At 61.9% G+C, this 57,671-nt stretch carries 52 protein-coding genes and 2 pseudogenes (2 of these 54 running past the window's edge); 26 read left to right on the top strand and 28 right to left on the bottom strand.

The window, feature by feature from the left end; all coding sequences use genetic code 11:
- From ACIGGE_RS05595 to cueR, 12 genes are all read left to right on the top strand, one after another.
- Positions 1 to 30, top strand: partial view of a hypothetical protein gene (locus ACIGGE_RS05595; RefSeq protein ID WP_397489934.1) — the 3' portion only. The gene continues 255 nt to the left of window position 1, outside the view; only the last 30 of its 285 coding nucleotides appear in the window; its start codon lies beyond the left edge, outside the window; the stop codon is at positions 28 to 30.
- Between the two features lie 7 nt (positions 31 to 37).
- On the top strand, positions 38 to 226 hold the full coding sequence (locus tag ACIGGE_RS05590; RefSeq protein ID WP_318254388.1) for a hypothetical protein: 189 nt from the start codon (positions 38 to 40) through the stop codon (positions 224 to 226).
- Positions 223 to 687 (top strand): DUF411 domain-containing protein, encoded by a 465-nt coding sequence (locus ACIGGE_RS05585; RefSeq protein WP_008603937.1) that lies wholly within the window; start codon positions 223 to 225, stop codon positions 685 to 687. Before ACIGGE_RS05590 ends, ACIGGE_RS05585 begins: the two co-directional genes overlap by 4 nt.
- A gap of 286 nt (positions 688 to 973) precedes the next feature.
- Positions 974 to 2,326: an APC family permease gene (locus ACIGGE_RS05580; RefSeq protein WP_009823996.1), complete on the top strand. Its 1,353-nt coding sequence runs from the start codon at positions 974 to 976 to the stop codon at positions 2,324 to 2,326.
- 130 nt (positions 2,327 to 2,456) lie between these two features.
- Positions 2,457 to 3,188 (top strand): glutaredoxin, encoded by a 732-nt coding sequence (locus ACIGGE_RS05575; protein ID WP_067674539.1) that lies wholly within the window; start codon positions 2,457 to 2,459, stop codon positions 3,186 to 3,188.
- Entirely contained in the window at positions 3,185 to 3,601 is a 417-nt protein-coding gene (locus tag ACIGGE_RS05570; RefSeq protein WP_008603934.1) for a potassium channel family protein, read from the top strand. The genes ACIGGE_RS05575 and ACIGGE_RS05570 overlap by 4 nt, the downstream gene beginning before the upstream one ends.
- A 70-nt stretch (positions 3,602 to 3,671) precedes the next feature.
- A complete protein-coding gene (locus ACIGGE_RS05565) occupies positions 3,672 to 4,136 on the top strand; it encodes a DUF305 domain-containing protein (protein WP_054527902.1) in 465 nt (154 codons plus the stop codon).
- Positions 4,133 to 4,621, top strand: coding sequence for a DUF6692 family protein (locus ACIGGE_RS05560; RefSeq protein ID WP_067674541.1), 489 nt, complete (start codon positions 4,133 to 4,135; stop codon positions 4,619 to 4,621). Before ACIGGE_RS05565 ends, ACIGGE_RS05560 begins: the two co-directional genes overlap by 4 nt.
- Positions 4,622 to 4,729: 108 nt before the next feature.
- Entirely contained in the window at positions 4,730 to 5,434 is a 705-nt protein-coding gene (locus tag ACIGGE_RS05555) for an NAD(P)-dependent oxidoreductase (protein WP_397489933.1), read from the top strand.
- Positions 5,435 to 5,462: 28 nt separating this feature from the next.
- Positions 5,463 to 5,891, top strand: a complete 429-nt coding sequence (locus ACIGGE_RS05550; RefSeq protein WP_397489660.1) for an MBL fold metallo-hydrolase — start codon at positions 5,463 to 5,465, stop codon at positions 5,889 to 5,891.
- Positions 5,892 to 5,943: 52 nt separating this feature from the next.
- The gene (locus ACIGGE_RS05545) at positions 5,944 to 8,415 is read left to right on the top strand and encodes a heavy metal translocating P-type ATPase (protein WP_067674551.1); all 2,472 of its coding nucleotides are present in this window, start codon (positions 5,944 to 5,946) and stop codon (positions 8,413 to 8,415) included.
- A 16-nt stretch (positions 8,416 to 8,431) separates the two neighbouring features.
- Complete coding sequence (gene cueR / locus ACIGGE_RS05540; protein WP_067674553.1) at positions 8,432 to 8,884, top strand: Cu(I)-responsive transcriptional regulator; 453 nt, start codon at positions 8,432 to 8,434, stop codon at positions 8,882 to 8,884.
- Between the two features lie 43 nt (positions 8,885 to 8,927).
- Here cueR and ACIGGE_RS05535 read toward each other — a convergent pair whose 3' ends face one another.
- Entirely contained in the window at positions 8,928 to 9,857 is a 930-nt protein-coding gene (locus ACIGGE_RS05535) for a YeiH family protein (RefSeq protein WP_264155092.1), read from the bottom strand.
- 270 nt (positions 9,858 to 10,127) lie between these two features.
- Here ACIGGE_RS05535 and ACIGGE_RS05530 point away from each other — a divergent pair.
- A pseudogene (locus tag ACIGGE_RS05530) lies at positions 10,128 to 10,996 on the top strand (LysR substrate-binding domain-containing protein).
- A gap of 62 nt (positions 10,997 to 11,058) precedes the next feature.
- On the opposite strand, the gene ACIGGE_RS05525 reads toward ACIGGE_RS05530, so the two are convergent.
- A complete protein-coding gene (locus tag ACIGGE_RS05525) occupies positions 11,059 to 11,982 on the bottom strand; it encodes a DMT family transporter (RefSeq protein WP_397489659.1) in 924 nt (307 codons plus the stop codon).
- Between the two features lie 38 nt (positions 11,983 to 12,020).
- Complete coding sequence (locus tag ACIGGE_RS05520) at positions 12,021 to 13,703, bottom strand: tetratricopeptide repeat protein (RefSeq protein WP_067674557.1); 1,683 nt, start codon at positions 13,701 to 13,703, stop codon at positions 12,021 to 12,023.
- Between the two features lie 94 nt (positions 13,704 to 13,797).
- On the opposite strand from ACIGGE_RS05520, the gene ACIGGE_RS05515 reads away from it, so the two are divergent.
- From ACIGGE_RS05515 to ACIGGE_RS05505, 3 genes are all read left to right on the top strand, one after another.
- A complete protein-coding gene (locus ACIGGE_RS05515; protein ID WP_067674561.1) occupies positions 13,798 to 14,619 on the top strand; it encodes a helix-turn-helix transcriptional regulator in 822 nt (273 codons plus the stop codon).
- A gap of 79 nt (positions 14,620 to 14,698) precedes the next feature.
- Positions 14,699 to 15,697 (top strand): cation diffusion facilitator family transporter, encoded by a 999-nt coding sequence (locus ACIGGE_RS05510; protein WP_067674564.1) that lies wholly within the window; start codon positions 14,699 to 14,701, stop codon positions 15,695 to 15,697.
- A gap of 149 nt (positions 15,698 to 15,846) precedes the next feature.
- Positions 15,847 to 16,044 carry a heavy-metal-associated domain-containing protein gene (locus ACIGGE_RS05505; RefSeq protein WP_067674567.1) on the top strand — a complete coding sequence of 66 codons (198 nt, stop codon included), beginning with the start codon at positions 15,847 to 15,849 and terminating at the stop codon, positions 16,042 to 16,044.
- A gap of 36 nt (positions 16,045 to 16,080) precedes the next feature.
- On the opposite strand, the pseudogene ACIGGE_RS05500 reads toward ACIGGE_RS05505, so the two are convergent.
- Positions 16,081 to 16,317 (bottom strand): annotated as a pseudogene (locus ACIGGE_RS05500) (IS6 family transposase); the annotation flags it as partial.
- Between the two features lie 52 nt (positions 16,318 to 16,369).
- Here ACIGGE_RS05500 and ACIGGE_RS05495 point away from each other — a divergent pair.
- Genes ACIGGE_RS05495 through ACIGGE_RS05485 form a run of 3 tightly spaced genes read left to right on the top strand, consistent with a single transcriptional unit; the run spans position 16,370 to position 19,840 of the window.
- Positions 16,370 to 16,966 (top strand): multicopper oxidase domain-containing protein, encoded by a 597-nt coding sequence (locus ACIGGE_RS05495; protein ID WP_397489658.1) that lies wholly within the window; start codon positions 16,370 to 16,372, stop codon positions 16,964 to 16,966.
- Positions 16,967 to 16,979: 13 nt separating this feature from the next.
- Positions 16,980 to 19,319 carry a heavy metal translocating P-type ATPase gene (locus tag ACIGGE_RS05490; protein WP_067674573.1) on the top strand — a complete coding sequence of 780 codons (2,340 nt, stop codon included), beginning with the start codon at positions 16,980 to 16,982 and terminating at the stop codon, positions 19,317 to 19,319.
- A gap of 29 nt (positions 19,320 to 19,348) precedes the next feature.
- Positions 19,349 to 19,840 (top strand): hypothetical protein, encoded by a 492-nt coding sequence (locus ACIGGE_RS05485; protein ID WP_230782967.1) that lies wholly within the window; start codon positions 19,349 to 19,351, stop codon positions 19,838 to 19,840.
- Positions 19,841 to 19,857: 17 nt separating this feature from the next.
- Here the strand turns inward: ACIGGE_RS05485 and ACIGGE_RS05480 are convergent, their stop codons facing one another.
- Positions 19,858 to 21,810, bottom strand: a complete 1,953-nt coding sequence (locus ACIGGE_RS05480) for a cytochrome c/FTR1 family iron permease (RefSeq protein ID WP_067674575.1) — start codon at positions 21,808 to 21,810, stop codon at positions 19,858 to 19,860.
- 96 nt (positions 21,811 to 21,906) lie between these two features.
- Entirely contained in the window at positions 21,907 to 22,524 is a 618-nt protein-coding gene (locus tag ACIGGE_RS05475) for a cation transporter (RefSeq protein WP_010240550.1), read from the bottom strand.
- 75 nt (positions 22,525 to 22,599) lie between these two features.
- Here ACIGGE_RS05475 and ACIGGE_RS05470 point away from each other — a divergent pair, with 75 nt between their 5' ends.
- Positions 22,600 to 22,998: a helix-turn-helix domain-containing protein gene (locus tag ACIGGE_RS05470; RefSeq protein WP_060703638.1), complete on the top strand. Its 399-nt coding sequence runs from the start codon at positions 22,600 to 22,602 to the stop codon at positions 22,996 to 22,998.
- Positions 22,999 to 23,135: 137 nt separating this feature from the next.
- On the opposite strand, the gene ACIGGE_RS05465 is transcribed toward ACIGGE_RS05470, so the two are convergent.
- The 13 genes from ACIGGE_RS05465 to ACIGGE_RS05405 all read right to left on the bottom strand — a co-directional run bounded on the left by ACIGGE_RS05465 (position 23,136) and on the right by ACIGGE_RS05405 (position 38,053).
- Positions 23,136 to 24,530, bottom strand: coding sequence for an aldehyde dehydrogenase family protein (locus ACIGGE_RS05465; RefSeq protein WP_067674581.1), 1,395 nt, complete (start codon positions 24,528 to 24,530; stop codon positions 23,136 to 23,138).
- Positions 24,527 to 26,167 carry an acetolactate synthase large subunit gene (locus ACIGGE_RS05460; RefSeq protein WP_067674584.1) on the bottom strand — a complete coding sequence of 547 codons (1,641 nt, stop codon included), beginning with the start codon at positions 26,165 to 26,167 and terminating at the stop codon, positions 24,527 to 24,529. Before ACIGGE_RS05460 ends, ACIGGE_RS05465 begins: the two co-directional genes overlap by 4 nt.
- A 92-nt stretch (positions 26,168 to 26,259) precedes the next feature.
- Positions 26,260 to 27,219: a cation diffusion facilitator family transporter gene (locus ACIGGE_RS05455; RefSeq protein ID WP_050775921.1), complete on the bottom strand. Its 960-nt coding sequence runs from the start codon at positions 27,217 to 27,219 to the stop codon at positions 26,260 to 26,262.
- Positions 27,219 to 28,088, bottom strand: coding sequence for a hypothetical protein (locus tag ACIGGE_RS05450; RefSeq protein WP_156492843.1), 870 nt, complete (start codon positions 28,086 to 28,088; stop codon positions 27,219 to 27,221). Before ACIGGE_RS05450 ends, ACIGGE_RS05455 begins: the two co-directional genes overlap by 1 nt.
- Positions 28,085 to 28,714 (bottom strand): cation transporter, encoded by a 630-nt coding sequence (locus ACIGGE_RS05445; protein WP_054522854.1) that lies wholly within the window; start codon positions 28,712 to 28,714, stop codon positions 28,085 to 28,087. Before ACIGGE_RS05445 ends, ACIGGE_RS05450 begins: the two co-directional genes overlap by 4 nt.
- Entirely contained in the window at positions 28,711 to 29,082 is a 372-nt protein-coding gene (locus tag ACIGGE_RS05440; RefSeq protein ID WP_054522855.1) for an STAS/SEC14 domain-containing protein, read from the bottom strand. The genes ACIGGE_RS05445 and ACIGGE_RS05440 overlap by 4 nt, the downstream gene beginning before the upstream one ends.
- A gap of 22 nt (positions 29,083 to 29,104) precedes the next feature.
- Positions 29,105 to 32,368: an efflux RND transporter permease subunit gene (locus tag ACIGGE_RS05435; protein WP_156320618.1), complete on the bottom strand. Its 3,264-nt coding sequence runs from the start codon at positions 32,366 to 32,368 to the stop codon at positions 29,105 to 29,107.
- A gap of 43 nt (positions 32,369 to 32,411) precedes the next feature.
- Positions 32,412 to 33,560, bottom strand: a complete 1,149-nt coding sequence (locus tag ACIGGE_RS05430) for an efflux RND transporter periplasmic adaptor subunit (RefSeq protein ID WP_054522857.1) — start codon at positions 33,558 to 33,560, stop codon at positions 32,412 to 32,414.
- Between the two features lie 11 nt (positions 33,561 to 33,571).
- The gene (locus ACIGGE_RS05425) at positions 33,572 to 34,825 is read right to left on the bottom strand and encodes a TolC family protein (RefSeq protein WP_067674589.1); all 1,254 of its coding nucleotides are present in this window, start codon (positions 34,823 to 34,825) and stop codon (positions 33,572 to 33,574) included.
- Between the two features lie 64 nt (positions 34,826 to 34,889).
- Positions 34,890 to 35,261, bottom strand: coding sequence for a hypothetical protein (locus tag ACIGGE_RS05420; protein WP_103022870.1), 372 nt, complete (start codon positions 35,259 to 35,261; stop codon positions 34,890 to 34,892).
- Positions 35,262 to 35,509: 248 nt separating this feature from the next.
- Complete coding sequence (locus ACIGGE_RS05415) at positions 35,510 to 36,451, bottom strand: DUF2493 domain-containing protein (protein WP_054522859.1); 942 nt, start codon at positions 36,449 to 36,451, stop codon at positions 35,510 to 35,512.
- Positions 36,452 to 36,671: 220 nt separating this feature from the next.
- Positions 36,672 to 37,112 carry a hypothetical protein gene (locus ACIGGE_RS05410; RefSeq protein WP_029140655.1) on the bottom strand — a complete coding sequence of 147 codons (441 nt, stop codon included), beginning with the start codon at positions 37,110 to 37,112 and terminating at the stop codon, positions 36,672 to 36,674.
- A gap of 11 nt (positions 37,113 to 37,123) precedes the next feature.
- Positions 37,124 to 38,053 (bottom strand): ArdC family protein, encoded by a 930-nt coding sequence (locus tag ACIGGE_RS05405; RefSeq protein ID WP_067674593.1) that lies wholly within the window; start codon positions 38,051 to 38,053, stop codon positions 37,124 to 37,126.
- Positions 38,054 to 38,430: 377 nt separating this feature from the next.
- Here ACIGGE_RS05405 and ACIGGE_RS05400 point away from each other — a divergent pair, with 377 nt between their 5' ends.
- Entirely contained in the window at positions 38,431 to 38,859 is a 429-nt protein-coding gene (locus ACIGGE_RS05400; RefSeq protein ID WP_010240440.1) for a GNAT family N-acetyltransferase, read from the top strand.
- Positions 38,860 to 39,059: 200 nt separating this feature from the next.
- Here ACIGGE_RS05400 and ACIGGE_RS05395 read toward each other — a convergent pair whose 3' ends face one another.
- The 6 genes from ACIGGE_RS05395 to ACIGGE_RS05370 all read right to left on the bottom strand — a co-directional run bounded on the left by ACIGGE_RS05395 (position 39,060) and on the right by ACIGGE_RS05370 (position 47,794).
- A complete protein-coding gene (locus tag ACIGGE_RS05395) occupies positions 39,060 to 41,033 on the bottom strand; it encodes a ParB/RepB/Spo0J family partition protein (RefSeq protein ID WP_054522860.1) in 1,974 nt (657 codons plus the stop codon).
- 373 nt (positions 41,034 to 41,406) lie between these two features.
- Positions 41,407 to 41,772 carry a type II toxin-antitoxin system RelE/ParE family toxin gene (locus ACIGGE_RS05390; RefSeq protein WP_010240557.1) on the bottom strand — a complete coding sequence of 122 codons (366 nt, stop codon included), beginning with the start codon at positions 41,770 to 41,772 and terminating at the stop codon, positions 41,407 to 41,409.
- A complete protein-coding gene (locus tag ACIGGE_RS05385) occupies positions 41,773 to 42,042 on the bottom strand; it encodes a type II toxin-antitoxin system Phd/YefM family antitoxin (RefSeq protein ID WP_010240558.1) in 270 nt (89 codons plus the stop codon).
- 59 nt (positions 42,043 to 42,101) lie between these two features.
- Entirely contained in the window at positions 42,102 to 46,355 is a 4,254-nt protein-coding gene (locus tag ACIGGE_RS05380; RefSeq protein WP_397489657.1) for a strawberry notch-like NTP hydrolase domain-containing protein, read from the bottom strand.
- 75 nt (positions 46,356 to 46,430) lie between these two features.
- Positions 46,431 to 47,336 (bottom strand): toprim domain-containing protein, encoded by a 906-nt coding sequence (locus ACIGGE_RS05375; protein ID WP_342519071.1) that lies wholly within the window; start codon positions 47,334 to 47,336, stop codon positions 46,431 to 46,433.
- A 215-nt stretch (positions 47,337 to 47,551) separates the two neighbouring features.
- Entirely contained in the window at positions 47,552 to 47,794 is a 243-nt protein-coding gene (locus ACIGGE_RS05370) for a hypothetical protein (protein ID WP_151884781.1), read from the bottom strand.
- Positions 47,795 to 48,298: 504 nt separating this feature from the next.
- Between ACIGGE_RS05370 and ACIGGE_RS05365 the strand changes: the two genes are divergently transcribed.
- Both ACIGGE_RS05365 and ACIGGE_RS05360 read left to right on the top strand, forming a co-directional pair.
- On the top strand, positions 48,299 to 48,523 hold the full coding sequence (locus ACIGGE_RS05365) for an XRE family transcriptional regulator (protein ID WP_008601437.1): 225 nt from the start codon (positions 48,299 to 48,301) through the stop codon (positions 48,521 to 48,523).
- Positions 48,524 to 48,529: 6 nt separating this feature from the next.
- Complete coding sequence (locus ACIGGE_RS05360) at positions 48,530 to 49,780, top strand: type II toxin-antitoxin system HipA family toxin (RefSeq protein WP_067674598.1); 1,251 nt, start codon at positions 48,530 to 48,532, stop codon at positions 49,778 to 49,780.
- Between the two features lie 236 nt (positions 49,781 to 50,016).
- Here ACIGGE_RS05360 and ACIGGE_RS05355 read toward each other — a convergent pair whose 3' ends face one another.
- Positions 50,017 to 50,625 carry an outer membrane protein gene (locus ACIGGE_RS05355; RefSeq protein WP_196847414.1) on the bottom strand — a complete coding sequence of 203 codons (609 nt, stop codon included), beginning with the start codon at positions 50,623 to 50,625 and terminating at the stop codon, positions 50,017 to 50,019.
- Positions 50,626 to 50,819: 194 nt separating this feature from the next.
- On the opposite strand from ACIGGE_RS05355, the gene ACIGGE_RS05350 reads away from it, so the two are divergent.
- Positions 50,820 to 51,491, top strand: coding sequence for an SDR family NAD(P)-dependent oxidoreductase (locus ACIGGE_RS05350; RefSeq protein WP_397489656.1), 672 nt, complete (start codon positions 50,820 to 50,822; stop codon positions 51,489 to 51,491).
- Here ACIGGE_RS05350 and ACIGGE_RS05345 read toward each other — a convergent pair.
- Positions 51,488 to 52,624, bottom strand: coding sequence for an aminotransferase class V-fold PLP-dependent enzyme (locus ACIGGE_RS05345; RefSeq protein WP_397489655.1), 1,137 nt, complete (start codon positions 52,622 to 52,624; stop codon positions 51,488 to 51,490). The genes ACIGGE_RS05350 and ACIGGE_RS05345 overlap by 4 nt on opposite strands.
- A 4-nt stretch (positions 52,625 to 52,628) precedes the next feature.
- Positions 52,629 to 54,890, bottom strand: coding sequence for an NADP-dependent malic enzyme (locus ACIGGE_RS05340; RefSeq protein ID WP_103023064.1), 2,262 nt, complete (start codon positions 54,888 to 54,890; stop codon positions 52,629 to 52,631).
- A 114-nt stretch (positions 54,891 to 55,004) separates the two neighbouring features.
- On the opposite strand from ACIGGE_RS05340, the gene mutS reads away from it, so the two are divergent.
- A complete protein-coding gene (gene mutS, locus ACIGGE_RS05335; RefSeq protein WP_397489654.1) occupies positions 55,005 to 57,629 on the top strand; it encodes a DNA mismatch repair protein MutS in 2,625 nt (874 codons plus the stop codon).
- A gap of 24 nt (positions 57,630 to 57,653) precedes the next feature.
- A protein-coding gene (locus tag ACIGGE_RS05330; RefSeq protein WP_397489653.1) for a hypothetical protein crosses the window boundary here: on the top strand, positions 57,654 to 57,671 show its 5' portion. 372 nt of this gene lie beyond the right edge of the window; 18 of the gene's 390 nt are visible here — the first part of the coding sequence; the start codon lies at positions 57,654 to 57,656; its stop codon lies off the right edge, out of view.

Genomic DNA, 57,671 nt, shown 5'->3' with positions numbered 1-57,671 from the left:
CTTGATCGCCGATTATATGAAGCAGGATAGCCCACTCATGCGGAGCCTCTTCCGGGCGACCGTCCAGTCGCTTGACGGCATTAGCGACACGCAGCCCAGCGCCGACGGCGAAGTCGAAAAACTGTTCGCCGAAATCTTCACCGAGCCATGCCTGCTCCAACGGTTCCCGACGGCAACCGGGACGATCTCGCTATGGCGCGGATACAAGAAAGGAATTGCACAATGAATTTGAAAAAGCCTTCGCTGCTCCGGCGATCGATTAGCGGCGCGGCCTTGCTCGTGCTGGCAGCCTGTTCGAACGTGGCTCAGGCAGCGACCTATACGATGTTCCGGGATCCAGGATGTGGGTGCTGTCTCAACTGGGCAGGCCATGTCGAAGACGGGATGAACACGAAGGTGGCATCGGTCGACAGCAACGACATGGCGGCGATCAAGACCGCGCGGGGCGTACCCCAAGAGTTATGGTCATGCCATACGATGGAGGTCGATGGATACATCATCGAAGGTCACGTGCCTGCAGAAGCCGTCGCCAAGCTTTTGCGCGAACGGCCCGCCGGCGTTGCCGGCCTCGCGGTTCCGGGAATGCCTCTGGGATCGCCCGGCATGGAGGCCGGAAACCGGATCCAGCCTTACGACGTCATCGCCTTTGGCCCAACCGGACAGAGCGTCTTCGCGTCCTTTCCGTAAGGGGGGTGAAGCCACTCCATGCGTCGGCATGAAAGGTTGCAGGCGATGAGGACTAATTGCGGGAAGCGACACAGAAGCCTGTCGAACTTCTCGCCGGGTCCGGGCTGGCTGCCCCCACAGTCCCGGACCCTTCCAGTTGTATGATTGCAGCACGCACGAAATAGGAGAAATGCGATAGTCAAAAGCTCGGTCAGAAATGCTGGATTTTTTTAAGGGGTGAACCTCTGCCCAACGTACTGCTTGTCGTGATGCTTCTCGGACGGGATGACATAGACAGGGGAAAGACTTGCAGACAGATGGCGACGATCAACATAGCGAGAATGCGGGCTCGATAACGTTGCTGGGCGGTGTCGCGATGGGGACCGGCGTCATGATTGGCGCAGGTATCTTCGCACTGACCGGCCAGATTGCCGAACTGGCTGGACCGCTATTTCCGCTTTCTTTCATAGTCGGCGCGCTGGTTACCTCGCTTGCCGCCTACAGCTACATCAAGATGTCGAACCGCTGGCCCTCCTCTGGCGGCATCGCGATGATCCTTCAGAAGGCTTACGGACCGGGCGTCGTTGCAGCATCGGCATCGCTCCTGATGGCGCTGTCGATGGTCATCAACGAAAGCCTGGTCGCTCGGACCTTCGCGACCTATGCCTTGCGGCCCTTTGGGCTCGAAAGCAGCGGCATTCTGGTCTCCGTCGCGGCACTGGCCCTCATCGTTTTCGCCTATTTCGTGAATGCTGCCGGCAACAAATCGGTCAGCGGGTTTTCGCTCATTATGTCGGCAATCAAGATCGGCGGCATCGCCCTGTTCGCAATTGCGGCGATCTGGGCCACCGGATTTTCAGGCGGTGCCTTCGCAGAGCCGGTCGCGCTTTCGGGCCTCGACGCGTTGCTCGCGTCGGTCGCTTTCTCGATCCTCGCTTTCAAGGGTTTCACCACCATCACCAACAGCGGCGGCGAAATCATCGATCCGCATCGGAATGTCGGCAGAACCATTATCATTTCGATCGCAGTATGCGTGGTCGTCTACCTTCTCGTCGCGGTGGCGGTCGGCGCCAGCCTCAGCACTTCAGAAATAGCCGAGGCGCGCGATTACTCTCTTGCGGCAGCTGCGCGCCCCGCGCTCGGAGAGCTTGGCTTCTATTTCACAGTCGCAATCGCGATCGCAGCCACGACCTCGGGTGTCATCGCCAGTGTTTTCGCCGTTTCGCGAATGCTGACGATGCTGACCGAGATGAAGATGATCCCGCATAGCCATTTTGGCATGAGCGGACCGATCCGCAGTCACATGCTGGTCTATACCGTAGTGATTGCCGGCACGCTCGCGGTCCTGTTCGATCTGTCGCGGATCGCTTCGCTCGGAGCATTTTTCTATCTCGTAATGGACATGCTTGTGCATTGGGGCGTGCTGCGCGGTTTGCGGGAAGAGATCGGTGCGCGTGCCTGGGTGCTATGGTCGGCACTCGTGGCGGACAGCGTAGTCCTGACAGCTTTTGCCTTCGCCAAGCTCAAAACCGACCCTGCGGTCGTCGCCTATGCGGTCGCAGGCATTGCCGCCGTTTTCATCGCCGAATGGTTCTATTTGTCCAGGCGTTCGCAAGCGATGGACTCCGCTTCAGAAAGACCGGCGGAAGAGAGGCGGTGACCCCGTTAGTAGAACACGAGCGCAAAGGCAGCGACCAAAAGCCGACGAGGATCGAGGCGCCAAGTTCGCGTATCAAAAGAAATTCAAGACGGAGCATATCGTGACGACCAAAACTGCCACCGTTTACCGAATGGTCATGCCGGACCACGTTTGTCCGTATGGATTGAAAACGGTCGATTTGCTCAAACGCGAAGGTTTCGAGGTGGACGACCACCATTTGAAAACGCGCGAGGAGACCGATGCGTTCAAAGAGCAGCATGGGGTAGAAACCACCCCCCAAACCTTCATCGGCGGGGAGCGCATCGGAGGTTACGACGATGTCCGTGAGCATGTCGGCAAGAAAAGAACGCAAGCCGGTGATGACGAGACCAGCTACCAGCCCGTCATTGCCATTTTCGGCGTCGCTTTCCTCCTGGGTCTGGCAATTAGCTGGTACGTTTTCGACACGATTTTCACGGTGGAAGCGGTCGAATGGTTTGTCAGCCTATCGATGGCCTTGCTCGCGATCCAGAAGTTGCAGGACGTGCGCAGCTTCTCGACCATGTTCCTCAACTACGATCTGCTGGCGCGACGCTGGGTACGATATGGATTTCTATATCCGTTCGGTGAGGGTTTGGCTGGAATATTAATGGTCGCGCACGCGCTTCCGATCGTCTCGGTTCCGGTATCACTGTTCATAGGGACGGTCGGCGCGGTCAGCGTGTTCAAGGCGGTCTACATCGACAAGCGCGAGTTGAAATGCGCTTGCGTCGGCGGAGGCAGCAACGTGCCGCTCGGCTTCGTATCGTTGACCGAGAACCTGTTCATGATCGGTATGGGTCTTTGGATGGGTGCCAAGGCCCTGGGTTGGGTCTCGCTATGATTTGGGCACTGCTTCTCGGTTTCGCGCTGTTCGCGATCTCTCTCTACTTCCACATGTTGATGCTGCGCGGGGCGAAAGCCGTTTCTCCGCCAGGCAAGGACCCACGCCATTTCCGGCTGCTTGCAGGCTCTAGCCTCGTTCTTCTCAGCCATCTGGTCATCGCCGGCATATTCGCGGGCGGAATGTATCTCGCTTCCGTCTGGGGCCTTGGCGGGCTCGAGAAGGACGTCATCAACAGCTGGATGGATTATTACTACTTCGCGCTGATCACGATCTCGACGGTCGGTCTCGGCGATATTCTGCCCGCCGGGCACATGCGCGCCATTTCCGGCATCGCCGCCCTTACCGGGTTCCTGATGATTAGTTGCACCGCCCAATATGTCTATCAAACCATGAGCGAAAAGGAGAATTGATATGGCTGAAGCTAGGCACGATGCACACGAAAAAGGTGGAGGGGGCGGCAACTACTGGCGGTTCATGGCAATGGTATCGACCTCGACCGTGATCATGTTCTTCCTGATGTATGCCAACAGCTTCGACATGGACGACGTTTTCTGGAGCGAGACGCGCTTCTGGATGATGTTCGTCATGGGCGCGATGATGATGGTGGTCATGCTTCTCTTCATGTGGGGCATGTACAAGGACCGGACCAAGAACTTCATCATCCTGGGTGTCGGAGCCCTCGTATTCGCACTCGCGCTATGGCTCGTACGCAGCCAGACCACGGTCGACGACACCGAATACATGGCCGCGATGATCCCGCACCACTCGATCGCGATCATGACCAGCGAGAGGGCGAGCCTGAAGGATCCGCGGGTTCGCGAACTTGCGCAGGCCATCATCGTCGCGCAGCGGCGTGAGATCGCCGAGATGAAATATCTCATCGAGGACATCGAGGAGAACGGTCCACGCACCGAAGAACGCCTGCCCGAGGAGATGCAGCAATGAACAAGATCGCAATTCTGACGCTTGCAGCCCTCCCACTGGCGGCCTGCAATACCAACAGCGCGATCGGTAATGATCGCGAAGCACAGCTCGATCCTCCGGCAACGGCAGCTCCGATAGAGAGTGCTGCGAGCGCTCTTGCCAATCTCAGCCCCGGCCTCATGCTGCCCGAGACCATGAGCGAGGCGGACCTCGCCGCGCTGGGAGCCGAAAACACGTGCCAGTTCCGCCTGACCGAGGTCGCTTTTCCGTCATTCGTCTACGACAACAGCGGTCGCGGGGCGATCAAGATCAACGGCAAGCTGATCCCTGTCACGGCAAGCGCCTCGGGTGAGTATGCGAATGGTGAGCTTCGTATCCGTACGCGCATTCTCGATGACGAAGGAGACGCAGGCTTGCAGATGCAGGAGCTCATAGTCGCCGGCCCCCGGATGAAGGACGAGTTCGGGTTCTGGGGTTACACGACCTGCGGCAACATTGAGGCGTGAAAGCGAGCGAGCGGGCGCCAGCGTCCGGCGGTGCCCGCTCCATGATCACGATCGGCCCGGCACGCGCCGCCGAATTCATAATGAGGTACGACAGTGGAAGCTGATCCTGTGACCGATGCAGCCCCCCTTGCGGTCTTCGGTGCTGGAGGAAAGACCGGCACGGAAATATTGCGCCATGCGGTTCGCAAGGGCATCGAAGTTCGAGCGTTCGAGCACACCTTGCCCGAACCATCGGACCGGGTCGACAATGTCGAGTACTTCCAGTGCGATGTACTCAATGACGACTTCAGCAGCGAGCTCGAAGGTTGCCGTGCGGTCATTTCCGCGCTCGGTGTAGGGTTCAGTCCATCGACGGCGATCTATCCGCCTTCGCTTTACACGGAGGGAACCCGCAAGCTGGTGGAAGCGATGTCGACGACCGGTATGTCCCGGATCGTGGTGATATCGGCGGCGTTTGTAGAGCCGCAGCCCAGCGTTCCTGCATGGTTCGAGCTCACAGCAAGATCAGCCTTGCACAATATTCTCGAACAGATGCGCGCCATGGAAGATCTCCTAGAGCGCGCGAAAGGCCTAGAATGGACGGCCGCGCGACCAGGCTGGCTCCTGGACGAACCTTATACCGGTGAAGCCGTCATTGCCGACGAGCGCCTTGTCGAGGGTTGCTTTCGTTGCAGGCACGCCGACCTCGCGGCAGCCATGCTCGAATTCGTCTGCGAGAACACCTGGATCAACGCCAAGCCCGCTATCGCCCGGCCAGAAGAAGACCGCTTCGAGAACGTCTCGGCGCTCAAAGCCGAACTCGGGATCGACTAGATCGACGCGGGCTCGCGGAAACACCTAAATGACGAGGCAAAACATGCTGCTCGAGAAGATAAAGACCCCCGGTCTCTCCCACCTTTCCTATCTGATCGGTTCGCAGGGAAAGGCAGCCGTCATCGATCCGCGCCGCGACTGCGAGATCTATGTCGAGCGCGCCCGCGTGGAAGGGTTGGAGATCACGCATATTTTCGAAACGCACAGAAATGAGGATCTCATCACGGGATCGCCGGTATTGGCCAAAATGACCGGCGCCCGCGTTCTGCATGGTCCAAGCCCTGCGGATGAGATTGTTTTCGCCGACACCGCGCGAGAAGGCGACGCTTTCGAGATCGGGAAGTTGCGGATTTCGGTGCTCGAAACCCCCGGGCATACCGACGATGGCTCTGGTGCAAACTCTGGCGCATTCGCCAAGATTGCAACAGAGCCATATAATCCCTTGACCTTCCCATGATTGGAAGGTCCATTTGATACGTCGATCAAGTTCCAAGATGAGGAAGTGAGCGATGTTAGCGGTCAGGGATTTTACGGAGTCGAGTGATTCCACCATCGATCTGGCGATCGACGGCATGACCTGCGCCTCGTGTGTCGGTCGCGTCGAGCGTGCGCTGAAGGCGGTTCCCGGCGTCACCGACGCCAGTGTCAATCTGGCGACCGAACATGCCAGTGTCCGGTCAAACGGGGCGGTGGTCCATGCTGAGCTGGTCAAGGCGGTTGAGGCCGCCGGCTACGCGGTGCCCGCCGAAACGGTGGAGCTGGTCGTTCAGGGCATGACCTGCGCGTCCTGCGTTGGCCGTGTCGAGCGCGCCTTGAACGCCGTCCCCGGAGTTGCGAGCGCCACCGTCAACCTCGCCACCGAGCGCGCAACCGTTCGCGGCACGGCCGATCTGGCGGCGCTGATCGCCGCCGTCGCGGGTGCTGGCTATGAGGCCAAGCCCGTGGCGGCCCGCGCCGCTTCCGACGACGAGGCGGCCGAGCGCAAGGACGCCGAACGCCGCGAGCTGAAGCGCGATCTGATCCTCGCGACGATCCTCGCGCTACCGGTATTCCTGATGGAGATGGGCTCTCACCTCATCCCGGGCGTGCACATGGCGATTGCTGAAACCATCGGGATGCAGACGAGCTGGTATATCCAGTTCGCGCTGACGACGCTTGTGCTCGCCGTCCCCGGCCTGCGCTTCTACCGCAAGGGCATCCCCGCGCTGCTGCGGGCCGCACCCGACATGAACTCGCTGGTGTCGGTCGGCACGCTCGCCGCCTACGCCTATTCGCTGGTCGCGACCTTCGCGCCCGGCTTGCTCCCCGCCGGCACGGTCAACGTCTATTATGAGGCGGCAGCGGTGATCGTCGCGCTGGTGCTGCTCGGTCGCTTCCTCGAAGCGCGTGCCAAGGGCCGGACGTCCGAGGCGATCAAGCGCCTCGTCGGCCTTCAGGCCAAGACCGCGCGTGTGCGCCGAGGCGACACTGTGGTCGAAATCGCAGTTTCCGAGGTCGCTGAGGGCGACGTGATCGAGGTGCGCCCCGGCGAGCGCATCCCCGTCGACGGCGAGGTGATCGAAGGAACGAGCTTCGTCGACGAGTCGATGATTACCGGCGAGCCGATCCCGGTCGCCAAGGTGGCCGGTGCCGCGCTGGTCGGCGGCACCGTCAACCAGCAGGGCGCGCTCGCCTTCCGCGCCACCGCCGTCGGCGAGGCGACGATGCTGGCGCAGATCATCCGCATGGTTGAGCAGGCGCAGGGCTCCAAGCTCCCGATCCAGGCGCTGGTCGACAAGGTGACGATGTATTTCGTGCCGGCGGTCATGGCGGTCGCCGCGCTCACCTTTGCCGCCTGGCTGGTGTTCGGGCCGTCGCCCGCGCTCACCTTCGCGCTGGTCAATGCGGTCGCGGTGCTCATTATCGCCTGCCCGTGCGCCATGGGCCTCGCCACGCCCACCGCGATCATGGTCGGAACGGGGCGCGGCGCAGAGCTGGGCATCCTCTTCCGCAAGGGCGAGGCGCTGCAATTGCTGCGTGAGGCCAAGGTGGTGGCGGTCGACAAGACCGGCACGCTGACCGAAGGCCGCCCGGCGCTGACCGACTTCGAGGTGACGATCGGCTTTGATCGCGCCCGCGTGCTGGGCCAGATCGCAGCCGTCGAAGCGAAGTCCGAGCACCCTATCGCCCGCGCCATCGTCAACGCCGCGAGCGCCGAGGGTATAGACTTGCCGCAGGTTCGCCACTTCGAGTCGATCACCGGCTTCGGCGTCCATGCTGAGGTCGGGGATGCGTGGATCGATATCGGAGCCGATCGCTACATGGCGCAGATTGGCGTTGATGCGGGCGGCTTCGCCGCAACCGCGGACCGGCTTGGCGACGAGGGTAAGTCGCCGCTCTACGCGGCCGTGAACGGAGAGCTGGCGGCGATCATCGCAGTCGCGGACCCGATCAAGGAAACAACCCCTGCCGCCATCGCCGCGCTCCATGCGCTCGGGCTCAAGGTCGCGATGATTACCGGCGACAATGCCCGCACTGCGCAGGCGATCGGCCGCCAGCTCGGCATTGACGAAGTGGTCGCCGAAGTGCTGCCCGACGGCAAGGTCAAGGCGGTCCGTCGTCTCAAGGCCGAGCATGGCCGGCTCGCTTTCATCGGCGACGGCATCAACGATGCGCCAGCACTCGCCGAAGCCGACGTCGGCATCGCGGTCGGCACCGGCACCGATGTCGCGATTGAGGCGGCCGACGTCGTGCTGATGTCGGGCCACCTGAATGGCGTCGCTACCGCCATCGCGCTGTCACGCGCGACAATCGGCAACATCCGCCAGAACCTGTTCTGGGCGTTCGCCTACAATACCGCGCTGATCCCGGTCGCAGCCGGTGCGCTCTACCCTTTGTGGGGCGTGCTGCTCTCGCCGGTGTTCGCCGCCGGCGCTATGGCGATGTCGAGTGTGTTCGTGCTTGGCAACTCGCTGCGGCTGCGCCGCTTCCAACCACGCTGAAGCGAGGACACACGCGATGAACATAGGACAGGCAGCGAAGGCATCGGGCGTCTCTTCCAAGATGATCCGCTATTACGAGACGACCGGCCTTATCCCGAAGGCCGAGCGCAGGGACTCAGGCTATCGTGTCTACTCTCCGGCCGACGTCCACATGTTGCGCTTTATCCGGCGAGCGCGCGATCTCGGCTTCTCGGTCGCGGAAATCAACGACTTGCTCAGCCTATGGCGCGATCAGTCGCGCCACAGCGCGGACGTAAAGCGTATTGCAGAGAAGCACGTCGCCGACCTTCACGATCGGATTTCAGCAATGAAGCAGATGGCCGACACGTTGAAAGGGCTCGTCGATAGCTGTGCGGGCGACGACCGCCCCGAGTGCCCGATCCTTGCCGATCTCGAAGAGCCGGCCGATGGAAATGAATTGCGTTCGCCGACCGCTGCTGGCCTCCGGAATTTCAGCGGCCGAAAGTAAGGCATCGCTCTGAAACGCTGCAGGCCGCACTTGTTTGCCCGGCTCAAACGAGATGCAGCACCATAAGCAACGCCAGGCTAATTCCGCCAAGGCCAAGCAGGGAGAAGATCACTACAGCCGTGACTCTTCCGCCCGCCTTGGCGACGGTGCGAACGTCCACGCCTAGCCCGAGCGCGGCCATGGATACGACGGTGAGCATTGTGGCGATGCGACCGATCGGCGCGACGGCGGCAGTCGGCACCAGCCCCAGCGAGCGGCAGCCCCCCAGCGCGAGAAACCCAATGATGAACCACGGCACCAGGTGGGCCAGGTCGGGCCGCTTGGCCGTAGGCTCGCCCGCGACGAACTCACGATCGGGCACCATCTGCGGCGCAAGGCGCGGCGCTATCAGCGACAGAGTGAGGCACACCGGGCCGAGCATCAGCACGCGCACCAGCTTGACCAGCGTGCCCGCCTGCACGGCCGCCGCACCCAGCGGCGAGGCCGCCGCGATCACCTGCGGGACCGCATAGACGGTGAGCCCGGCGAACGCGCCAAAGGCAAGCCCGTTCATGCCGAGCGCGATGCCCAGGAGCGGCAGGCCGAGAACGACCGCGACGCCAAGCACGGCGGTGAACGCGATGGACGCGGCCACGTCGTCGCTGTCCGCGCCAATCACCGGGGCAACGGCCGCTATGGCCGAGTTACCGCAGATCGCGTTGCCGCAGGCGATCAGCAACGCGATGCGTGCCGGCAGCCCGAGCAACCGGCCGATCGCAAAGCTGAATAGAATCGCGCCCGTCACCACGCCCGCGATCCCCACAAGGAGCGGCAGTCCCGCCGCAAGAATGGTCGCGGCGCTGACCGAAGCGCCCAGCAGGACCACGGCCACTTCCAGCAGGTATTTGGCGCTGAACGATATGCCATCATGCCATGTGTCGCCCGGCGTCCACAGGCTTCGCACGCCGGTGCCGATCAAGATGGCGAGCACCACGCCTCCAGCCACGCCTTACCCGCCAGGGCGCGCTCGCCCGCCTCCAGGGCATAGGCTGCCCCGGTCACGGCAAGGCAGAGGCCGATGCCGGGCAGCAGGGCGGAGCTTTTCCTACTTCGGTGGACCGAGGTTACAAGGCGATGAGGGGCGAGACTGGCCACGGCGAAATTCCTTCCGCCGGCTGATCTACGCCTTGCCGATTAATCGCTCCAACGCTGCTTCATTGTTGTTTCAATCGTCAATCATGATTGATTGCCCTATGGTCCGATTATGACTCTTGAGCAGCTCCGCATCTTCGTTGGCGTTGCCGAACGCGAGCATATGACGGCGGCGGCGCGAGCCCTGAACGTAACGCAGTCGGCGGCATCGGCGGCCATTGCCGCGCTGGAAGAAAGGCATGCGGTCAAGCTGTTCCACCGCGTCGGGCGCGGCATCAAGCTCACTGAGGCGGGCCAAATGTTTTGGTCGAGGCGCGCGGCGTCCTCGCGCGCGCAAGCGCGGCCGAGACGGTGCTGGACGAGTTTGGCGGCCTGAAGCGGGGTACGCTCCGCGTCGTCGCAAGCCAGACCATCGCTGCCTATTGGTTACCGCCGATCCTGGCGGCGTTCCGCGAACGCTACCCCATGCTCGATGTCGAGCTGGCGATCGGCAACACCGAGCAGGCGGCTGCTCGCGTCCATGACGGTGAGGCTGACTTCGGCATCGTCGAGGGGCAGGTTGACGATCCTGCGCTGGCGCACTGGCCGATCGGCGAAGATCGGCTGCTGCTCGTTGGAGGCGATCCGTTTGATGACGCCTGCATCGATGCAGCATGGCTGCGCCGCGCCCGGTGGGTACGGCGCGAGTCAGGATCGGGGACGCGATCGACGTTGGATCGCTACCTGCTCGGGCTCGGCATCGATCCCGATACGCTCGACGTTGTGCTGACTATGCCGTCGAACGAGAGCGTCCGAACCGCGGTGGAAGCGGGTGCCGGCGTTGCCGTCCTGTCGGCGCTGGTGGTTACGCCCGCCATCAAGTCGGGCACATTGCACGCCGCCCCGATCGCGTTCGAGCCCCGCCGCTTTTTCGGGCTGCGTCACAAGGAACGCTACCGCACCAAAGCCGCAGACGCCCTGCTGGCGCTGATCGGCTCATAGCAGCAGCACGGCCCCGGCGCCGGGGACCAATCTTCAACGGTCCCGGCCGCTGGCTGATTGGCCTAGACCAGTCTCCTGATCCGCCGCGGACCACCAGCGAGTGTCAGCCCAACGCCGGCGCAGCAGACGAGGAGGAACAGCAAGACGAGGGCGCTGGGCGGGCCTTTCGAGGCCAAGGCCCACTCTCCGGTCCGGATCAGGAACGGCACCGCAAGCGACAGCGCCGCCGTGAACAGCGGTCCTCGCCGCCGGATGAGTTCGTGCAGCAGGATGAACACCGGGGCGGTCAGCGCTACGCCCAGCACCGCGAGTTCGGCCAGATCGGCAAGAGCGAGGCCACTGAGCCGCGCGGAGCTGATGGCGAGGATTGTCAGCATGATCGCGCCCGCACCTGAAACGGCGGGCAGCGCCGCCATTGTGGGCAGGTCCGAAAGATGCTTCTGGTAGAGATAGCCGTAAACGGCATAGGCGAAGGTGCCGCCGAGCGCGAGCAGGCCGCCGGCTATCGTTGCGCCGTCGAATGGGCGAACCCCGGGCCCACTCCCCTGGCCGTCCACCAGCACATAGCCAACCGCCCCCGACAGGGCGAGCATCGTGCCCAGAACCTTGCCGCGCGTGGCGGGCTCGCCAAAAGCGACCATGCCGATCGCGAACGTCATGCTGGGGAGCAGGGACGTAATCAACCCGACCCGCGATGCGCCGATAAGGCCCGTCCCCAACATTGTCCCGGCGTAGTAGGCGAAGAAGCCGAGGAACCCCAGCAGCAAGATGGTCCTGCCCCGACCAAGCACCGCGCGCATCTGCGTGCGCTCCTGCCAACGCGACAGGGCAATCGCTGTGAGCACAAGAAAGCTACCTGCGGTCCTTCCGGCCGCGACGACAAGGGGCGGCACGCGGGCGACGAGATGACCGGCCAGGAGCCAACTCGCCGCCAGCATTGCGACCAGTGCGATCGAAAGCACAACGTCGGACCCGCGATGACGCATGGTGGTCGCCTGCGAGTCCGACGACGCGGTATCGCGCTTCAGCAAGTCGAGCGGCCGCCCTCGAAGGCGGTCAGCCGGCAAAAGCACGACGCGGCTATCTTGACGTCGGCCGACGCCACCGCGACGTCGCATTGCAGGGCGATGTCCCTGGCCTCGTCATGGCGGCCGAGCTGGGTAAGGCACTCGTGGAGGCCATGCAGGCTCCAGACGTTGTTCGGCCTAATCCGACGCCGCCCGAGCTTACGGGTCAGTCCCAGATCGATGCGGTATGCCGCGACCGCTTCCTCCAACCGGCCCTGCTCGATCGACAGCGCGCTATAGGCATGGCGGATGGGCTGGAGCCATCCCGGCGGATCGCCGTAGGGCAGGGCATCCTCCAGCGCGATTCCCTGCCGCAACAGGTCGAACGCCAGATCGATGTTGCCCTTGCGGTATTCCAGCTCGCCCTCCAGCATCTTGGCGGCGACCTTCTGAACGTCGACCTGTTTTATGGCGAGGTTGTTCAGCCGACTCTCGGGCACACGGGCCGCCGCTTCAAGGAACTGGTCCCGGGCCGCTTCGGCTTCGGGAATGCGGCGTAGGGCGGAATAGGCGATACCCTTGGCGTAGTGGATCATCGTTGTCGTCGAGCAATAGAGGTACTGATCCTCCGGCATATCAAGCGCAATGATGTCGGTCCAGCGGCCAAAGCGGATGAGCGCGTGAGGCAGCATGGCGCCGGCGCTCTCGCAGAAATCCGCCATGGGCGGCTGCGACGTGTTCAAAAAGTCCGGAGTGATGACCCGGTTCAGGCGATGCGCCATGTCCAAGGCGACACGGGATTTTCCCGCCATCATCGCGCCATAGGTGCCGACCATCAGATTGTGGGCGCGATAATAGGTGCACCAGGCGCCCGGGGTCTCGACGCGCGCGAAATACCGGTCATCGGCCGCCGCTGCATCGATGTTGGAATCGACCACGCGCCGCCAATCACCGCAGGCATTGTCGATGTGGGTCGACATATGGGCCAGATGCGACCCGTCTGGCGAAAGCCGCCGCAGGTCGTCGGCGGCGCGCAGCGCCACTTCCGGATAGGGCGACATTTCCATGAGGTGAATATAAAGGTGGTTGAGGACCGGATGGCGGTGGCCGCCCGGGCGGTCCAGAGCGTCCTCGATCACCCCGCGCGCCTCGACCGTGCCGTAGCCGATGGGCTCGCCGCTATCGAGATCCCAGAGCGCGCGCGGGCTGACGCACATCAAGGCGTCGCCGAACAGTGCCGCCGCGTCCAGGTCCTCCGGATAGGTGTGATAAACCTTCCGCATGGCCTCGGCATAAGCGAGGTTGAGGGCGTGGAACGCTTCCGGGTCTCGCGTCGACGCCGCCGGAAACCGTGGCGCGAGAGCGGCGATCAGGTCGCGCTCGAACGCCGTCGCGTTGACGGCAGCTTCCTGTGCTCTTTGCAAAGCGCCGTGGGCGACATCGAGCACGCGCGCCATGTCCTCGGGATCGAAGAAGCGCCACGCCTTGTTGTAATTGGGCCCCGACGCGAACGCGATGCCCCAATGCGCCATCGCGCACTGCGGATCATACTCAACGGCCTTTTCGAAGCATCGGACCGCTTCTTCGGGGTTGAAGATATAGGTCCACAGCAAGCCACGGTCGAACCAGAGCTGTGCCTCAGGTGAGTTGGTCGTCACCTGCCGGCGGTAGTCGCCGATGTCGAAATATGCGTCAGCCATACAAACTCCTACTGTGTGGTCCGAGGCATAGGGGCTTTGCATTTGAATTTCTCGCGCGCATGATCCAACTTCTGTCGCGAAAAGGTCAAATCGTTTGGATCGCCTCCCATCCCACCCGGTCGCCGTCCTCAGTCTGGACCTCGACAGCTTCGAGAGCGCGCCGCACACCCACCCACAGGCGCAGCTCATCTATGCTATCAGCGGCGTCGTCACGGTAACGACCGATGAGGGAACCTGGGTGGTCCCGCCGAACCGGGCGGTCTGGATGCCCGCCGGGGTGAAGCACGACGCGAAAAGCCACCGCGCCGTGCAGTTTCGCACCCTGCTTATTGATCAGTCTGACCTCGCCCTGCCCGACGTGTGCAGAGTGGTGGAAGTGACGCCGCTGCTGCGCGAGCTGATCCTTCGCCTCGCCGCTTTGGAAGAAACTCCGGAAGGCGAGGACTTCCGCGCCAGCCTGACCCACCTCCTGCGCCTCGAATTGTCGTTTTTACCGCTCGAGCCGCTGTCTTTGCCGGCACCGCGGCATGCGGGCCTTGCCCGCTTTTGCGAGCGCGTCCGCATGGACCTGGCGCACACGGTTTCGCTGGAGGATGCCGCCGAAGCGCTCTACATGAGCCGATCGAGCTTCATGCGACTGTTCCAGCGCGAAACCGGGCTGAGCTTCGCGCACTGGCTCAAGCAGGCCCGGCTGCTGGAAGCGCTGTCGCTGCTGGCGGAAGGCAGGCCGGTGCTGGATGTGGCGCTCACTTGCGGATACGAAAGCCCAAGCGCCTTTTCCGCAATGTTCCGGCGTTCGCTGGGACGATCGCCGAGCGCCTATTTCGCGGGGGCAGGAAGGACTATCGGCACCGGCACCGATAGTGTGATCGAGACGGCCGACGTTCAGCCGATCCTGCGCGGTCGGACGCTATGAAACGACCGTTTGACCTTACCATGATGGGAAGCCCGATACGCGCTGGCCAACGATGCGATTTACAAGAAGGGCCGGCGAAATGGCGCACGCACATAATCATGACCACGACCACGACCACGACCACGATCACACGCCAACGATCACGCGCGACAATGAGCGCAAGGTACTGCTCTCTTTCGGGCTGATTGCCACCTTTATGGTGGTCGAGGTGGTGGGTGGCCTCATGTCAGGGTCGCTCGCGCTGCTGGCCGACGCCGGCCATATGCTCACGGATGCAGCGGCGCTCGCGCTCGCCTATGCCGCGTTCCGGTTCGGTCAGCGCGCGGCGGATGCGCGCCGCACCTTCGGCTATCTGCGGTTCGAAGTGGTCGCCGGCCTCGTGAACGCGCTGCTGCTGTTCGCGATCGTGGGATGGATCGCTTACGAAGCGTGGGAGCGCTTCCAGCAGCCCGCGCCCGTGCTCGCCGGCCCCATGTTCGGCGTAGCGATTGCCGGGCTCCTCGTGAACGTCCTCGTTTTCTGGATTTTGACGCGTGGGGATAGCGAGCATGTCAACATCAAGGGTGCAGCGCTTCACGTCATGGGCGACCTTCTGGGGTCGGTGGGCGCCGTGGTTGCTGCGCTCGTGATCTACGCCACCGGGTGGACGCCGATCGATCCGATCCTGTCGGTCCTCGTTTCGCTGCTCGTGCTGCGCAGCGCGTGGAAGCTGGCGGCGAAGTCCCTGCACATCCTGCTCGAAGGGGCGCCTGATGGTGCGACGCCGGACATGATCGAGCGGCATCTGATCGAGCGGGTGCCCGGCATCGCTAAGGTCAGCCATGTCCACGTCTGGTCGATCACCTCGGGCCGCGTGCTGGCGACGCTTCACGTCCGCCCCGGCAATGATGCCGATGCACGCGCCGTCGTTCAGGCCGTCGAGCGCACGCTGCGCGCCGATTTCGAGATCGAGCACGCAACGGTCGCGGTCGACTGGAATGAAGGTGCCGACAGTTGCAGCCTTGCGCCCGACGCACCTCTGTCCCGTGATAAGGCGCACAGCCATGAGCACGGCGGGCACACTCATTTGGCGGCTTAGATCGGCCAAGTGTCGAGCGCTCATGCTGTCATGGGGCTCGCGTCGAAACGGTCGGCGGTTCGTCGATTTTTCGTCGAACCGCCCCTTGACTTTCCAACGGTGGCAAGCCCCATCTCCTTCTCAACGACGCCAATCGAAGGAGTAAAGTCATGCAATTTGCCCTCCAGAACATGAGCTGCGGATCGTGCGTGCGCCACATCAACCAGGCGCTCGCCGCCGTCGATCCCGGCGCCAAGGTCGAGGCCGATACGGTCAGCCGCAAGATCACCGTCGATACCAAAGCCAGCCAAGGCGATGTAGAAAAGGCGCTGGCAGACGCCGGCTATCCGGCCACAGCTCTGCAATAAGCGTCATTGGCGGCTCTGTTGCAAAGATCCTCCGCAAGTCTCATCGAGGCGCCAGCTCGGATCAAAACCACGCCGCCAGAACCAGCGGAGTCGTTTCTCCATCTCCGGCGCGTAGCGCTGCACCCAACGATAGATAGTCGTATGATCGACATCGATCCCACGCTCAGCCAACATTTCCGCGAGATCACGATAGCTGATGCCGTATCGACAATACCAGCGCACCGCCCATAGGATGACCTCTCCGGTGAAGTGCCGCCCCTTGAAATCGTTCATCGCAACCGATCCTGCCAATCCAGCAGCCCAATCTTGGCGAATGCGCCAGAGTTTGCAACAGAGCCGTCCGGCTAACGCCATGGACATGATGGGCGGACAAGGCGGGGGTATGATGGACGGCGGAATGATGGGAAACCGGGCCGATCGCGAGAGGCAGGGCCGCACCTTTTCGATCCTCGATATGTGCCCCTCCGGCGCGGGGACTCCAGTAACGCTCCCGCCCATCCTGGCCAAGCTTGCCGCGCCAGACCCCTCGCTTGCCGTTCGCAGCCGCCGCTTCGTACTCGATATGGGCATGATGGGTCGGGGCATGTCGATCAACGGCGAGACCATGGACATGGATGTCATCAACCAGCGCGTACCGGTAGGTCAGTGGGAAATATGGGAAATCGCCAACGCATCGATGATGGCCCATCCCTTTCACATTCATAATGTGCAGTTCCGCTTGCTCGACCGGGACGGCCGGCCTCCGCGGGCGGAAGAGGCAGGTTTCAAGGACACCGTCATCGTCAATCCGCGTGAACAGGTCCGGCTGCTGCTGCGGTTCGAAGAGAATACCGATCCCGACACTCCCTACATGTATCACTGTCATATCCTCGAGCACGAGGACGCAGGCATGATGGGGCAGTTCGTGGTCACGGCCAATTAGGGGAGAACGACAAATGAGCGATGGGCACAATGCGATCGAGGGCACTGCGACCGACCCCGTTTGCGGAATGAGCGTGAAGATGGACGGCGCCCGCTTCGTCGATCGACACAAGGGTGGCGACCATTACTTCTGCTCCTCGCGCTGCCTCGACAAGTTCCGCGCGGATCCGGAGATGTATCTTTCGAAGGTGCACCTCGATGCTGTCGAGGATGTCCCGGAAGGTACGATATACACCTGTCCGATGCATCCGGAGATCCGGCAGCCGGGGCCGGGCTCCTGCCCGATATGCGGGATGGCCCTCGAAGCCGAAACGGTCACCTTGAACGAGGGCCCCGATCCCGAACTCGTCGACATGCGGCGACGGTTCTGGTGGAGCGCGCTCTTCACCCTGCCGCTCTTCGCCTATGCGATGGGCGACATGATCCCGTCGCGACCGTTCGATCAGGTCATCGAACCCGCTTTCGCGCAGTGGCTGCAGCTCCTGCTGGCCACTCCGGTGGTGCTTTGGGGCGGCTGGCCCTTCTTCACCCGGGCGCTGCAATCGGTCCGGACCATGAACCTCAACATGTTCACCCTGATCGGCTTCGGCGTCGCCATCGCCTATCTGTTCAGCCTTGTGGCAACCCTCGCCCCGGACATCTTCCCCGAGGCTTTCCGCGATCATGCGGGCCGGGTCGGCGTCTATTACGAGGCCGCAGCGGTTATCACGACCCTCGTGCTGCTCGGACAGGTGCTCGAGCTCAAGGCGCGCGGATCGACATCGAGCGCCTTGCGAGCGCTTCTCGAACTCGCGCCTCCGACCGCGATGAAGATCTTCGGTCGCGGGGACGAGCGCGAAGTACCGCTCGATGAATTGACGTCGGGGGACCTGCTGCGCGTGCGTCCGGGCGACAAGGTCCCCGTCGATGGCACGCTCGAGGATGGAAGCAGCGCCATCGACGAATCCATGATCAGCGGCGAGCCCATTCCCGTCAAGAAAAGCGCGGGCGATCCCGTGATCGGAGGCACTGTCAACCAGACCGGCAGCTTCACCATGCGCGCGACGCAGGTCGGCGCGGACACCATGCTTTCGAAGATCGTGCAGATGGTCGCGGAGGCCCAGCGCAGCCGGGCACCTATCCAACGGCTCGCCGACCAGGTCACTGGATGGTTCGTACCCATCGTCGTTCTTGTCGCTATCGTGAGTTTTGTCGTCTGGGCCATCTGGGGGCCCGCACCGGCCTTTGCCTACGCACTCGTCAACGCGGTCGCCGTTCTGATCATTGCCTGTCCCTGCGCGCTTGGACTGGCAACGCCGATGTCGATCATGACCGGTACCGGCAAGGGAGCCCAGCACGGCATCCTGATCAAGAACGCCGAAGCCCTCGAAACGCTGGAAAAGATCGATACGCTGGTTGTCGACAAGACCGGCACGCTGACCCGGGGCAAGCCCGATCTTGTCGATGTAAAACCGCAGCCAGAGTTCGACGAACAGGAATTGCTGAGCCTTGTCGCTGCCGTTGAGAGAGGAAGCGAGCATCCGCTCGCCCACGCGATCGTGGAAGGGGCTCAAAACAGGGGCGCTGCCATTCTCGACGCTTCCGATATCGAGTCCGTGACCGGCGAAGGCATCCAGGCAAATGTCGACAAGCGCCGGGTCGCGATCGGGAATGAAAAGATGATGGAGCGTATAGGGGCGCTCGAAGAAGGCTGGCGGTCAACGGCGGACGAAGGCCGAAGCCTCGGACAGACGGTGATGTTCGTGGCCGTGGACGGGGCACCGGCAGGCCTTATCGCGGTCGCCGATCCGATCAAGGCAACCAGCCGCACCGCTATTGCCGCGTTGCATGAGCGCGGCATCAAGATCGTGATGCTTACCGGCGACAGCGAAGCCACCGCGCGTGCGGTAGCAAGCCAGGTCGGTATCGACGAAGTCGAAGCGAACGTCTCGCCCGAGGACAAACATCGCAAGATCGAGCAGTTGAAGAGCGAGGGTCGCCGGGTCGCTATGGCCGGCGACGGCATAAACGACGCACCCGCGCTTGCCGCTTCGCATGTCGGCATCGCGATGGGAACGGGTACCGATGTCGCGATCGAAAGCGCGGGCGTGACATTGGTGCGCGGCGACCTCGTCGGCGTTGTTCAGGCGCTCGTCCTGTCTCGGGCCACTATGCGCAACATCAGGCAGAACCTGTTCTTTGCCTTTGCGTATAATGCGCTCGGCATACCGGTCGCAGCAGGTGTCCTCTATCCATGGACCGGGTTGCTTTTGAACCCGATGATCGCGGCCGCAGCGATGAGCCTGTCTTCGGTATCGGTGATCGGCAACGCCCTGCGCCTGCGCGGCCTCGCTCTTCCCAAATTCGATACCTGAGCGATGGGGACGGGACGGAGATCGCAGGAGTGACGAATCAGACGATGCAGGATCAGGACCAAATCTCTGAGGAATCGCGCGAATGGCGCGGTGCTCATCCAGCCCTCTGGATCGCGATATTCGGAATTCTCATCGCTTTCGCCTGGGAGATGCTCCAGCTTCCTTTCTACCAGTCGGGAGGTCTGTCGCCTGCCGAGGCAGCACGTCGCTGCGGCCTGGCCTCGTTCGGCGATGCCGGGATCATGGTGGCCGCTTATCTCGGCGCCTCTGTCGGCAGTGGTAAAACGCCGTGGCTCGTAGACTGGCCGATCTCGCGTTTTGTCGTGTTCCTGGGAATCGGCCTGGCCATTACTGCCATGGTCGAAGTGCTGGCTGTCGGTGCCGACTGGGGGTGGTCCTATAGTGCAATCATGCCGCTGGTGCCCGGAACCAAAATCGGTCTCATACCGATCGCGATGTGGGTCGCGGTTCCCACAGCCTCCTTGTGGCTCGCGCGCCGTCTCGGCACCGGACCCCGCTGATCGCAAACCGGGATCACCTATCCCTCGACAGCTGCCGGCTGCGGTCCCGATGGTGATCGACTTACCCGAAATCCGGCAATCAGGGCCAGCAGCGTGAGCAATTGCGCGCCGATCGTCTCGACAGTCGGGAAGAAGCCGAGTTCGGCGAGGCGCGGCAAGCCGGCAATGAAAGTGGCGGAAAGAACTCCGGCCTCCTGGAAAGCGCCCACGCCCTTGCCCGCGAGAATGACCGCAAGGATCGCAATCAGGATAGCACTGTAGCGGAAGAACTGGGTGATCGGCAGTTTGCGGCTGTAGCGCAGCATGGCCCATGCAATGAGCGCCAGCAGCGCTACTGCGGACAAGGCACCTGCCAGTATGATGCCGCTGCTCTGCGGGTTCCACAGGGCAGCGTAGAACAGGATAGTCTCGAACGCTTCCCGGTAGACGACCACGAATGCAAGACTAAAGAGAAACCATGCCGATCCGCGCGAAAGCGCCTTGCCCATTTTTTCCTGGATATAGCGCCGCCATTCCTCGGCCTGGGATTTGCCATGCATCCAGATCCCGACCGATACGAGAATGACAGCCGCAAGCAGCGCGCCGATCCCTTCGGTCATCTCGCGGCTCGCACCGCTGATGCTCACAAAGTAGGTTGCCAGGACCCAGGTGGCGACACCTGCAAGAAGAGCAGCGATCCACCCGCCATGGACATAGGGCAGTACCTCGAAGCGGTGCGACTTTTTCACAAAGGCGATCATGGCGATCACAACCAGAAGTGCTTCGATCCCCTCGCGCAGCAGGATGGTGAACGCCCCGAGAAAGGTCGAGATTTCGCTGGCCGCCTCAGGAGCCAACGCTTCCTCGGCTCTTGCCAGCAGACTATCGATGCGAGCCCTTAGTTGCTGTAGTTCGGATGGATTCGCACCGGACTCTATTCCGGCCCGGAATTGCCCGAGCGCCTGTTCTACCTCCCGCATCAAACCGCCATCGCGCGTTGCCAGGAGGGCCTCCAGGGGTTCAAACCCGTCGAGATAGGCAGACAGGGCAAGCTGCCGCGCTTCCTCTCGGTTGCCAGCCCGATAAGCTGACAGGCTGCGATCGAGCGTATCGCGAACGAAGGCGAGCGAACCTGCGTCATTTGCCTGTCCCACCGCATCGGGATTGGCGCGAAGATAGGCCATGACGGCGAGCGCACGGTCCTCGCCGATCTGCTCGGCCAGACTTTCCGGTGTGAGCGCGGCGAGCGTCTCGAGATCGGGGACAAGCTGGCGTATGCCATCATCTTCCCGCCAAATACGCTCGCCCTTGGCCACATCTTCAAAAGCAATGCTGCCGGCATGGAATGCAAGCGCCCAGCGATCCTCGTCGGACAGCGATGCGAAGCTGGCCATGGACGTTCCTTCCAGCCCTTGCGTGATGACCTGGTAAAGCCCGAACGCACTGCGCTGCCGCGCCCGGTCGATATCGGTGAAGTCGATCGGCGGGGGATCAAGTGCCTGCATTGCGGCCGGTGGCGCACTTCCGGCGGCGCCGTGACACGAGGCGCAGTTCTGCGCGAAGAGAGTGCGGGCGCGGTCAAGGTCGGGCGCTTGCGAAGGGGCAAGCGGAACCGGGTAGGCTGTCAGCAACGAGGCTGCCAGCGCGCGCGCTAAGCGCCCAACTCGCTCGGCGGGTTCCTTATTGGCGATCAGAGCTCGCAGCTGGTCCGATCGGCGGATGAGTGCTTGATTGTCTTTAGTATCCGGCAATGCAGCGATCTGCCGCGCCACGACATCGGAAAACTCCACCATTTCGCGATATTCGAATTCGTCGGCAACACGTCCCTCGGAAACGGCGGAGGCGTAGTCGACCGCGATATAATCGAGCAGACGCCAGGTGGTTCGCACGTCGGGTTCTTCCGCGTTCGCGGTGACGGACAGACACAGCGCAAGCGCCAGCAGAATGAGCCGCAGTGCCGGATGGACGGTGGCGGAGACGATGCGATGCATGAGGGGTCTCTATATCTGTTGCAATTAATTCGCAATAGCAGGGTGTAGACGGAAATGTATTTCCTCCAACCCCCGATCGCGGGGATATTCTGGAGTTTAGGTAGAGCGCAGTTCGCCACGGGCCTGTTTGGAGACTTCGGCACTTCCCCACACCGCCAGTCCTGCCATGATGCTCGCCACAACCAGATCGGGCCACGCACGGCCGGTGCCGAAAACGCCAATCGCTGCCGCCAGCACGGCGATATTACCGATCGCGTCGTTGCGCGAACAGATCCACACCGAGCGCATGTTCGCATCGCCCGAGCGATACCGGAACAGCATCGCGGCGACGGCGAGATTTACCGCCAGAGCAAGAGAACCGATGGCGCCCATCGTTCCCGGGTCGGGCGACGCCCCGACAAAGAAACCCCAGATGGCCGAGCCGAGCACCCACAGGCCGAAAGCCAGCATGGTCGCCGCCTTTACGAGAGCCGCACGCGCGCGCCAGACGAGCGCCATCCCCGCTACACCGAGACTGATAGCATAGTTTGCCGCATCACCGAGAAAGTCGAGCGCGTCGGCCTGCAAGGCGCGCGAATCCGCAGCAATGCCTGCCACGATCTCCACGCCGAACATGATTGCATTAAGGCCCAGTGCGATCCACAGAATGCGCCGCCATGTCGGATCGTTGTTGTTTGCACCGGCCTCATCGGGGCCGCAGCAGGTCTTTCCCATTTACTCGACTCCTTGCGTCGATCCGCCCTATGCGCCTTGTAGTAACTACAAGGTCAAGCGGCAGGAGCCTTTGTCATGAGAATTGGTCAACTTGCCCGGATAACCGGCGTCAAATCCGAAACAATCCGCTTCTACGAGCGTGAGGGTATCCTCGCTGCCCCTCCACGCACGCGGGCCAATTATCGCGATTATGGACCAGCAGAGGAAGCGCGCCTTAACTTCATACGGCGCGCGCGTGATCTCGGCTTCTCCATGGCACGCATCAGGGAATTGCTCGATCTCTCCGATGATGCCGACCGGTCCTGCGCGGGCATCGACGCTCTGGCCAGAAGCCATCTCGGCGAGGTCGAGCGCAAGATCGCGAGCCTGGAGGCGTTGCGGACGGAACTTGGGCGTATGATCGCTGCCTGCGAGCAAGACACTGTAGGCGATTGCCGCATCATCGATGCACTTGCGGGTACCGCCGAGCCTTGATGTCCGCGCCTCGTGCGCCAGTTCGGTCAGGCTCGCCAATGCACGGCTTTTGTCGGCCGCCCATAAGAGACTTAACTTCGGGAAAGGCCGACGAGTGCGAAGCTGCCCGTGTCGCCATCCCGGGTCTGTCGAACGGGCTATGATGCCGCCGCAGGCCAGTTCCAGACGGCCATTTTTTCAATGCTCATATCCGCCATAGTGTAGGGGATCCCGCCGACGCCAAGCCCGGAGCGGCGCAGCCCTGCAAAAGGCATCCAGTCCACGCGGAATGCCGTATGGTCGTTCACCATCACAGCCGATCCCGCCAGAGACTGTATGCAATGATTGGCGATTGACAGCCGATCGCTGAATACAGCGGCCTGAAAGGCGTAAGGCAGGGCATTGGCCTGCTCGATAGCCAGGTCGATATCGTCATAGCCATACACGCAGATCACGGGGCCGAAGATTTCTTCCCGGGATATCTTGGCACTTTCGGGAGGATCGACAATGACGGTCGGGGAGAAAAGAGTGTCACTCAGACGGCTTCCCCCGCACACCAGGGTGCCTCCTGCTGCGATGGCTTCATCGACCCAGCGTTCGACGCGGTCAACTTCCTCCGTTCGGATCAGGGGTCCGCATTGGGTCTCAGCATCGGCGGGATCGCCCACGACCAGCTTTTCGGCAGCTCGCCTTAGGTCATGAGCGAAGTCTTTCAATTCTGCAGCAGGGACGTACACGCGCTGCACGGAAACGCAGACCTGACCCGAATGATAGAACCCGCCTTTGAGCAACGAGGCGATCACTGCTGCGCGCTCCACGCCGCTGTCCACGATTACCGGCGCCGCGCCGCCGTGCTCGAGAGCAATGCGGGTTCCCGGCGCCAGCTTCGAGCGAAGCATCCAGCCGATCTTCGCAGAACCGATGAATGAGAAGAACTCCGTGCGCGGATCGGTTACCATTCTTTCGGCAATATCGTTGCCGCAAGGTGCGAACCGGCACCAGGCCTCGGGCAGGCCGGCTTCATGAAGAATGCTCACGAAGCTCTGGCATGACAGAGGCGTTTCCAGCGCAGGCTTGATGAGAACGGGGCACCCGGCTGCTACCGCCGGTCCAACCTGATGGACGATCAGGTTGAGCGGGTGATTGAATGCCGAGATCGCCACGACAGGACCGATCGGTTCGCGGAAGGTATAGGCCGTCCTTCCCGCACCCGCTTCTGTCAGGTCCATCGGAATTTCATGGCCGCCGCCCTCACTCAGCGCCTGAACGCACAAGTCGACGCTGTTGATCGCGCGACCGGCTTCCACGCGCGCATCGACCAGCGGTTTGCCGCCCTCCCTGACGATCTGGAGAGCCAGATCCTCGGCTCGTTCGCGCATGATATCCGCAGCCCGCCGGAGGATGGCGACACGCTCGTGCACGGCAAGCCAGCCATGGCGGTCGCGGTGGAGCAACTGCGCTTCATTCAGCCATTCATCGATTTGAGCCCAGTCGACAAGCGCTACTTCTGCAATCGGCGAGCGGTCGAAGGGATTGTGAACGATCGTTTTCATAGCTCGCACACCTTTGCGCCGAGTTCGTCGATCAGCACCTTCTTGTTTTCGGAATAATCGACGGGCAGGTCGACAAGGTGCACGCCGCCAGCCTCGAATGCGGCGTTCAGGACTGAAACCAGATCCGCGCTTCGCTCGACACGGTGGCCGGTCGCTCCATAGCTTTGTGCGTAGGTGACAAAGTCGGGATTGGAAAAGGTCAGGCCGTAGTCCGGAAAGCCAAGCTGGTCCTGCTTCCAGCGGATCATCCCGTATGCTGCATCATTCAGAACGAGAACGACAAGGTTCAGTCCAAGCCTGACGGCCGTTTCCAGTTCCTGCGAGTTCATCATGAACCCGCCATCGCCGCATACCGCGAGCACTCTGCGCCCCGGCGCCAGCATCGCAGCCATCATGGCCGATGGAAGGCCCGCGCCCATCGTCGCCAATGCATTGTCGAGCAGGATGGTGCCAGGCTCGTGGGCGATGTAGTTTCTGGCGAACCAGATCTTGTAGATACCGTTGTCGAGCGCAACGATATCATCGCGCGCCATTACGCTGCGTACGTCGGCAACCACGCGCTGGGGGACCATCGGAAAACGTTCGTCGTCGCTGGTCTCGGAGATGTGCGAAGCAATCTCGTGATGCAGGGCGGTATAATAGCTGCGGTCGCACTGCAGCTTGCCATCCAGGCGGTTTCCCAGCCGCTCGACCGATCCGGCGATGTCGCCGATGACCTCGAGCTGCGGGAAGTAGACCTGATCGACTTCAGCCGCCTTGTAATTGATATGGATGACGGTCTGCCCGCCCGGCTCCATGAAGAAGGGCGGCTTCTCCACCACGTCGTGACCGATATTGACGATCAAATCGGCCTTCTCGATCGCGCAGTGAACATAATCGCCCGACGATAGCGCCGCAGTGCCCAGATAGAGCTCGCTATCTTCATCGACCACGCCTTTGCCCATCTGGGTGTCAAAGAAGGGAAAGCCCGTATCGGATACGAATTTGCGCAACGCTTTCGAAGCGCGGCGGCGGTTCGCTCCGGCACCGATCAGGAGCAATGGCCGCTCAGCCGCGATGATGCGCTCGGCCGCTTCGTCGAGCGCAGCATCTCCGGCGACCGCATAACGCCTGTAATGCGGAGGTATGACCGGTTCGATCGTTTCCTCTTCAGCGATATCTTCCGGCAGCTCGAGCAGTACAGCGCCCGGCCTTTCTTCCTGCGCCAGACGGAAACCTTCGCGAACGAGCGAGGGAATGCGATTGCCGTTCACGATCTGGGTCGAAGCCTTGCAGAGCGGCGTAAACAGGGAAACGACGTCGACAATCTGGAACTGGGCCTGTTTCGATGTCTTGATCGGTTTCTGCCCAGTAATAATGACGAGCGGAAAGGCCCCGAGCGCGGCATAGGCCGCCGGTGTGGTCAGGTTCGTGGCACCAGGCCCGAGCGTTGCCAGGCACACACCTGCCTTGCCGGTCAGGCGGCCATAGGTCGCCGCCATGAAGCCAGCGCCCTGTTCGTGACGGGCCAGAACCAGCGTGATGGCGGAAGTTCGCAGCGATTCCAGGAGATCCAGGTTCTCTTCGCCTGGAACGGCGAAAACATATTCGACGCCCTCGGCCTCGAGCGCGGCGACCATAAGATCGGAAGCTTTCATTCGTTGGTCCTCATTTTACGGGTTGCAGGGCGGTTCATGTCGTGCGCTGCCAAGCAGCTTACCCACAGCGACCGACCCGATCGCCGCGCTTGTCAATGGTCGCGGTCATGGTCGTGATGATGGTTCTTCTCGACCTGATGGTCCGGGATCATGTCGGGATCACAGTCTGCAGCGAGACAGGCTTCGAACGTTGCATGGGCGATGGCGTGCTGCGTCTCGAGCATACCGCGAGCCCGCGCCTTCACATCCTCGAAAGCCTGCAACGAAGATTCGGCAGGAACGATATGCGCCTCAAGCGCGCGATAATGCTCACTGATGCTCCAGACATGGACGTGATGGACGTCGGCCACGCCTTCTGTGTCACGCAGGTCGCTCACAATGCGATCGAACTCGCTTTCGTCCGGCACCGCACCCATCAAGAGCCGCACCGTGCGAGGCAACAAAGTGACGCCCTGCCAGATCACATAGGCAGCAATGACCACAGTGATGATCAGATCGGCAATATAAAGTTCGTATCGCAGAATGAGTACGCCAGCCACGATCACACCGACCGACGCCAGCGCATCGGACACATTGTGCAGAAAGGCGGCTTTCATGTTGAGGGAGTTCTTCGAGCTGGCGTAAACCATCACCGCCGTAACCACGTCGATCACCAGCGCTATCCCGGCGACCCAGATTACGGTCCACCCCTCAACGGGTTGAGGGTCTGCGAAACGGTTGATCGCCTCGACGAGCAGATAGAAACCGATGATAAGCAAAGTCGTCAGATTGATGAGCGCCGCCACGACTTCCGCACGAGCATAGCCGAAGGTCATAAGCTTGTCGGCTGGCCGGCGCCCGATCCGCCTCGCAAACAGAGCCAGTCCAAGCGATGCCGCGTCGCTGAAATTGTGCAGCGCATCGGCGATCAGTGCGAGCGAACCCGACAATATCCCCCCGATGATCTGGGCGACAGTCAGCAGGACGTTGAGGGCGACGGCCAATACAAGGCGGCCGTCGCTCATGCTTTCTTCGCCGTGACTGTGCCCGGCATGACCGCCCGATTGTGCCACTACCTGCCTCCTTTTTCTGTTCTCTTGGTCGTCGTAACGGACTGCGCGGGGGAATGCTGGAACGTGCTGTTCGAGACATCGAGTTCGCGCGACAGTTCTCCAAGCGCCGAGATCGCGAGGCCGAGCAGCGCGAACCCTCCGACGAATGCCAGGAGCGTAATATGATTGGCGGCGACCGATCCGGTTCCCATGCGAAGCAGCGCGCGCGCCGATGCAACTATAAGAAAGCCCGGGATAATAGCCGCTAGCCAACCTCGCCCGTTGTCGGTGAATCCGTGCAGCGCCCAAAAGGTCAAGAGAGCGATCCCGATGAAAAACAGGGAAAAGAGGACAAGTAGCGCAAGCTGGTCCATCCTGCTCACTTGGGCGGATCGGTATTCATCGATCGCCTGGCGTCCTATTTTCAGGTTCGCAAAAACAAGCGCTGCAGACACCGCCATTGCTGTCGTCGCGGATGCAGCAGCGGCAGCACCCAAGATAACGCTGTAAGGCAGGATATCGGACGCCATCGACACCGAGATGCGACGTACCAGGGTTGGCCTATCGGAGCATCGCTCAGGTCCGTCATCATCCGGTCTGAGTTTTGCGTATCGACCAAGCTCGTTGAAAATCAGAAGCAGCAGGCCGCCCGCCAGCATCAAACCAGTGAGTGTCCAGCGGGTGAGAGGAGATTGTCCCAGCGGAAGAGTTAGCAAGACGGCAAGGGCGGCAAAAGCACCCGAAACGCCGCCCGGCAGGAGCGGATGCAGGAAGCTCCAACTGCCTTTTGCCAATTTGCCGCCAATCATGACCCCGATGCCTGATAGCATCGCCAGGACAAGGACCCGCGAAAGGTCCTGCGCGGCAAACAAGGTATCGATTAGCGTCAATTCCTCTTCTCGCCGTGGACGGTTCCCGCCTCGTCGTGCACATCCATATGCGTATCGCGCAGGATCTGCACTCCGCCGTAAAGCGCTATGCAGGCGACTGCTATTCCGACCACTAGGTCGGGCCAGTTGGCACCGGTAATCAGCACAACGATGCCGGCGATGATGATCCCGCCATTGGAGATGAAGTCGTTGAAGCTGAAGGTTGTCGCCGCCCGCATATTGACGTCCTTGTTCTCCACCTTCTGCAACAGGCGCAGGCAATAGAGATTCACCAGTCCCGCGACGAACGCCATCGCCATCATCAGCATGCCGCCCGGATCGGAACCTTCCACGAACCGTCGGTAAGCATCGAAAATGACCCCAGCGGAGAAGACCAGCAGCATGATGCCGGAGAAACGCGCGGCCCCGCGTTTCCAGGTCCGCGAGCGGGTTAGCGCAAGCAGGCTGAGCGCATAAACGATTGCATCCGATGAATTATCGAGGCCGTTTGCCAACAGCGCGTTGGAATCGGCAAAATATCCGACCGCGAAGAAGCCGATCGCGATGGCGACGTTAAGCCACAGGACAACCCACAGGGTCTTGCGCTTTTCGGGCGACCCGGCATCGACCTCATGACCGCCACTCATGCTGTGTCCTCCCCGGTTCGTACCCAGCTTTCCGCATGACTACGCTGTGATGGCCGGAAGAACTTCATTTCGGCGCGGAAGAGCGAGGATGACATTTTCGTGCCCCACTCTTCCCATTTGCTGTCGCCGATTATGGCGATCCGGCCGAAGCAGTCCTTATGCCGGACGTCGAACTTGAGATCGCGCCAGAGACCTCCGAGGTCCCAGCCCGAAAAGTCAGGCGCGAGCTCGATTACCATCGGGACGGTGCCGGCCTCGCGCTCTGCGATACGTTCGAATTGGGGAACAAAGCGGTCATAGTCTTCATCCCCAAGCCTGCCTCCGGCGCGTATCCAGAGCAGTCCGTTCTCTTCCTTCAGTGCCAGCACCGTATTCTCCTTTCCCGATCGGTCATGCGATGTCCTTCAGCTCGGCCTCTTCATCGCTCGTCACATTGCGACGCGGACGGTCCCACCACTTCTCGCGCCAGCTCCGCCCGTCGTCGGAACGGTGCAGTACAAGCCGCGCGATTGCGGGTAGGACGAACAGCGTGAGCGCGGTCGCCGTGATCAGACCGCCAATGACGACCGTAGCCAAAGGACGCTGCACTTCGGCCCCTGTTCCGGTTGCGAGAGCCATGGGTACAAAGCCGAGCGAGGCCACCAGCGCGGTCATCAACACCGGCCTCAGGCGCGCGAGCGCACCATCGGCGATTGCCTCATCAAGCGGCATACCGCTTTCAAGGCGCTGCCGGATTGCAGTCATCATGACGAGACCGTTGAGCACAGCCACACCGGACAGGGCAATGAAGCCAACCGCCGCCGATACCGAGAAGGGCATGCCTCTCAACACGAGAGCAAACACACCGCCCGCCAAGGCCATCGGGATGGCGCTGAACACCGCCAGGGCCGGAACCCATCCACCAAGCGCCATGTACAGCAGGAGCAGGACAACGGCGAAGCAGATGGGCACCACGATCGCGAGCCGAGCCTGCGCTTCCTGCAGGTTCTGATACTGCCCGCCCCACTCGATGAAGGAGGCAGGGGGCAGATCGACCTGGGCCGAAACACCTTCCTGCGCTTCTTCGACGAAGGAACCGAGATCGCGTTCGCGGACGTTGGCGGAAACGATGACGAGCCGGCGACCCTGTTCGCGCCGGACTTCGGCGAGACCATCAACAACCTCAAAATCGGCCAGCGTTCGCAGCGGAACCGTGACGCCGTTTTCAAGGACGATCGGCAGGGCTCCTAGCTGGTCGAAATCGTCGCGCGTTGCGTCTGCCAAGCGGACGACGACATCGAAGCGGCGGTCGCCTTCGAACACCAGGCCCGCCGGTCGGCCGCCAAGCGCGATGGCAACGGATTGCGCCACGTCCTCGACCGTGAGACCGTACCGCGCGATGGTGGGACGATCGAAAGCGATGTCGAGCGTCGGAAAGCCCGTCACCTGCTGCACCTTCACATCGGCCGCACCCTCGACAGCGCGAAGTACGCCTGCAACGTCGCCCGCCGCTTCGGTCAGTGCGGTGAGATCGTCGCCGTACAGTTTGACCGCCACATCGCCGCGTACGCCTGCGATCAGTTCGTTGAAACGCAGTTCGATAGGCTGACTGAACTCGTACAGGTTCCCGACAAGACCGCCAAGTGCACTCTCCATCTCGCCAACGAGTTCATCCTTTGGCAAATCCGGGTCTGGCCACTCCTCACGCGGTTTCAGAATGACATAGGCATCCGATGCGTTGGGCGGCATGGGATCGCTGGCGACCTCTGCCGTACCGGTTCGCGAGAAGACCAGCTCGACCTGCGGAAACTCCTCGAGCCTGTCTTCGACCCGCCGCTGCATCGCCAACGAGCGTTCAAGCGAGGTCGAAGGAATCCGAAGCGATTGCACCGCTATGTCGCGCTCGTCGAGCTGGGGAGTGAACTCACTGCCAAGAAAGCCGAACATTATTGCCGCGACTGCAAACAGGCCAGCACCAGCACCGATAACCGGCCAAGGGCGCGCAATGGTCTTGCGAATAGCGGGACCGTAGCGACCCTTTGCCATACGGATCGGTTTCACCTCCTTCTCGGTCAGCTTCTTGTTAAGCAGGACCGCGATCATGGCGGGCACGAAGGTGAGTGACAGCACAAAGGCCGAAGCCAGCGCTAGCATGACCGTAATCGCCATTGGCGAAAACGTCTTGCCCTCGACCCCGGTGAAGGTGAGCAGCGGCGCATAGACCAGCAAAATAATTGCCTGTCCGTAGACCGTCGGCTTGATCATCTCCTGCGCGGCAAGCCGCGTCTCGGTAAGGCGTTCGCCCAGGCTGAGCAGCCGGCCTTCGCGATGCTGGCGCGCGGCAAGCCGCGCGACACTGTTCTCGACGATGATCACCGCGCCATCGACGATCAGGCCGAAGTCGAGCGCGCCGAGGCTCATCAAATTGCCCGAGACGCCCAGCCTGTTCATGCCGATGGCCGCCATCAGCATCGAGATCGGGATGACCAGGGCCGCGATGATGGCGGCCCGGATATTGCCGAGCAGGAGGAACAGCACCGCGATAACCAGCAAGGCGCCCTCGACTAGGTTTTTTTCGACCGTGGCGATCGTCGCATCGACAAGCGAAGAGCGGTTATAGACAATTTCTGCCACCACGCCGTCGGGTAGCGATGCGCGCACCTCTTCCAGTCGGTCTGCCGCCTGAGCCGATACGGTGCGGCTGTTCTCTCCGCTGCGCATCAACACAGTGCCGACGACCGCTTCCTCGCCATTCAGCGAAGCAGCCCCCGTGCGCAGATCGCCCCCGATTTCGACATTCGCTACATCGCCGATGCGGATGGGTACACCCTCGCGCGTCGCGACGACAGCCTCCTCGATATCGGCGATTCCGCCCAGTCGGGCATCGACGCGAACGAGCAGGGCTTCATCGGCCCGGTCCACGAAATTGGCGCCCGCCGCGAGATTGGCGGCCTCGAGCGCATTGATCAGGGAGTCGAAAGACAGGCCGTAGCCTGTAAGCCGTGCCGGGTCGGGCTGAACGAGGAATTGCTTCTCGAATCCACCGATGGAATCGACCCCGGCCACGCCGTCGATCGAGCGCATGAGGGGTGCCACGACCCAGTCCTGCACAGTGCGCAGATAGGCAGCCTTGGCGACCTCGCTTTCCAGCCGGTCGCCGCGCTCGGTTATGAAGCTGCCATCTCTTTGCCAGCCAGTCTGGCCGCCTGTGGTCGCTCCCTTGCCGCCGGGATGCTCGTATTCGATCGTATACATGAGCACTTCGCCAAGCCCGGTGGAAATTGGCCCCATGGTCGGCTCCGCCCCTTCAGGCAGCGAGGCGCCGATCGGCGCGAGACGTTCGTTCACCTGTTGGCGAGCGAAGTAGATGTCGGTGCCTTCCTCGAAGATGGCGGTGACCTGGCTGAAGCCGTTGCGCGAAATCGATCGGGTCATCTCCAATCCCTCGATCCCGGCAAGCCCGGTTTCGATTGGAAAGGTCACCTGCGTCTCCACCTGCGAAGGCGAAAGCGCAGCCGCGCTGGTATTGATCTGCACCTGTGTGTTGGTGATATCCGGCACCGCGTCGATCGGCAGGCGCAACAGATTGAATGCGCCATAGATTGCCGCGAAAATGGTGAGGACGATAATCGCCCAGCGGAATCGCACGGCAACATCGAGAATCATCCCGATCAGGCCATGGTGGTGGCTACCCTCGTCCGAATGGGACGACGTTTGATCAATGGCCATGTTCTGCGCCCTCCTTTTCGAGCTCGGCTTTCAGCAGGAAGGCGTTGGCAGTTGCGATCTGCTGGCCCGGCTCAAGCCCGGACAGGATCGTCACCATTCCAGCGGAACGGCTGCCAGTTTCTACCGCGCGCGCCTGGAAGCCGCGACGCGTTCGGACAAACACGACGTCGCGTCCCTCGAACGCCTGCACTGCATCTTCAGGAACCGCGATAAGGGTCTGATCCACTTCTCCCGAAGGGCGGATACGAGCCTGAAGGAACGAGCCAGGCTGAAGACCTGGAACAGCGCGCGAGATGCTGAGAACAGCTGTCGCGCTTCGGCTTTCAGGATCGAGCGAAGGCGTGACAGAGCGTACGCGCGCGCCGATCTCGCGACCATCGCCAACAATCAGTGCTGCCTCATCGCCGGGCTGGATGCGCGAGGCATCTTCCGAAGGTAGTGCGACTTCGACCTGGAGACCGTTCGGATTGACGATCTGATACAGTTCCTCGCCGGCATCGACGAAGGAGCCGAGTACGATCGGCGCAGCCGTGACGCGTCCGGATAGGGGACTAGTGACGGCGAGCGACCGACCGTCACCGCTTACCCCGGCAGCGCTGACCGCGGCCTGGGCCCGGTTAAGCTCGGAACGGGCAACATCGAGGTTGGCACGGGCAGCTTCGAGATCCTGCCGGGCAGTTACATTCGCTTCGAAAAGGCGACGTTCACGATCAAATGCCGACGACAGTTCGGTCACGCGAGCACGAGCTGCACTGAGCTGCGAGGCGAGCGCAGCAGCATCGGCGCTTTCAATCCGTGCAACGGTCTCGCCCTGGCGGACATAATCACCAAGCGTCTTGCCCACAGTGCGTACCACACCCGATGCGCGCGCATCGATACGCGCACTTGCGGTCGGACTAGCGGCTATCGTGGCCGGAAATACCAGGTCGACGGATGCACCATAACGTACAGTACCGATTACAATTTCGGCAGCCCGAATCTGTTCTTCGCCGATCAGAACGAGGCCCTCTGGCAATTCTGTGTCGGCTGCTTCTTCGACGCCACCGGTTTCGACTTCACTGTCAGGCCAGAGCATCAGCAGCAAAGCTGCAGCGAGAATGACGATTCCGGCGATGATCGCCAGTTTCTTGCGGTTCATTTGAATATTCCTCATTGTGCGGCCAGCCGGATCAATTCGGAAGCAGCCTGCCCCCGGTCCTGCTGGGCAGCGATCAAGGCTTCACGAATTGCATCGCGCGCTTCGGCAGCGCTCAACACCTCGATCAACGGAAAGCGGCCGTTGCGGTAGCCGATGCGGACAAGCCGCAGCGCCTCTTCGGCCTGGGGCAGCGATGTCCGGGAAAGCGTTTCGACGCGCGCCTCAGCAGCGAGATACTGCGCCCGCGCCCGGGTTACTGATTGTTCAAAATCCGCCAGTGCCACGGCCTCGCGTGCATTTGCGGCTCGAAGCCTCGCTTCTGCAGCCGCGATATTGCCCTGATTGCGATTGCTGAACGGAAGCGGGATCGAGACGCCTACAAGGAATGCGCTGTCGTTGCTTTCTTCGAAACGGCGCACACCGGCGGAGACGACCGGATCGGGAACGCGCAAGCTGCGCTCACGATCGATATCTGCCGCAGCAGCCCTGCTTTCAGCGCGCGCTACCCGCAACTGGAGCCCGCTCGCCGCAGCCAGTGCAGCTCCAGGTGGCCGGATGTCCGGAAAGTCCGCCGGGACTACAGGGGGCACGTCCTGAACGCCCCAGAGAGAAGCGAGAGCAGTGCGCGTCGCGAGACTGGCCGCTTGAGACGCTTGCAATTCGGCGCGCGCCTCTGCCAGGGCCGCCTCTGCACGCAAGGCGCGCAAAGGTGGCTCACGGCCTACTTCGACCAGCAGTCCTGCAATGCGGGCGAGCTCTTCGTTCCGTTCGACCACATCGCGGGCCAGTTCCACGCGCGATGCAGCGGCCGCCGCTGCGACATATCGCTCGCGGACGAGGTAGCCGAGTTCGACATCGGACAGGTCGGCGCGAAGGTTTGCAAGCTGTGCTTGCGCCCGGGCAGCTTCGACCCGGGCCCCCCGCTTGTTGCCAAGTTCAAGGCGCTGCCCCACCGCAAGCGTGTATTCGGTAGCCCGCAGTCCGGAAAAAGCGCCGCTTCCGGCGATATTCTCGACCTCGAGCGAAACTTCGGGGTTCGGTCGGAGACGCGCCTGCCTGACGAGCGAGCGAGCGGCATCCGCTTCGGCGCGCGGTCCCACCATACGCGGGTTCGCGGAGATTGCATCGACTTCGCCCGTTACACCTGAGCGGCTCAGCGCGTCTTCAAGCGTCAGAAGCTCCTGCTCCTGCGCGGCCACGGACGTGGCTGTTGCGACGAGAAACAACCCTGCAATCAGGGTGTCTCGCCAATAAATGGCTGACATTTTGGAAGAATTCCTCTGCTAACAATCGAACGGGCGCTGCACCGGGGCAGCGCAACGACGATTGTCAGTCGCGAGGAGGACGTTTCAGTCGGGTACTGACATCCGAGACGGATGCCGCAACAGGAGGCGCTGCAAGAATGACCGACGCAAGTGGAACCTGTTCTTTGTGGATTCCGCCAGCAAAGCTCGCGCCGTGATGACAATGACCATGACCGCAAACGCCGTGTTGATCGGCTGGCACTTCGGGATCGCCCTGATCGCCATCGACATCTGAGGTTGCCGATCCCTCGTCAGCTGCAATCCATGCCGCCGCATCGCCCGGAGCCACTTCCGAGCCGCAGGCAGCTGCATCCGCCGCAGTCGCAAAGATCATCGCGACCAGCATGAGCAGGACGACGAGCGGGTTGAGGACAAGGCGGCGATAACTGTAAGTCATGAATTTGGGCCGCCATTAGCAAAGACAAACCGAGCTGCCTAGTGTAATATTCTGTCAGCGTAGATCCATTATTGTGATACTATAACACAACACCAGTGCTCTTATATTGTCGAAGGAGGACCCGGCGGGGGCGTAAAGCCAGGCGAATTTGCATCGGACTGCAAGAGGCAGCTGGCCTACCGCACGAAACAAGAACCAATTAGCGCGCCAGCGACATAATCGTCGCCGGCGCGTAGCAAGTTCGACGTTCAATCATATCGTTTTGGGATGCTTGCACCCAAGCTGCGCCGGTCAACGACGGTGATACGCCGGGCCTTGGCGTCAATCACTAGACGCTCAAGAACGCCATTGCCGGGAAGCGCGACCACATAGCGCGGATTCATCTGAAGCATCTGCTCATTGCGCTTGAACCCGGCTCGTGCCCCCAGCCGTCTGTCGAGTGAAAATACCAATTGCTGTATATCGTGCCGTTCGGCCCAGCTGGCCGCAAGCCGATCAACGCCTTTGGTGTCGCCGCCGTGCACCAGAAACATGTCGGGCACATGATCACGTACCTTGTCGAGCGTTGACCAGACCTTGGAGGCGAAAGCCTTGGCGTCTTCCGCGGTGGCAAACGAAGACCGGCCACCGGAAAAGACGATTGGCGTGCCTTGCGGTGTATTGGCATCCCGGCGGCGCTCTGCACGAGCCCGCAGGAAGTCACGTGCATTGACGACAGCGGACGTCATATGGGCAGCGTGGTTCGAACGCGAACCGGTCGTGGGACGCCAGGACGATCCGATCTCTTCAAGATAGAGCGTAGCGGCGGTTTCGCGCATTTTCTCGAATGCGACCATGCTGGCTTCGGCGGCCTGGGCACGTTCGACCTGCTCTTCCAGATTGCTCGTGTGTACTTCCGAGCCGTCGGCAGAAGCTAGCAATGCTCGAATTTCGTCGCTGGCGCGGTCGAGCCGCGAAGACTTCCGACTTGCTGCACGGTGGAAGAGATTGACGAAACCCCAGGCGATATCCTCGGCATCCGCCTCCAGGGCCGTGTCGGAAAAGATCGCGAAGAGGTCGGACCATACGGCGCCAAGCGTCTGCTCGATCGCGTCCTCGCACGGAAAGTCGGTCTGGTTGAAGGGGGCCGGCCTGATGCTGAGGCCTGAAAGGTCAAGGCCGCTCAATTGATCAATGAAGCTGTCGTACATGGGGTGTCTCCTGATCGCGCGGACATGGAGAGGAGGCACCATTGCCTCGGCCCTGTCCGCCGGAGCCCGATCAGGGCCGGGACAAGGGGCATGACGCACCGCGTAGCGGGAAACCTGCGGCCCTAAGGCTGGCGCGGGCAACACGGGCCGACGGGCCGCAGGTTGCGGCGCGCCCCGACCGGCCCAAGGGCCTCTCCCGGCGGACAGGGATGAGGCAGGATCAGGACCCGACGTCGCTATCAGGGCAGGAGCGCTCGAAGATCGCTTCGCCATTCGAGAACCGACCTACCAGGCGCAGCTCGCCGAACAGGTCGATGAACCTTCCTGACACCTGGGCGAGCCAATGCCGTGCCCTCGGCACGCGCGGGTTGTAGAGATCGGCTTCCCAGTAGCGAGCGTCATCGCGCTCGGCGAGCCAGATCGCGGCGAGCCCGCAATATGTCGATATGCCGCAATCGGCGAAGGCGTTCCGCAGGAGGATGCAATCCTCGCGGCCGCGCCATCCTTCGAAGCGTTCAAAGGAAGGAAAGGTCGCCTTCGCAGTATCGATGATCTCGTCGACGAGGCACTCGTAGGCCCAGTCGACATCTGCGTCTTCGCCGTCGTCGAGCAGACGAAAGGCAACCACGGATCCGGCCGGATAACTGACAGAACGTCCCATCTCACTGCTCCTCAGGCTGCATCAGCGAGATCAATGTCGGGCTCGCTTTCGTTGGATTGGTGACCCCCAAGGTCAAGCAACAGGCTGGCCGCTTCCTCGGCCTTGGCCGCAGCGGTCAGGATCGCGCGCTCATCCGATTTGAGGATCTTGAGCCAGGACGCGATGTAGCTGGCGTGATGGTCGAGGTGGGTGACCGGCAGACCCAGTTCTGCCCCAAGGATGGCCGAGGACAGTTCGGCGATCAGTTCTTCGGCAGCATAGGCGTCGCTGCCGAAGCGGTTCTTGAGATCGCGGTCGAGCCGCGAGGAATGCCCCGTCCAGTGCGACAGCTCGTGTGCAAGCGTCGCGTAGTAGTGGTCATAGGCTTCGAAGAGTTCGGCTGGCGGCATCGTGACGCGGTCGCGCAGCGGTTCGTAGTAGGCCTGGGCACCATGATGGCGCAGGTCTGCGCCGACTTGACCGAAGAAGGCATCGAGCCGGTCTTCGCGTCCTTCAGGCTCGAGCGCGGCAACCAGCGGCTTGGGATGATAGAATGCGGGGAGGCCGTCGCACTGGTCCGCGTTGAACACGGCATAGGCCTTGAGCACGCGCCGGTTCTCGGTGTCCGTGTCGCCTTCGGCGTTCTCGACCTCCTTGGTATAGCTCTTGTAGAAGATCGCGATGGTCGATTTCTCGCCCTTGCGGACCTGTCCGCCTAGCTTCTGGCACTGGCGGTACGTCATCCAGTACGGCGAAGCGAAACCGCAGCCATCGGCCACCATCCAGAGCCAAAAGGTGTTCATTCCGCGATAAGGCGTCCCGCAGGAGCGCAAGGGCCGCGAGACGGGCACACCGCGCCACGGCTTGACCCAGGGCTTTGTGCCTTGCTCGAGCTTTTCGATGATCGCGGCGGAGATGCGCTGGGCAGGCGATGTCGAAACGGTGCGGCGGGACTTGGTCATGGGAGATCTCCTGATCGCCGGAACGGAGTTGTCCCGGCTCAGGAAGAGCAAAGCTCCCTCCTCTCTCCTTCAATGATGACCGCAATGCGCCCTCAATTCGGGACGTTCAGGCTTCCTGCGGATGCCTGAAAGCGGCCCGGCAGCTTTGCTCCGGTAATGATTACCGCGAATGTCCGATTAGGACTCGTTTGCAGTCGGGCCGCTTTTGCAGTCGGGCCGCTTTTATCGTGTGTGTGCGATTAGCGGACAATCAGCTTTGAGGCGCTCCGACAACACGCGGAAAGGTCTGAAACGGGGGGAACGGAATGTCTAATTTGTTGTTTATTTTGGTCAAAGCAGACATAAAAACACCTACCAGTCAGTTTTGAGGACCTACAGTGAACATCGAGATCGAGCGGAACCCTTCGAAAGCTGAGGCGGACCTGCTCAGTCGCGGGATTAAGTCATTCAACGAAGAAACCGTTCGCGATCTCGAGCCGGCCGAGGAAGAGAAGCGGTTTCACGTGATGGCTCGAGATGACGAGGGATCATTACAAGGTGGCATCCGCGCAACATGCTATTGGAATACCCTTCACATCGAACTTCTTTGGATTTCCGAGACTGCGCGCGGCAGTGGAATCGGGCGTAAGCTGATACAGAAAGCCGAGGCTTTTGCGCGCGACAATGGTTGCGAAAATGCTTTAGTTGAAACGACCAGCTGGCAGGCAAGGCCATTCTACGAAAAGAACGGCTACAACCACATGGCGACCCTTTCCAACCGACCCAAGGGACACTCTTCGCACTATCTCAAGAAGGTGCTGATTTGATTTTCGGGCGTCCGCTTTCGAGGTAGTTTCCGCTCAAGTTAAACAACCGCGCTTAGGGTCGTTAGCCGAACGGCAGCTTTCAGCATTCAGCCACCTAAAAGCGGACCGTCTTCAACCGGCCGAAAATTTGACATGGAAAAGGCGGCCCGTCCCGATTGGGACGGACCGCCCGCCGAGTGACCTAGACCTGTCAGGAGGGGTCAGGCAGCCTGCTCGGCAATTTCGTCAGTCGCGTCGTCGCTGACCGGCTCGTCACCTTCAGCGGCAACCGGTGCGACCTGCTCGGAACCGGCGAAACGCATCATCGGCGGAACCCAAGCCTGTGCCCGTTCCTTGACCTCGGCCTCACCGATGAAGTTGCCGGAGAATATGCGCTCGGCAGCGCTCGCCAGTTCGGCCTTCTTCGATGCGGCATAGCGACTGACGAGTTCGGGACCACCGGCGGCATCGAGCGCCTCGAGCGTGCGAGCCTTGGCCACACGATCGAAGTAGTTCGCCGCCGTGGGACGCCACCAGTGTGCGGTCTCGATTTCGAGCAGTGAGCCCAGCTCCTCGTGCAGTGGCACCGAGCGCTCCCCTTGGCAGGCAAGGCTGGCAACCAGAGTGCGCGAGACGACATGGCCAAGCCAGTCCGAGCGTGCCTCGTCGGAAAGCGCCCGGAACCTGGCAAACCGCTCGACATCGCTTTCACCAGCACGCCAGCTTTCATCGAGCGACCCGGCGAACTCGGCCAAGGCAGCGCTCGCCGGTGCATCCTTGGCCTCGAACCCGGTGACAGGCCCAGCCGCAACCGATCCGACCAGCGTCGACGCATTCTTGGCGCGCCAGTCGTGTCCATCTGCATCTGCGAGCGTGAAGACCATGAAGTCGAGCGCCAGTGCCGGATCGTTGGCGAGGTGGATCGCCAGGATATCGCGGCGCTGCATGGCCAGTTCGTCGAGTAGGCGTTGCGACAGCGAACTTCCTTTGGGCTTTGCCGCGCCACTTTCCTCGATGGCCTCGACAACGCCTTCGTCAGCGATGACTTCGGTTTCGGTGTAGTACTGTGGGACCAAGGTCGGCTCGCCATTGCGCGAGAGGACGAGGAAGGCGCCGGCCTCCGGTTTCAGTTCGTCGGCGAGTACCGGCGGCCGGTCATTGATCGCGCGCATGGCGCGGTCGATGACGACGAGTTCCTGTTCTGCCTTGGCGACCTGGTCCTCATCGCTTTCCTCGTCTTCGAGCACGGCGGCGACGCGGTCGCAGTCGGCCTCGAGCTCGCCGAGCTCCTGCACTTCCCGGTCGGTCATTGGCGCAGGCTCGCAGGGCAAGCGATTGAGGCCGTCGACAAGGTCATGACTGACATAGGTGCCAAGCGTCGGCCGAACCCAGGCAAGGCCATATTCGATCGCGACCTTTTCTGCGGCTTCTTCCATGGCCTTGTGTGCGAGGTCCTCGAGCAGCGCGACATCGATCCAGCTTTCGCTGGCATCGTCGTCGAACAGTTCGCGTTCGATCCGGCCACCCGCAGTGAGGTAGGCATCGCGTCCGACGAGAACCGCTCGCGGATCGGAGCCACGAACAGTTGCGTCGAGCACCATGCGGCGGATCGTGTCAGGCGTGATCTGGTACCAGGCGTCCTGCAGCTCGGCATAGACATGCGCTTGGCGCTCCACGTCGGAGATCGCGCCGTAGGCTTTGGCCATGTCGAGCGTAATCGTGCCTTCGGCGAGCGCTTCGAAGACGCAGGGTGCGAGACTTGCTAAGCGCAGACGCCCTTCGACGAATCGGACGGTGAGGCCGAAGCGGCGCGCCACGTCTTCGGTGGTAGCGCCTGCCTCGATGATCGCCGCGAAAGCCTGCGCTTCGTCGGCCGGGTTCATCGCGAGACGCTGGAAGTTCTCGGCAAGGCTGGCCTCGCGAACTTCGCTTTCCTCGCCTTCGATGACGAGGCAGGTGACCTCATGGCTTTCGGACAAGGGGCCCTCTTCGGCCAGTGCCTGCAGCGCGGCGAGACGCCGGCCGCCGGCCTCGACCTCGAACTTGCCGCGCTTTCCTTTGCGCACGACGAGGTTCTGCAGCAGACCGCGCGCACCAATGTCTGCCCGCAGCTGGAGGTCAGCCAGCACATCGCTCGACTTGCGAACGTTGCGCGGGCTCGGGACGAGCTTCTTCAAGGGAATCGACTGGATCATGGGTGTTCTCCTGATGGAATGAAGGCGCAGGTGAGGATCACGAGGCCCACAAGCCCAAAGGGCTCCCTCCACTCTCTTCAATGGCTGTGGCGACCATCTATACGACCGGGATGGGGCGATCAGGGATCGGCTGAGATCCGTCCATGAGAGCAGTTGTTCTCGATGCGCGAACTCATCCGCAGGCCAGTCAGCACCGGGCACAGGCAGATTAGTCGCCCGGACTTAAGGAAGGACGTGATCAGGCTCTGACGCTACGCGACACGGGAACTTGTCGATTCATTCAGTCACACGGAGGGGAGGAGAGGAAGGGAAACTAGGGCGCAGTCGGAGGCAGCGCTCAGATTCATTCGGACCCTGACCTCTTTGGCGGAGCCTATGCCTGTCCGCTGCTGAGCAAGCGCTCTTCGAGAAGCGTCCGAAAATCCCGACGCGCATCAGCAATTACGAACACGGTCACCTGACCGGGTGCTGGCTCAGGCTGATACCCGTAGATGATGCGGAACGGAAAGCGCGACAATTGCCGAAAGTCGGTGATCCCGAGAGCCTCAAGTTCCGGTGGAACCGGTCCTTTCTCAGGATTGTTCACAAGGGAGCCGATAGACGCGACAAGGTCATCGAGCAGTGCGTCCGCACCATCGTCGCCATCCGGCCCGCGCTGCGTCAGGCGGCGCTGCCAGATACCCACCAGATCGCGCTCCGCACCGGAGGTGATCTCGATCGCTACAGCGGCCGCCATCATTCAGTTTGACTTACCTCGTACGCGATCCGCGAGGCCTGCCACCGGGCGGGTCCGACCGGCGGCAACATCGGCCTGTCCGAGCGCCAGAAGTTTAAGCAGAGCGAGCGTTTCTTGTGCGCGCTCGTAGCTGGCGACATCCTGCAGAACTGCCTTGGCTTCGCCATTCTGCGTGATGACCATTGGCCCGGCGCCATCTCCAATCTCCCGGATAATTTCGGCGCTGTGGGCCTTCAGATAGCTGATCGGTTTGATGCGCTGGTCCAGCTTCATAGAACACCTTAGGACTGAATTTGGTCTCTATTTAGACCAGTTTAGTGCAAATGAGAAGTTCAAGGCTCGGTTGCGATGCTTTGGAGGATCTCGCTTGCTCTCGACACCGGGGCAAATAGCCGCGTGCGGTAGCGGATGATCTCGGTGAAGCAGCCCTTGTTCTTGTACCAGTCGAGGCGATCGGGCGAGAACCCGGTCAGTTCGAGGCGCTGTTCGCCGCCGACCAGCGAGCGTTTCACGGTGAGTGGATCATGGCTAGCAAGGCCCAGCGGTTTGCCGCTGGCGAGGACGAGGTTGCCGATCTGCTCAGGCACCGGTCCAGTAACTCCGGAAAGACCAAAGGTTTCGGCGATTGCGGCGAGATCGATATCGAGCACTTCGCGGCCGATGATCGCTTGACCATCTTCGGCAACGAGCCGGGTGACCCGAACATGATCGCCTGGGAGGCGCTTCCAGACCGGAAGCAGAAGTCCGGTGGCGAGATGGACGCGCTCGGTCACCGGTGACTTGGCCGCTTCCTCTTCCTCGGCCCGCCAGGCGCTGGTGAACGCGGTGATGCCAATATCCTCCCAGTGGCTTTCACCGAGTGCCGCAAGTGTCCAGTTCGCGGACTTGAGCGGGCGCAGCAGGCGGCGGCGTTCGATCACGGCCCCGTCGTCGGCGATGAGGCGCCGGGCCGGAACCGACAGCGCGACCTTGCCCGAGCGCGCATTGCGCATCGGGACCGCGTGCGGGCTGCCGATCTCGTGCATCCGCACCAGGCGCTGCAAGCGCAAAGGCCGAAGGTGTCTGGTCACTTCGAGCGAGACGAGGCGGGTTTCTGCTCCGGTGACAGGGTCGGTCCGCAGGAGCTCATCGGCGAGTACCGTGAAACTATCGACCCTCACGGTTTCCAACCCCTGATCGAGGGTTCCGGCCTCGCGCGCAGCTTCAATCCGCGCTTCGACAAGGCCGAGATATTCGTCGAATATGGCGTTCTGGAGCGCGATCGGTAGCGCGAGAATGCGGTTGAGCCAGCGCTGAATCGTGGGGAGATTGTCGGTCAATCCGCCATCGGGATTTTCAAGCCGGAGGCCGGTGCGCTCGACGAAGTTGCCAAAGGTGGTGGCTTCAAGCTTGCCGTCATAGAGCAGCTGGAACCAGCGGCTGAGCGCGTCGCGCGCATAGTCGCTTTCAAGATTGTCTGCCGGGTCGAACAGGTTCTGTCCGCCCGTCTGGCGCTGGCCGCGCGTAAGCGCGCCCAAAGCGTCGAGCCTCCGCGCAATAGTCGAGATGAACCGGCGCTCGCCCTTCACATCTGTGGTGACCGGGCGGAACAGCGGGGCCGAGGCCTGATTGGTGCGGTTCGTGCGACCAAGCCCCTGGATCGCGTTATCGGCGCGCCAGCCCGGCTCGAGCAGGAAATGGACCCGGCGTTGCTGATTCCGACAGCCGAGGTCGGCATGGTAGGAACGCCCCGTGCCGCCGGCATCCGAGAAGACCAGGATGCGCTTGGTCCCTTCCATGAAGCTTTGCGCTTCGGCAACATTGGCACTCGGGCTACGCCGTTCGAGGCGTTGCTGACCATCGCGTCCCATCACCAACCTGCGGGTCCGGCCCGTAACCTCGGCGACGGCCTCGGTTCCGAAGTGCTCGATGATCGCGTCGAGCGCGGTAGCAATGGGCGGCAGCGCGCATAGCTGTTCGATCAACGTGTCGCGCGCCGCCACGGCGCGCGGGCAAAAGACGGGATTGCCCTCCCCGTCACTCATCGCCTCGGAGCGAAGATTGCCGTCCTCGTCGGCGAAGACCTGCATCAATCGTACCGGGAAGCTCTTGGAAAGGTAGTCGATGACATATTCACGCGGGGAAAGGTCGATATCGAGCGCTTCGCGCTCTTCCACGGTAAGGTCGGCAAGGCGTCGGTCGAGCATGGCCTCGGCGGTCGAGACCAGCTGCACGACAACCGAATGCTCTTCGCCAAGCGCTACTTCCATCGCGGGGATCAGGCTCGGCAATTTCATCGAGAGCAGGAGCTGGGCAAAGAAGCGCTGCTTGGTGCCTTCGAAGATCGACAGCGCCGCAGCCTTGGCATTGCGATTGAGCGTATCGCCGCTGTCCTCGTCGACCACGCGGGTTGCTTCGAGCGCAGCTTCGAGGTTGCGGTGAATGATCGCCCAGGCATCAGCATAGGCATCGTAGGCTCGGACCTGCGCTTCGGTCAGGCTGTGTTCGAGGATTTCGTACTCGACCCCTGCAAAGGACAGCGCACGGGCAAGGTAGAGTCCTTGGGCCTTGAGGTCGCGGGCGACGAGCTCCATCGCCGCGACGCCGCCAGCGCGGATCTCGGTCATGAACGCCTCGTGGGTCGGGAATGCGGTCTCGGGTCCCCACAGACCAAGCCGGGAGGTGTAGCCGAGGTTGGCGATATCCGAGGCGCCGGTGGCCGAAGCATAAAGCACGCGGGCGCGCGGGAGATGGTTCTGCAGCCTGAGGCCCGCCATCCCTTGTTCGGAGCCCTTGACCTTGCCGCGAGTTGAAGAGCCCCCGAGCGCATTAGCCATCGCATGGGCTTCGTCGAAAGCGATCACGCCGTCGAAATCCTCGCCCGCCCAGGCAAGGATCTGGTCGAGCCGCGTATCCTCGGCGCGGCCCGAGCGCAGCGTCGGATAGGTGACGAAGAGAATACCTTCGGACATCGTTACGGGCTGGCCGAGTTTCCAGCGCGAGAGCGGCTGGAGATCGAGCGACAGCCCGCCAAGCGCTTCCCAGTCGCGGCGTGCATCTTCGAGCAGCGCCTCGTTCTTGGTGATCCAGACATGTCGGCGCTCGCCTGCGAGCCAGCGATCCATGATGACCGCGGCGATCTGCCGTCCTTTGCCCGCTCCGGTTCCGTCGCCGAGGAAGAAGCCTTGGCGGTAGGAGTGTCCGTCCTCGGAGAGTTCCAGCGAGGTGCCTTCCTGGCTCACCTTGAACTGACCCGGAAGATCGCGCGCAAATGCCTGGGTAGCATAGACCAGTGTCTCGCATTGCGCTTCGGACAGCAGGCCATCGGCCTGCCAACATGCGGGAATGCGCGGGCAAACATCGGGCTGCGGTGCCGCGACCGAACCCATGGCGACCGATTCCACGAGCGGGGTGGGATGGACCGGAGCATCTTCGAAGGCGATGCGGCTGGGCCGGTAAGGCAGGTAGATGCCTGCCTGTTCGGGCACAGGCGCGGGGTCGGCGAGGACCGAATAGGCAAGGTCGATCGCATTCGCCGTGGCTGCTGGTGTCGCGGCGAACGGCGCCACCGGCCGAACCGGCGCGCTTTGGGCCGAGGTCTTGCCAACGAGGCGCACTGGCTTGCCGAGCGGCAGGCGATGGATGTTGGCGGAGGTCTGTACGCGTGGCGGAAGCGCAGTGATAAGCTCGTGGAGCGAGATGAGGTCGGCAGTATCTCCGGTGATCGCAGGCGAGGACGCAGTCGGCGTCTTGTCGAACACAACCAGGCGAACAGCGATCCCCGTCCCTGTCCGGCGGAACATCTGCTGCAGGCGAACATCGAGGAGCAGCGATGCTTCGTCCTGTTCCTTGGCGAAGGCGGAGGCGTCGAAGCCTTCAGGCATAATGGCGACGATCCTCGCCCGATTAGCAGCGGCCCGGATTGCACCGCGTAGGTGACGCATAGCGGTCTCACCGTCCTTGCCGCGTTCCAGGCTGTGAGCGAACGGCGGGTTCATCAGCACGGCAGACGGAACAGGGCCGCGAAGCAAGTCGGCGATCAGTTCCCCGTCATGCGCAGTGATGGTGGCAGAAGGGAAGATGTAGCCCAGCGTGCCTCGTCGTGTCGGATCGATCTCGTTGAGGAGCAGCGAAGCGTTCTGGACGCTGCTCCAGAGCGCTATCGCGCCATTGCCGGCGGACGGTTCGAGGAGCGTGTCTTGCGCGCAGACAGCTGCGGCCTTCGCCATCAGCCAGGCCAGCATCGGCGGGGTCGAGAACTGCTGCAATTCGACCTGTGCTTCGCTGCGCACATGCCGCGGCGGCAAGGCAGCTTCGAGCCAGTCGAAGCGCGCTTCTGCTTCATGAACGTTGCTCGCCAGATCGATGCGCGAAGCTTCACGAAGCCAGAGCAGTGCGCCGATCTCGACCGCGTTGTTGTAGACGTCGATGGTCCAGGCGCTTCCCCAATCCATGACGCCGGTTTCCTCGGCGAACAGGTCGGAAATGTCGGCACGGGTTAGATGGCGTCCCGAGGCAAGAAGCGCGGCAATCCTGGCGCCAACAGTGTAAGCCGATGGCACTGTCGGCAACTGCTCGCCGGCGGGAAACAGGTCTGATTGAAACATGGCAATTCGTCCTCCTGATGAAGGCATCGGGACACGCCCTCTGCCGGATCAGGAATTCGAGAAGCCCTCTCTCCTCTACCGCGCCGCCTTGCGGCGTAGCCATGCTGTGAGTTCATCGTTCCAGTCGGTGTCGCGTGAGGATGGTTTGCGAATGTGGATCGTCCGTCCATCGCGGGCATACGCGGCCAGGCCACGCGACCCAGCCAGCTCGCCGCCCGCATCGTGATCGACGAAGAGGTGGAGTTCGGTCACGCTCTCGGGCACGCTGACGAGGCCGAAGCGCTCATTGCCCAGGGTCGCCCAGACGGGAATGCCGGTGAGAGCATAGGCCGACATCGCGCTCTCGATTCCCTCAGCAAGGCCGAGCTTGCCGGAAGCCGGAGCGAAGAGGCGGACAGCAGCTTCGCCGAGCGCGCCGAGCGCGCGCTTCGGTTTGTCGAAGTCGGCCTTGGAGTTGCCCGAAAGGAATGTGCGATGGATGGCGATCGGCCCCTCGTCGAGACTGACCGCCGCAATCATGGCCGGCAAAAAGCGGGTGCTTCCCTTTGGACCAAGCGGCGTTCGTGGATGGAAGCGCAGCGCCGGAGATGCCGCGAGGATGCCGCGGCTTTCAAGATATGCCTTTGCCGGACTGGCACGCAGTGGCTGTGCATCGCGCCAGATCCTCAGCGCTACCGTCGAGGGTTTGCGGGTGCTGGTCGATTCGGGTTCGTTCGTGGTCGCAGAACCTGAAAAAAGCGCCGGTGGCTCGAAGCCTTCACGCGCCAGAGCAGCCAGCACGCTCTGCTGATCGCATCCCGCGAAACAGTGGAAGAGGATGGCCTTCTGGCCGAGCGACACACCGAGTGACGGCGTGCGATCATCATGCGCAGGGCAACAGGCCATGCCCTTGTTGCCGGACCATTTGCCGCCCCGGTTTTCACAGATGCGGCGGGCGGTTGCTTCCAATGAGCTTATCTTGGTGGAATATCGGTGGGACATGGCACATCGCGATCCTTTCGGCTCGCTCACAAAGGCCCTCCTCCCCTCCAGCCCTTCTGTGTTGTAAGAACAGGTCGGAGGGGATTCACGTCTGCACTGCGAGCCCGTCGATTTGAGCGTCACATCGACATCGCCGCTCACCCGCGAGGTCTACCGATTATTCGTAGTGACTTCTCACTAGCGCCATTGATCCTTATTGCTGCCCCACGACCTGGTCAGTTTAGATCATGCGACACGTTACCTAATCGAAAATTCCGGTCCGATCTTTCCTTTTGCAAATCGCGTCGTGCCTTCGGGAGGTAGTCCCGCCAAGTCCTTCGATGAGTGATATGGCTGATTTTGCCGGGCTTGCTCATTCCCGCCATCGCGGCAACCGCCATTCTGCCATGGCCGGGTTGATCATTTTCACGAGCGAATAATGTCTTCGCGCGTTCGATTTCCTCGTCTGAATAATGCATTCGATGCTCCATCGGGTTGGACCTGCGAGAGCGTTCGAACGAAATTCGGCGAACCCTCTGCAGGGTCCGCCGGTTAACCTCCAACTGGAGGACGGGACCTCGGAATTCTTCCGAAGCTGTCGGCTTGTGCCGACATGCGTGACGTTTGCGATATAGTCGCTGAGACAATTCGCGCAACTGCATAGCGACTTTTGAAGTACGATGGTCAAGCCGCGGCCTAGCGACCGCTCACCAGCGCCTCTCCACTCAGTCATGGTCATTGTAAGCCTCGTGCAGCAGGCGGTGAAGCATCTTCCTTCGGTAAACCTGCTTCAAGCGAAAGAGCACAAAAACATGACATATCATTTCTATTTGCGGAATTTCGCATGATATGTCATATATCGGGCCATGCCCCGTTCGTCTCGAGCTGCTAGCGGACTACCGCCCCAGAGCCAACGTGCGATTACACGGCTAGGTAAGGATATCGCCCTTGCTCGCCGCCGGAGAAAACTTCCTCAGCGTTTAATGGCCGAGCGCATGATCGTCTCGGTTCAAACGCTGCAACGCCTCGAAGCGGGAGATCCTACCGTGGGCCTCGCGGTTCTGGCGAGCGCCCTGCATGTCCTGGGGATGACACAGCGCCTTGCCGAGCTGGTAACCCCAGACAGTGACCGGGCTGGCATCAGCGAGGATTTGTCCCGCCTGCCCCAGAAGACCCACGCTGTCAGCGACGATGATCTGGATTTCTAGCAAGCCGTGACGACCATCCGCACCTATGTCTTCGTGCATCTTGAGGAGGGGCCTGTTCCGGCAGGCCTTCTCACGATGACCGACGAACCGCGCAACCAGTTTGCTACCTTCGCTTACGGTCGGCGTTATCTGGAACGCGCTGACCGTATTGCGGTCGATCCTGTAGCTCTGCCGTTGCACGAAGCTGGAACTTCTCGAACATTCAGGACGGAAGAAGGCTTTGCCGTGTTCGGTGGCATTCGGGATGCTGCTCCTGACGGCTGGGGCCAATACCTAATGTACAAGGCGATGGGCGATCGCTTGCCGAGCGAAATCGATCTCATTTTGGCCTCGGGCGAACATCGCGTGGGTGCGCTCGCCTTTGGGCCGACGTCCGCCCAGCCTGAGAGAATTACACCATGGGGGGACGGCCCTGCTCCGGGCGAAGAGTTCACGCTCGCAGAGTTAGCAGAAGCCGCCGAACGAGCGCAGCATGTCGACGAACTCGACGAGAACTTGAGGGCGTTGCTAGCCGCCGGGTCATCTCTGGGCGGCGCCCGGCCGAAGGCAGCTACAAAAATCGGCGACCAACCCTGGATCGCGAAATTCCAGAAGCGGGGAGACAGCTTTCCCGAATGCCGGGTCGAACTGGCGACAATGCGGCTTGCCAGCGAGTGTGGTCTCGATGTGCCGCCACTCGACTTCCGCTGCGTCCTTGATCGCGACATCTATCTGATCGAGCGGTTCGATCGGATTCCTCACGGCAACTGGCTGGAACGCAGGCCCTTTGCTTCGGGGCTCACAATGCTCGGGGCGCATGAGAGCGAGGTCAGCAGCTTCAGCTATGCCGATCTCGCAGGAGCGATCCGGCAATTCGGAACCGAAGTACGCCAGGATCTGCACGAATTATTTCGTCGCATGCTGTTCAATATCCTCGTCACCAATGATGATGATCACCTACGTAATCATGGCTTCCTGTTCGATGGTGAGGGATGGCGGCTTTCGCCGCTTTACGATGTAGTGCCGAAGCCTCAGCTGGGACTGGAGCGCCGGCTCGTCCTCGGCGTCGGGCCGGAAGGCCGCGCTGCAACGATCGAGAACGCTCTCGCCGGTGCCGCGGTCTTCGACCTCAGCCATGATGACGCGAACGCAATCGCCGAAGACATGAGCAGAATCGTAGCGACACGGTGGGAACACCTATTCACAAAAGCAGGGATAAGCGCGGCTGATCGCAAGCGTTTCGCCACCTGCTTCCGGTTGGCAGCACCTGTGTCATGATCGCAAACGCAGAAATCCGTTCATGGGGGCGCGTGCTTGCCTCATTTGGCATGGTGATTACCCGGTGATTGCTAGCCGAGAAAATGGGGATCAAAAAATGCCGATTTGTGATTGTATATCAGTCTATTATAATAGTATGACCACTAAGGTCTGGTACTTCAGGTTCAGGCGTAAATAGCAGAAGGGGCCGCCCGGTCATACCGAGCGGCCCCACTGTCTGCTCTGCGAGCCCGGCGTCAGAAGCGCAGGCCGACCCCGGCCACGACCTGATCAGTCGAGACATCGCCGATTTCGGTGCCGGCGATACCCTTGTAGTTGGACCGGCGATATTCGAGCCGTCCCTCCAGAGGTCCGGGCAACTGGACTTGGAGGCCGCCGCCGAACCGCAGACCGTCCGTATTGTCATCGAGGTCGGACAGGGATCCGCTCTGCGTGAACGAGCGGGTATCGAGAGAGGTATAGCCGATCTTGCCGTAGGCAGCGATGCCCGGCGTTACTGCGAAACCGGCACGCGCACCGATATAGTACTGGCCGTCTGCATCCAGGCCTTCGCGTGCTGCGCCGAAGCTGCCGGGAAACTCCGTGGTTCCACCGCTCTTGGACAATTCACCCTCGACACCCACGAACGCGCTGCCGAGGGACAGGTCGTAACCGGCGGTAATGCCATAAACTGCGGAATCCGCGTCGGCGGAAACGCTGCCATCGTCCGACTCCACATCCAGCCCTTCATAACCGGCGAGAGCGCCGACGTAAAAGCCGCCCGGTGCAACATTCTGGCCCTGCGCCATCGCCGGAGTGGCGACCATACCGGTCGCAATTACGAGCCCTGCGATTGTCTTTTTCATCACTATTCCTTTCGCGTGCGGTTTTCTGCACGGCGGGCCCCTGCCCACCCCCCGCTTGCGCATGGATGAACCGGCGGATGATGCGAGGTGCCCGGACGACGGATGACGGCATTGATCGACCAATGCCCATGCATGATCCACGGAACGCGTTGCCGCTTTCGGCGCTTTGAATGCAGCAGAGCAAGGAAATTCCCATGGCAGATAAATCGATCTTCATCCTCGGCGCTTCACGCGGCATCGGACTGGGACTGGTAAAGACATTCCTCGACCGAGGCTGGAACGTGGTTGCAAGCGAACGATCTGAGAGCGCCGATCTCCACGCGCTGGAATGCGATGCACTACGCATTGTGACTGCCGATGTGACCGAGCCTGACAGTTATGTCGATCTCGGCTTCGAAGATGGTGAGCTCGATGCCCTGATCATCAATGCCGGAATCACCGGAGCGAGCCATCAGGATGCGTCGAAGGCGACCGCTGATGAAGTGTCGCACGTGATGATGACCAATGCCTTCGGCCCGGCGCGCGCGGCGAAATCTCTGCTGCCTGCCATAAAGGATGGCGGCACGCTGGGCGTGATGTCCTCGTTGATGGGATCGATCAGCGACAGTTCGGGCGGCTATGAACTCTATCGCACCAGCAAGACGGCCCTGAACATGCTCGCCAAAGGCATTTCAGAACAGGATGCCAGCCCGCGCGAAATCGAGGTTCTGGCGCTTCATCCAGGCTGGGTGCAGACCGACATGGGTGGGTCGAACGCCGCGCTGACCATCGAAGAAAGCGTGAACGGCCTTGCAGACGTTATCGAAAAATCCGGCGAGGGCGGGTTCAGGTTCGTCGATTACAGCGGCAAGGAACTGGCGTTCTAGCCGAGGCATTCTCGCAAGGTTGTAATCAGAGCGGTCGCATCCTCGATCGTGTTGTAAACGTGCGGCGTAACCCGGAGTGAGGATCCGCGTAGCGATACATGCACTTGGGCAGCGGCCAGCCTGTCGGTAAGCCCGTCCGGCACTTTGTCCGGGAATTCCAGCGCAAGGAAATGGGGGGCGCGAATACCGATGGGCGCAGCAGAGAGGCCGAGTTCGTCTGCAGCGCCAGCAATCGATTGCGTCGCCGCGCCTAGTGTTTCGGCGATCTTTGCGACACCGAATTCGAGCAGGAAATCGAGTGCGGCGCTTGCCCCCATGAGCAGGGGCGGGTTCGATTTTTCGCCAACGTCAAAACGCCGTGCGCCAGGCTGGAAATCATCACGGTAATCAACCAGCCTAGAGAAATCTTCCGATCCTGCGCGATTGATCCAATTATGTTCGATCGGATTCCCGCCATGATGTTTGGGCGCCACATACATCATGCCGATACCGTAAGGCCCCATGAGCCATTTGTAGCAGGCAGCGACGGCGAAGTCCGGCTGCACCGCGGCAAAGTCTATCGGCATGGCGCCCAGCGACTGGGTCAGGTCCAGCACCAGAGCCGCGCCCATCTCGCGACACTTGGCGCCAACTGAGACCAGATCGACCACGCGGCCATCGGCCCAGTGGTTGTTCGGCAAGGCCACGATGGCGGTATCGTGGCCGATCGCGTCGATCACGGCTTCGGTCCAGCAGTCCTTCCGGGGTCTGCGAACCGCCACAATTTCCCCGCCGCGTTCCTGTGCCAGTTCGCGCCAGCCATAGACATTGGACGGGAACTGGTCGGCCAGAGTCACGATCTTCTGCCCGCGAGCCACGGGTAGATTCCTGGCCGCAACTGCAAGCGCGTAGCTGACGGACGGGACGATCGCGATACTGTCCGCCTCCACGCCGGCAAGCCGGGCCGCGCGACTGCGAAAATCCTCTGCCACCAAGAAGAAATCGGCCGGACGGAAATTCCACGGCTGTTCCTTCAACCGCGAACCTTGGACCATCGCATCGCTGACGCTGCGCGATAACGGCGCCATGTAGGCACAGTTCAAATAGTGCACGCCTTCGGGGATGGCGAACCGGTCGCGCTGCGATGCGATCATAGGATCAGCCCAGCACTCCCGCGCTGGCAAGCACTGCCAGCGTCAGCACGTCGGGGGCGATAGCTGTCATCGGTGCGATCTGAACCGGCTTCTCCATACCGATCATCATCGGGCCGACGGTCGTTTCTCCGCCCAGTTCACGAAGCAGCTTGGCAGAGAGGTTGGCCGATTGGAGGCCCGGCATGATCAGTACATTGGCAGGCCCCGACAGGCGACTGAACGGATAGAGCGACATGACCTTTGGGTTGAGAGCGGCATCCGGCGCCATTTCACCTTCATATTCGAACGCGACCGACTCGTCCGCGTCGAGCAGGGCAACGGCTTCACGGATATTGTTGAGCCACTGTCCCGAGGGGTTGCCGAAGGTCGAATACGACATGAAGGCAACCCGCGGTTCATGGCCCATACGTCGCGCCACGGCTGCCGTTTCACGGGCGATGTGCGCAAGTTGTTCGGCGGTCGGACGTTCATTTATTGTCGTGTCGGCGAGGAAGGTGGTGTGGTTCTTACCGATCATCATGTGGATGCCGAACGGGACCGCGCCCGGCTTTTCATCCAGCACCCGGCCGATTTCACGGGCGGTCTGGCTGAAGGTACGCGTCAGGCCCGTGATCATCGCATCGCCATGTCCCAATGCCACCAGCAATGCGGCGAAGACGTTACGCTCCTGATTGACCATGCGCGCCACGTCGCGTTCGGTGTAGCCACGCCGCTGCAACCGCTTGTAAAGATATTCGACCATGCCCGGTACCTTGTCCGACACGGCGGAATTCTCGATGACCCAGTCGTCCGGGTCGTCGACGGCCAGTTCGACCAGCTTTTCGCGAACCTTCTCGGTCCGACCAACCAGAATCGGTTCGCCATATCCGAATTCGCGGTACTGGATGGCGGCGCGCAGCGCGACATCCTCTTCCGCTTCGGCAAAAACCATCCGCTTCGGGTTGGCCTTGGCCTGTTCGTAAATATTGGTGAGTGCGGCAGTAGTCGGGTTCAGGCGTACCTTGAGCGCAAAGCGATAAGCGTCGAAGTCCTCGATCGGGGCCTGCGCGACACCGCTCTCCATCGCGGCCTTGGCAACCGCGCTGGATACGACTTCCATCAACCGCGGGTCGAACGGCGCTGGGATGATATATTCCTCACCGAACTGGTGACTGACGCCATATGCCGCGGCGACCTCGTCCGGAACGCGCTCACGCGCAAGTTCGGCGATGGCACGGGCCGCAGCGATCTTCATCTCTTCGTTGATCGCAGTGGCCTGAACATCCAGCGCACCGCGGAAAATGAAGGGGAAGCCAAGCACATTGTTGACCTGATTGGGGTAGTCGCTGCGTCCGGTAGCGATGATCGCGTCCGGGCGCACGGCCTTGGCATCTTCGGGCATGATTTCCGGAATGGGATTGGCCATCGCGAAGATGATCGGCCTGTCGGCCATCTTCTCCACCCATTCCGGCTTCAGCGCGCCTGCACCGGACAGGCCAAGGAATATGTCGGCACCTTCCAGCGCTTCTTCGAGATTGGTTGCCGATGTCTCCACCGCATGGGCGCTCTTCCACTGATCGACATTGTCACGTCCCGGAGTGATCGGCCCGGCGCGATCACAGACGATGACGTTTTCATGCCGGACCCCCATGGCCTTGATCAAAGCGGTACAGGCAAGCGCGCTGGCCCCTGCCCCGTTGACGACCATCTTGCAGTCTTTCATTTCCCGCCCGGTCAGGTGGCAGGCGTTGATCAGGCCAGCGGCAGCGATGATCGCGGTGCCGTGTTGGTCGTCATGCATGACAGGGATATTCATGCGTTCGCGCAACGCCTGCTCGATAATAAAGCATTCGGGCGCGGCGATGTCTTCGAGATTGATGCCGCCGAAGGTCGGTTCCATCAGGGCGACCGCCTCGATGAACTTGTCGGGATCTTCGGTATCGAGTTCGATGTCGATCGAATCCACGTCGGCAAAGCGTTTGAACAGCACCGCCTTGCCTTCCATCACCGGCTTCGAGGCCAACGCACCGAGATTGCCGAGGCCCAGGATCGCCGTGCCGTTCGAAATAACGGCAACAAGGTTCGAACGGGCCGTATAGCGAGCCGCATCCTTGGGATTGGCCGCAATCGCTTCCACCGGAGCCGCCACGCCGGGCGAATAAGCGAGGCTGAGATCACGCTGGCTTGCCATGGGCTTGCTTGCGACGATCTCGATCTTACCCGGACGAATTGTCTCGTGGTAGAACAGAGCTTCGCGTGTGGTGAATGCGGATTTTTCGTCGGCCATCGGCGTTCCCTTGTCTTGCGCGGTGCTGCCCCTAACCGCTTGCGCCAAGAAGTCATAGGGGAAAGGCCGCATCGCCGACTCCCGAATCGCGGCCACCCTCGCTAGGCCCGCCGCATGGCCGACACGCCCACCCCGATGATGCAGCAATACCTGGCCCTCAAGCAGGAAGCCGGAGACGCGCTCCTGTTCTACCGGATGGGCGATTTCTTCGAACTCTTCTTCGACGATGCACGAGTGGCATCGAGAGTGCTGGACATCGCATTGACCACGCGCGGCGAACACGGCGGCCAGCCGGTTCCGATGTGCGGCGTTCCGGTCCATTCCGCGGAAGGTTATCTTGCCCGCCTGATCAAGGGCGGCTGCCGTGTCGCCATTGCCGAGCAGACGGAAACGCCCGACGAAGCGAGGGAACGGGCAAAGCGCGAAGGATCGCCCGTGTCGAAGGCGCTGGTCGCGCGCGATATCGTGCGTTTGGTGACCGCCGGTACATTGACCGAAGAAGCGCTGTTGGAACCGCGGCGCGCCAATCTGCTGGTGGCGATCGCTCCGGTTCGTGACGGGGTAGGTCTGGCCTCCTGCGACATCTCTACCGGGCGGATGGAGCTGGAGGAATGTCCGGCAGACGCGCTCGACGCGGCGCTGGCGCGGCTCGGCGCCAGCGAGGTCGTGGCTCCCGACGATTGGGACGAGTCATTCCCGGACATCATCGCCCGCCCCCGCGCGGACTTCCGCAGCGAAGCAGGTGAAGCCCGGCTCAAGGACATTCACAGCATTGCCACGCTCGATGGACTGGGCAGTTTTACCCGGCCGATGCTGGCAGCAGCAGCGGGGCTTCTTGCCTACCTCGATCATGCCGGGCGCGGGACGCTGCCGTTCCTGCTTCCACCAGTCGCGCGGGGGAGCGGTGCGCATCTGGCAATGGATGCCGCAACCCGCATGAGTCTCGAAATTCTGGAGGCGCAGGGCGGAGGCCGTCCCGGCAGCCTGATCGCCTGCGTCGATCGCTGTGCGACCGGGGCTGGAGCCCGGCAGCTGGCGGAAGATCTTTCGGCGCCGCTGGCTGACCGCAACGCGATCGAACAGCGGCTCGCCGGTGTCCATTACTTCCACGCAGATCCCCTGATGCGCGCCGACCTTCGCGCCATATTGCGGCAGGCGCCCGATATCGGTCGCGCGCTCGGGCGGCTCGTCGCCGGGCGCGGCAGTCCGCGTGATCTCGGGCAGATCCGCGACGGACTTTCCGAAGCACGGCGCATAAGAGACATTCTGGAATCCGGCATCGACCTGCCGCCCCTGCTCGGCCGGATGATCCACGCACTGGGCGGCCACGCTGCTTTGGTCGATCACTTGGCGCGGGCGCTGGTGCCCTCGCCTCCGACGGATCGCGGCCAGGGCGGCTTCATCGCCAGCGGCTACGACCATTCTCTCGATGCATTGCGCGAAACCAGCGGCAATGCGCGCAAGGCCATCGCCGCCCTCGAAGCGAAATATCGCGAGGAAACGGACACGGCATCGCTCAAGGTCAAGCATAACAAGGTGCTTGGCTATTTCATCGAAGTCCCCGCAAAACACGGTGACAAGCTGATGGCGGCGGACAGCGGATTTACCCATCGCCAGACCATGGCCGGTGCGGTCCGCTTCAATTCGCTCGGCCTCCACGAAGAAGCGACCCGCATCGCCGAAGCAGGCGCCCATGCGCTCGCGGCAGAAGATGGCCATTTCGAAGAACTGGTTGGCGAAGTGGTCGCCGCTCGCGAAGCGATCGCGGCTACCGCAGCGGCTCTGGCACGCATCGATGTCTGCTCCGCCTTGGCCGAACGCGCGGTCGAAGGCGATTGGGCACGGCCCGAAATCCTTGACGAGCCCTGCCTCGAAATTAACGGCGGACGGCATCCAGTGGTCGAACAGGCGCTGGCCAAGACGGGCGAACGCTTTGTCGCCAACGACTGCACGCTGGGTCCGGACGACAGATTGTGGCTGATCGGCGGTCCCAACATGGGCGGTAAATCCACTTTCCTGCGCCAGAATGCGATCATCATGCTGCTGGCGCAGGCGGGTAGTTTCGTGCCAGCGGCATCGGCCCGGATTGGATTGGCCGACAGGCTGTTCAGCCGCGTCGGAGCGAGCGACAATCTTGCGAGGGGCCGGTCTACGTTCATGGTCGAAATGGTGGAAACGGCGGCTATCCTCAGTCAGGCGACGGAGAAGAGCTTCGTCATCCTCGACGAAGTGGGCCGCGGGACCAGCACTTACGACGGGATGGCCCTAGCCTGGGCGGTGGTAGAGGCAGTGCATGAGAACCTGCAGTGCCGCTGCCTGTTTGCCACGCATTACCACGAGCTCAGCCGGCTTGCCGATACCTGCGATGCGCTGAGCCTGCATCATGTCCGTGCACGGGAATGGAAGGGCGACCTCGTCCTGCTTCACGAATTGGCCAAGGGGGCAGCCGACCGCAGCTATGGCCTTTCGGTGGCCAAGCTGGCCGGTGTCCCGCCGCCGGTCATCAAGCGCGCGAAGGCCGTGCTCGACAAGCTGGAAAAGGGGCGTGAAAAGACTGGTGGCCTTGCTGCGGGGCTCGGTGAATTACCTCTGTTTGCCGCCAGCGCGCAGGCGGAAGAAAAGGACCGCGACGCGCTGCGCGATGCGCTGCACGCGCTCGATATCGATGCGCTATCGCCGCGCGACGCGCTGGATAAACTGTACGAGTTGAAAGCGGTAGCCGGGGAAACCAAGGCTTAACGGGTCTGGGCTAAACCAGCCATCATGGCAGGACATGTAATC

The organism is Qipengyuania sp. NPDC077410 (assembly GCF_044543405.1).
Classification (GTDB): Bacteria; Pseudomonadota; Alphaproteobacteria; order Sphingomonadales; family Sphingomonadaceae; genus Qipengyuania; species Qipengyuania pacifica.
The sequence above is the reverse complement of the archived record's forward strand: the minus strand, read 5'-3'. Positions and strand labels throughout refer to the sequence as shown.

Coding starts and splice junctions, on each gene's coding strand:
- ACIGGE_RS05590 (WP_318254388.1), top strand. CDS start 38: ATGCGGAGCCTCTTCCGGGCGACCGTCCAGTCGCTTGACGGCATTAGC.
- ACIGGE_RS05585 (WP_008603937.1), top strand. CDS start 223: ATGAATTTGAAAAAGCCTTCGCTGCTCCGGCGATCGATTAGCGGCGCG.
- ACIGGE_RS05575 (WP_067674539.1), top strand. CDS start 2,457: ATGGTCATGCCGGACCACGTTTGTCCGTATGGATTGAAAACGGTCGAT.
- ACIGGE_RS05570 (WP_008603934.1), top strand. CDS start 3,185: ATGATTTGGGCACTGCTTCTCGGTTTCGCGCTGTTCGCGATCTCTCTC.
- ACIGGE_RS05565 (WP_054527902.1), top strand. CDS start 3,672: ATGGTATCGACCTCGACCGTGATCATGTTCTTCCTGATGTATGCCAAC.
- ACIGGE_RS05560 (WP_067674541.1), top strand. CDS start 4,133: ATGAACAAGATCGCAATTCTGACGCTTGCAGCCCTCCCACTGGCGGCC.
- ACIGGE_RS05550 (WP_397489660.1), top strand. CDS start 5,463: ATGACGAGGCAAAACATGCTGCTCGAGAAGATAAAGACCCCCGGTCTC.
- ACIGGE_RS05545 (WP_067674551.1), top strand. CDS start 5,944: ATGTTAGCGGTCAGGGATTTTACGGAGTCGAGTGATTCCACCATCGAT.
- cueR (WP_067674553.1), top strand. CDS start 8,432: ATGAACATAGGACAGGCAGCGAAGGCATCGGGCGTCTCTTCCAAGATG.
- ACIGGE_RS05525 (WP_397489659.1), bottom strand. CDS start 11,982: ATGCGTCATCGCGGGTCCGACGTTGTGCTTTCGATCGCACTGGTCGCA.
- ACIGGE_RS05520 (WP_067674557.1), bottom strand. CDS start 13,703: ATGGCTGACGCATATTTCGACATCGGCGACTACCGCCGGCAGGTGACG.
- ACIGGE_RS05510 (WP_067674564.1), top strand. CDS start 14,699: ATGGCGCACGCACATAATCATGACCACGACCACGACCACGACCACGAT.
- ACIGGE_RS05505 (WP_067674567.1), top strand. CDS start 15,847: ATGCAATTTGCCCTCCAGAACATGAGCTGCGGATCGTGCGTGCGCCAC.
- ACIGGE_RS05490 (WP_067674573.1), top strand. CDS start 16,980: ATGAGCGATGGGCACAATGCGATCGAGGGCACTGCGACCGACCCCGTT.
- ACIGGE_RS05480 (WP_067674575.1), bottom strand. CDS start 21,810: ATGCATCGCATCGTCTCCGCCACCGTCCATCCGGCACTGCGGCTCATT.
- ACIGGE_RS05475 (WP_010240550.1), bottom strand. CDS start 22,524: ATGGGAAAGACCTGCTGCGGCCCCGATGAGGCCGGTGCAAACAACAAC.
- ACIGGE_RS05470 (WP_060703638.1), top strand. CDS start 22,600: ATGAGAATTGGTCAACTTGCCCGGATAACCGGCGTCAAATCCGAAACA.
- ACIGGE_RS05465 (WP_067674581.1), bottom strand. CDS start 24,530: ATGAAAACGATCGTTCACAATCCCTTCGACCGCTCGCCGATTGCAGAA.
- ACIGGE_RS05460 (WP_067674584.1), bottom strand. CDS start 26,167: ATGAAAGCTTCCGATCTTATGGTCGCCGCGCTCGAGGCCGAGGGCGTC.
- ACIGGE_RS05445 (WP_054522854.1), bottom strand. CDS start 28,714: ATGAGTGGCGGTCATGAGGTCGATGCCGGGTCGCCCGAAAAGCGCAAG.
- ACIGGE_RS05430 (WP_054522857.1), bottom strand. CDS start 33,560: ATGAACCGCAAGAAACTGGCGATCATCGCCGGAATCGTCATTCTCGCT.
- ACIGGE_RS05425 (WP_067674589.1), bottom strand. CDS start 34,825: ATGTCAGCCATTTATTGGCGAGACACCCTGATTGCAGGGTTGTTTCTC.
- ACIGGE_RS05420 (WP_103022870.1), bottom strand. CDS start 35,261: ATGACTTACAGTTATCGCCGCCTTGTCCTCAACCCGCTCGTCGTCCTG.
- ACIGGE_RS05415 (WP_054522859.1), bottom strand. CDS start 36,451: ATGTACGACAGCTTCATTGATCAATTGAGCGGCCTTGACCTTTCAGGC.
- ACIGGE_RS05410 (WP_029140655.1), bottom strand. CDS start 37,112: ATGGGACGTTCTGTCAGTTATCCGGCCGGATCCGTGGTTGCCTTTCGT.
- ACIGGE_RS05405 (WP_067674593.1), bottom strand. CDS start 38,053: ATGACCAAGTCCCGCCGCACCGTTTCGACATCGCCTGCCCAGCGCATC.
- ACIGGE_RS05395 (WP_054522860.1), bottom strand. CDS start 41,033: ATGATCCAGTCGATTCCCTTGAAGAAGCTCGTCCCGAGCCCGCGCAAC.
- ACIGGE_RS05390 (WP_010240557.1), bottom strand. CDS start 41,772: ATGATGGCGGCCGCTGTAGCGATCGAGATCACCTCCGGTGCGGAGCGC.
- ACIGGE_RS05385 (WP_010240558.1), bottom strand. CDS start 42,042: ATGAAGCTGGACCAGCGCATCAAACCGATCAGCTATCTGAAGGCCCAC.
- ACIGGE_RS05380 (WP_397489657.1), bottom strand. CDS start 46,355: ATGTTTCAATCAGACCTGTTTCCCGCCGGCGAGCAGTTGCCGACAGTG.
- ACIGGE_RS05375 (WP_342519071.1), bottom strand. CDS start 47,336: ATGTCCCACCGATATTCCACCAAGATAAGCTCATTGGAAGCAACCGCC.
- ACIGGE_RS05370 (WP_151884781.1), bottom strand. CDS start 47,794: ATGCATTATTCAGACGAGGAAATCGAACGCGCGAAGACATTATTCGCT.
- ACIGGE_RS05365 (WP_008601437.1), top strand. CDS start 48,299: ATGGCCGAGCGCATGATCGTCTCGGTTCAAACGCTGCAACGCCTCGAA.
- ACIGGE_RS05355 (WP_196847414.1), bottom strand. CDS start 50,625: ATGAAAAAGACAATCGCAGGGCTCGTAATTGCGACCGGTATGGTCGCC.
- ACIGGE_RS05350 (WP_397489656.1), top strand. CDS start 50,820: ATGGCAGATAAATCGATCTTCATCCTCGGCGCTTCACGCGGCATCGGA.
- ACIGGE_RS05345 (WP_397489655.1), bottom strand. CDS start 52,624: ATGATCGCATCGCAGCGCGACCGGTTCGCCATCCCCGAAGGCGTGCAC.
- ACIGGE_RS05340 (WP_103023064.1), bottom strand. CDS start 54,890: ATGGCCGACGAAAAATCCGCATTCACCACACGCGAAGCTCTGTTCTAC.
- mutS (WP_397489654.1), top strand. CDS start 55,005: ATGGCCGACACGCCCACCCCGATGATGCAGCAATACCTGGCCCTCAAG.